Origin of the sequence: Haloferax prahovense, from assembly GCF_000723845.1 — an archaeon.
GTDB lineage: Archaea > Halobacteriota > Halobacteria > Halobacteriales > Haloferacaceae > Haloferax > Haloferax prahovense.
Window position 1 is genome coordinate 57,672 of record NZ_LK053001.1, and the last position, 57,671, is coordinate 115,342.

The following is a 57,671-nucleotide window of genomic DNA, read 5'->3' on the forward strand; positions in this document are numbered from 1 at the left end:
AGGACGTAGTCCATAAACAGTTTGCCCGCCGCCGGATTCGGCGCGCCCTCCAAGAGCGCGTAGCCGTACGGCATGTTGAGCGCGCCCTTATTGCCGTTTTCGCCGCCCAAGAGCGCGACGCCGACGTTCTCCTCTGCGACCTCGTCGTTGTTGTACTTGAGGTCGAGGCCGGAGTAGTCGTACCGGACGAACGTCGCGTACTCCCCGCGGGAGAACTGCGCGAGGAAGTTGTCGGTGAACTCAGCGCCGCCCTCCTGAATCCGTTCGTAGTAGTCGACGACGGGCTGGAGGTCGTTCATGCTACCGCCGCGGGCGTTGTTGACCGACAGCGCCGCCGCGAGTCCGACCGCCGCCTGCGGGGTCTGGAGTGCGAGGTCCTGCATGATTTCGGGCTGGAGCAGGTCCTCCCACGTGGTTGGCTCGTCGAGGCCGCGTTCCTCGTAGATGTCCTTCCGGTAGGTCACGGCCGTCGTTACCCGGCGGGTCGCCGTGACGTGCCCGTCGTCGGTCTTGAGCGTGTCCGGCACTTTGTCCCACCCCTGCGGCTTGTACGCCTGTGTAAAGCCCTCGTTCCGGGCGACGATGCCGTAGGTGTAGCCGCCGTTGTACCCGGAGTGAGTCATGTTGTTCGAGTGTGAGCGCATGTGTTGGAGCGCCTCGCCCGACGAGCGATCGTCGTCGTGGACCGCCACGCCGTAGGAATCCTCGAACGACTGCATCAGCGACGGCCAGTTCATCCACCCGGACTGCACGCAGTAGAAGTACAGCGTATCGGGGAACGCGGTGGCCTCGATGTTCGTCTGGAAGTCCTGATACCCGACCTCGTACGTCTCCGCGTCGCCGCCGCCGGAGCCAGTCGAAGAGGCGTCACGTTCGGAATTACTCGTTGTCAGACAGCCGGCGAGACCCGCCAACGCCGCGGCAGAACCCCCGATGAAACTTCTCCTGGTTGATACCATCACTCGGGCAACACGACCGGCCGCTAAAGGGAATTGCTATGAGCCTAACGTAGCCGTTTCGACGGTTGGGACACCAACATAGCGCTACAAAGGAGACAATAGATACGGAGTCCCGCTAGTTCTTGAACGCGCCCGCAACAAGAAGCGGGAAGACGAGCGTCGCCTCGGCTTCGATTTGCGTGTAGTTCGTGTCGTGGTCCTTGATTTTCCCCCACGACACGGCCTCGTTCGGGGGCGCGCCCGACAGCGAGCCGTCGCCCTCCATCCCCGTCGAGATGTAGACGACGTAGTCCGCGCCGCCGCGGAAGAGGTTCGTCATGATGGCGTGGTGCTTGGGGACGCCCCCGCCGACGGCGATAAGACCGGTTTCGTCAGCGAGGAGGCCGTTCTGGATGAGCGAGTCGTAGTCGTCGAGAATCTCGATGCCGACGTCCTTGTCGTAGCCCTGCCGGTAGTAGTACAGGAAGTTGCCCACCTCGGCGTCGGTGAGCGCCGGGCAGTAGACCGGCACGTCGTTTTCGGCCGCCTGCTTCAACACCGAGTGCTCGTCGTCGAGCGTCTCGCCCAGCTCGCGGGCGAACGCCGTCGGCGTCCGCACCTTCTCTTCGGCGAAAAAGTCCTCGAAGAAGTCGTAGAGATACTCTTCGAGCCAGACGTACCGGTCGGAGGGGACATAGATGTTGCCGAGGCGGTTGATGCCACGCTCGCGGAGTTCGCCCTCGTCGGCGTCCCACGAGCCCATCTTGAACGGTTTCGCGGTCTTGATGACGTCCTCGGTCAGCGAGCCGGAGGTGGTGATGAGCACGTCGACGAAGCCCTCGCGGACGAGGTAGGCGACGGCCTCGCGCAGCCCCGACGAGATGATGTTCGAGGTGAACGTCAGGTAGACGGTCGCGTCCGCGTCTTGCATCTCTTCGGCGATGTCGATGGCTTCGGCGAGCTGCGTCGCCTGAAAGCCGGTCGTCGCGTACGCGTCGAGGAACTCGTCGAAGTCGAACGCGCCGTCGAAGTCGTAGCCCCGAACGTCGGCCGAATCGATGGCCTCGTCGCTCCCGGGGACGACGTGGTCGTGAGTGTCGTCTTCGGTCATCGGCTACGGCTCGCACCGGCGCGCTTGAATCAGTTCCGTTCGGTTCCGAAAACAGCCGGACAGCGTGGGGGTAGACACCAATCCACTCGATGACTGTCACCGGTTCGACGACGAGTCGACGCCGCCGTCGGACTCCGGGCGAGTGTACCACCACGCCCACGCGACGAGCACGCCCTGAAGCGGCAGTCGGAGCCACAGGGCGGCGTCGGAGGGCTCCCGAAGTGACGCCGGAACACCTTCGAGCACGATATCGCTCGTCGCCATGTAGACGTTCGCGGGGAAGACCGCGACAAGTAGCGCGATGAGTCCCCACGCGGCGATGCGTTGGGTGCGGCGGAAGACGACGCCGACGCCGAGGACGATTTCGGCGACGCCCGAGATGTAAACGAGCGCGAGCGCCGCCGGGAAGACCGGCGGGACGACCTGCGCGTACGCGTTCGGCACGACGAAGTGCATCACTCCGGCGAGGACGTAGAGCGCGCCCATCACGTAGCGGAGCGGCGTCTTGAACCGGCGGAGTCGTTCGGCGGCGAGAACCATTTCGAATCAACGTTGGACCGGCGGTCAAAGACGCTGTCGGCGTCGGCCGGCGTTGGTACCGAACCGGAGACCGAAACCGCAGCTTTCGAAAATCAATACTTGTATAGTAATAATACATGATATCTGATATATTTGTCACTGAGCCTGAGGACTGCCGTTGTGAGATTGCGACACCACTCGGACGCGCTTCCCGACCCGCCGTGACGGACGCGAGACGTTCGCAATTGAACCCCTCCCATTCGTCGTAACCAGTCTTTTCAGCAGCTTCACACGTTTAACCGGGAGAATGTCTGTAACGCTCGCCCCGAAGAACCGCGCTACCGAGTGCGAGTAACCTACCGACGACGCTTGTACTTGAAAACGTATTCTTGGGCCGTAGTTAAGCCGTTTCCCGCAGATACTATCAAGTGGGTCGAACTCGCAGTCGTGGTGCGAGAACGCAACCGAAGCGGCTCGGGTAGCTCTCGAGTGACGGCACGTTCGGTGCCTAATTTCGGGATAGAACTGGTGAGTTAGATATGTAATTCTTCAGTTATATTTTAGTCTTACTTTCTGATAATTTTTATCGAAGCGATAGTCGCGAGCCCGCTATCCGTCGATTCGAACACGGTTCTACACGACCGAACGACGCGGTACGCGCGAGTGACGAGTCGTATTGCCGGGGAACTACCGGCGGGCGAAGCGAACTACGGACAGTACGGTTCGATATATATCGCTACTAGCAATTGACTTGTAGGTGTTGTAGAGAACGTGGGCTATGTCCGCAGATGGACGACAGACAGCGGTGTTCGCAGAGACATTGATAGAGGGCTGTGAGAACATCCCGGCAGAACCGGCTCCGGGCGACTACGTCGTGGTCGACGTGACCCACTTCTCGGCGACCGTGGCGGAACTGCTCGCGCTCGGTGCGGAGTACGTCCACGTGACCGACGAACGCGGCGACGAACCGGCGTATCAGGAGGACCACCCCGAGTGTCTCATCGGCGGCGGCAAGACCGACGACTACGAGCCGAACCCCGGCTACGACTTCTTCAACTCGCCGAGCTACGTCCAGCGACTGGACCTCGACGGGCGACCGGCCGCGATGACCTCCACGAACGGCGGGCGCGCCGTCTCGACGCTCCGCGAGCGCGGAGGTCCCGATGTCGAGGTGTTCGTCGGCGGCTACACGAACGCCGCGGCGGTCGCGGACCTGCTCGAAGACCGCGGGCGGCCGGTCACCATCGTCGCTAGCGGGTCGAGCGGCCAGCCGACGTCCGACGACACGCTCGGCGCGGCGCTCATCGACGACTACCTCCACGGCGACGGCCTCACCGACCGCGACCGCGAGCGGTACGCGCGCCTCCTCGTGACGGCGAAAGGGCCGCGATACGAGCAGAAACACGAGATTCGGCGGCGCGACCTCCACGAGTTCGAGACGGCCATCGACTCTCGCTCGGTCGTGCCCGTCCTCCGCGGCGACCGCCTCGTTCCCGCAAGCCAAGTCGATGTCTGAGGCGACGCCCGTCCAGCGACCGCGGTTCGGCGCGTCGATGGACATCCGCTATGCGGCCAACGTCGCGTCGTTCGCCGAGTTCCTCCGCAGATTCGACCTGAATCACGTCGAACTCCGTGCGGGCTATCTGGACGTTCGGGCGGACGAGCGAGACGCCGAGCGCCTGCGGGCGGTCGCCGAGGAGTTCGACGTGAGCTACACGGTCCACGGCCCGCACCTCGACGTCGCCCCCGGGAACGTCAACGAGCGCCTTCGGAAAGCCGCGGTCGCGGCGACCAAAGAGGCAATCGAGCTCGCCGCGGCAATCGACGCCGGCGGCGTCATCGTCCACGGGGGCTCGGTTCGGGCTCGGTACCCCGAACACGTCCGCGAGCACACCCGCGCGCAGGCGGTCCAGACGCTCCGCGAGTGCGCCGAATTCGCCGCCGAGGCGGGCGTTCCGGTCTGTCTCGAAAACCAGCGCGACAAACCGGGAACGCGTCGGCACACGGCGACTCCGGACCGACTCGCAGCGTTCCTCGACGACGTCGGCGTCGGCGACGAGTTCCTGAAGCTGACGCTCGACGTGGGCCACGCGAAGGCGACCGGCGTCGACTACCGACGGTTCGTCGAGCGGTTCGGCGACCGAATCCAAGTCGCGCACCTCCACGACAACGACGGGACGGAAGACGCGCACGAACCGCTTCCGTCCTTCCGGTCGGTGGCCGCGGACATCGACGCCCCGTACAACGTCTTGGAGATGAAGTCCCGCGCAGACGTCGAGCGCTGCGTGGGCGCGACCGACGCCTGACGGTCGGCGTCGGTGTCGATGTTGGTGTCGGCGTCGCCACCGCTCAGTTCATTTTTCGACGCGAACAGTCACTCAGGAGCACCCGAATCGGTCCGCGAGCGCCGCAACCGCAGAGCGTCCGAAGTACGTCCGGAGGGAATCCAGAGCGCAATATATCGACGCGATTGCTATGTACTGCCACCGACCACTCCACAGAGTACAGTCCGATATACAGTCGTACGTCATACTCATACCAAGCGTTAAACAGGTTGCTTAACCACCACCACCCGGATGGTGACAACGTCCAACAACTCGAGTAGTGCGTTCAGTTTCGACCATAGGGACATGATGGCGTTCATCCTCGTCATGTCGCTACACGGTCTGCAGAGCATGATTACGGAACTTCTCCCGGAGTTCTCGATAGGCGGGTTAGGCGTCTCTATCGGACCGTTCTGGTTCGTTGCGATGTCGGTCGTCCTCCTGTTCCGCTCGTTTTGGGCCTGTCTCGCGATTCCGGTCGGCGGCATCGTCTTCGGAGAGATTCTCATCGGTGACTTCAGCGCGCTCGGAGCGGTCGAAGGGCTAATCGTCGTCACGCTGTCGTGGTTCTTCGTGATGTCGCTCATCACGGACCCGAAAGACGTCAAGCAAATCGCGGCGCTGGGCTTCCTCGCGAAGGCGATGGAAGAGACCGCGGCGTGGTTCATCGACGTCGGGAAGTTCTACATCGGCGTCGAAGAGCTCGAAGCGATTTCGTGGCTCCCCGAGACCGTGTGGGCCACCGAGGGAATCGGTGCCCTGCTTCAGATTATCATCGCCGGCGTCGTCTTCGGGGCGATTCCGACCCTGTTCCTCTACCCGCGGCTCCGCGGGAAGATCGAACCGCTACTCGGCATGAGTCCCGTCGAGGGGCGCGACGGCCCGATGTTCACGCGCACGTCCCTGAAGCGACTCATTGCGTGGGTGGCGCTGATTCCCGTCGCGTTCGCGTTCGAGACGCTGAGCGAGACCAGCGGCGGGCTCATCACGTTCACGCCGGAGTTCGTCGAAACGTACGGCCAAGCGTTCCTGTTCGTGCCGATTGCCATCGCGGCGGTCATCTCGTTCGGGCTCGTCGCCTACCGCCAGCGCAAGGTCGGCGGCCTGCAGGACTGAACCCCATCGCTTTGTTTTTATGAGCAGCAACAACATCGTCGTCGAGAACCTGACGTTTCAGTATCCCGGCGGCAACGAGGCGGTACTGCGCGACGCGAGCGTGACGATTGAGCCGGGCGAATTCACGGCCGTCGTCGGTGGCAACGGCAGCGGAAAGACGACCCTGTGTAAGACGTTCAACGGCCTCATCCCACACTTCTTCGAGGGGACGTTCGACGGGCGGGTCACCGTCGCCGGCACCGACACCCGCGAGTCGGACGTCGCCGAACTCTCGAAGACGGTCGGCTACGTCTTCCAGGACTTCGAGAACCAACTCGTCCAGGAGACGGTCCGCGACGACGTGGAGTTCGCACCGCTCAACTACGGCCTCGACGACTACGCCGAACGGGCGACCCGCGCCCTCGAAACCCTCGGTCTCGACCACCTCGAAGACCGGTTCATCTGGGAACTGAGCGGCGGCCAACAACACCTCGTCGCGCTCGCGGGGGTGCTCGCGATGGATCCCGAGTTCATCTTCGTCGACGAGCCCGCCGCACAGCTCGACCCCCGAAACGCCCGCGAAACGTACGAACAGCTCCGACGACTCAACGAGAAGCAGGACAAGACGGTGATCGTCATCGAACACCACTCCGAGTTCATCGCCGACTACTGCGACGAGATGGTGCTCGTCTCCGACGGCGGGGTCGCCTGGAAAGAGCCGGTCGAGGTCGGGCTCAACAGGCTCGACGACCTGCTCGCCCACGATATCCACCCGCCGCAGGTCACACAAATCGCCGACGGCCTGCCGACCGAAGTGGGAACCCTGCCCAGCGGTCGGTATCCCGTGACCGTCGACGAGGCGGCAACGGCGTTTCAACCCGCGGCGACGCGCGGCTCTCGGGCCGCCGTCGACGGCGGCGCGGTGGCAACAGGTACAGACGCCGCCGAGCTGACCGAGCGCGAGCGGGACGGGGACGCGGTAGTGACGATGCGGGACGTCGGTCACGGCTACCCGACGCTTCGCGAGGGGTACAATCGCGTGCTCGACGGGCTGGACCTCGAACTGTACGAGGGCGACCGGGTCGCATTGGTCGGTGCCAACGGGTCCGGGAAGTCGACGCTGTTGCGGTTGATTACGGGGTTAGCGTCCCCGGACCGAGGGACGGTGACGGTCCTCGGGCGCGACACGAGCGAGACGCTCCCCGAGCAACTGGCCGACGACACCGTCTACATCCACCAGAACCCCGAGGAGATGTTCGTCGAGGACACCGTCCGCAAGGACGTCGCCTACTACCTCGAGAACCGCGACGCCCCGAACGTGGACGAACGCGTCGACGAGATTCTCGCGTATCTGGACCTCGAACACCTCGCGGACCGCGACGGCCGCCTGATGAGCCTCGGCCAACAGCGCCGCGCGTCGCTGGGAATCGGGCTTGCGACCGACCCGACGGTCGTCCTCTTGGACGAGCCCACGGGCAGTCTCGACCTCCAGAGCCGCCGCGAGGTGACCGGAATGCTCCGGAAGGCCGAGAGCCGCGTCGAAACTGTCGTCGTCGCCTCCCACGACCTGCAACTGGTCGCGGCGTGGGCCAATCGCGTCCTCGTCATGGGCGAGGGCGAAGTGCTCGCGGACGCACCGCCGGAGGCTGTGTTCTCCGACCCGAACCTCCTCGCAGCGACCGATTTGCGACAGCCGCAGGTGGTCGAACTGAGCCGGCGACTCGGGCTGAAATCCCCCGCGCTTAGCACCGAATCGATGTGTGAGACGCTAGCCCGGTCGTTCGAGGACGACGCACTCGCCGACGGCGGTGTCGCCGATGTCAGCCCCGGAGGCGAGTCGAGCGGAGGGACGCGATGAAGTACGTCGACGCGCTCACCGACATCTCGGTCGCCGACATCAAGGTCGACTTGATGCGGACCGCCTACGACAACGAGGACGCGCTGTTGAACAGCTTCGACCCGCGAGTCGTCCTGCTGTGGACCGTACTGTTCATGATTATCCCGTGGCTGTTCTACGACACGCTTCCGCTGGCCATCCTGCTCGCGGCGGCCTTCGTGCTCGCCGCGCTCTCGCAGGTCAGCAAGTACCTGCTCGCGTTGCTCCTGTTCGGCCAAGTCACCAACGTCGGCTTTTTCGTGGTGTTGGTCCCGCTCATCGGCGGGACGATTCGAGCGGTCGGTCACTTGGGTGAGAACGCCGGTCGGGTCGTCGCGGGCGTCATGGCGGGCGACGCGAGCGTGTTCGCCGAGACCGGGACCATCGTCGCGGCCGCGGTCGGCCGGGGTATCCATACCGCCACGACCAGCCAGGAGGTCGGCATCGACGCCGTCGGGGCGCTCGTCCCGTTCTTCCTCAAGCTCACGATTATCTCGGTCATCAGCCTCGCCGTCTTCTCGGCGATGAGCCCGCAGAAACTCAGCAAGGGGATGTTGCGCTTGGGCGTCCCCCGACAGCTCACGTTCGCAATCGCGTACGGCTACCGGATGATGCCGCTTCTCGTCGAGGAGTACCACGCGCTCATCAACTCCTTCCGCCTTCGAAGTAAGGTACCCGAAAAGCAGGGGCTGTTCAGGTGGCGCTACTTCTACTACCTGCTGACGCTCTCCGTCAAGGCGTTCTACCCGCTGATTTTCAACGTGGCGAAGCGCGCGCGGGTCACCGTGGAGGCGATGGAGACGAAGGGGTTCTCGCGCTCGCTGGGCGACGAACAGAGTCAGTCCCTCCGGACCGAGGGCATGATGGTTCGGACGCGAGACGTCACCTTCGTCTTCGGGTCGCTGCTGTTCGTCGCCGCGGTCTGGGTGTTTACCTGACCGACGCTCGGCGACCCCGGACTATTTTCGACTCTGTACGGCTCCGTACGACTACCGAACACAGGGTGTCGCTACCGAACGGAAAGTGAGGCAGACAATCCACATAGCAACCACTTCGTCGGTCATCGCCGTCGACGAGAGTATGCGAACGAAACAGAAGCCGACGGTCGTCCGCGGGAGGCGCTCGGGGCGTGGTGTCCCGAGATGAACTCCGAAGCTCGGACGGAGAGAATACCCGCTACCGAACCGGAATCGACGGGCGAGAAACCCATCGGAGCAGCACAGCGATTCCTCCCGTGGGTAGTCGCCGTCGGGTCGGTTATCCCGGTCGGCGCGCAGGTCGTGGTGCTCCCGCCGGACCCGACGACGACAGCGCTCGACCTCGTCGGCGAGGGCGTCGTCGTCGCCGTCCTCTTCGCGTGCCTATTCGTGGTTCGACGAGTACACGCACCGTCTGTCTTCTACCCGCTGGCGGGCGGCGTCGCGGCCTCGTACCTGTTCGCGCTGACCGACTTCCTCGACGAGTTCGTCGAACAGCCCGTCTGGTTCAGCTATCTGTTCGAAGACGGTGCACAGGCGGTCGGCGCGGCGCTCCTCGTGTTCGGCATCTACCGGTGGACCGTCGCGCGTCAGCGACGGGAGACCGAACTCCGCCAACAGCGCGAACAGCTCGCCGTCCTCAACCGTGTCCTCCACCACGACATCCGAAACGACGCGCTGGTCATCCGCGGGTGGGCGTCGGTCGTTCGGAAGGAGGCGGGGTCGGCGGCCGACGAGCGGCTGGAGAACATCGTCGCCGCGAGCAACGGCATCATCGACCTCACCGAGAGTACGGCGCAGTTCACCGACGTGCTCACCTCGGAGCGGACCGCCGACCTCGAACCGAAGCCGCTGGCCGAGACCATCGAGACGGAGCTTCGGAAGGCTCGCGCCGCGCACGACGCCGACGTGGTCGTCTCCGGAGACCTCCCCGACGTGGACGTCCTCGCCCACAGCATGCTCTCCGCGGTCTTCCGAAACCTCCTCGTCACGGCCGTTGAGCGGGCGGACGCCGAGCGTCCGCGAATCCGCCTGCGCGCCGAGCGCGGCGCGGAGACCGTGACTGTTCGCATCTCCGACGACGGCCCGCCGTTCCCGGAAGACGCCTTCCCGGACGCGGGCGAGACCGTCGCGGGCTCTCCCGAGTCTCGGTCCGGTCTCTCGCTCGTCGCCGCGCTCGTCGAGCAGTTCGACGGAACCGTCGCGGTCGAAAACGACCCCGACGGCGGTGTCACCGTCGCCGTCAGGCTCAAACTCGCCGAACACGCCGCGACCTCCCCCGCCGACCGAGTCACTGAGGGGGTCAGTGACACCGAATCCTCGTCCTCGACGTCGCGCCCGGTGACGGACGTCGACGCGGACGACCGAGAGGACTTCGCCGCCGTGCACTCGGACCGCGAATCGCCGGCCGGTCGGGGGGCGTCGACCGGCCGCGGCGACGCCGCTAACTACTGACCACCCATCTCAACTCGCCGTTGTACCCTCTTTAGGCCCTCATCCGGTACCCCGTCTCACCGCGCGTCAAGCATATGTGTACTCCCCGAATAGCAGTCGGCAGTGAGCGACTCACACGACTCCCCGGGTGGAAAGCGCGGCCCCGAGAGCAAGGTCAGCCGACTACTCCGCGAGCGCGACCTCGACGGGTTCGGCGCGGAGCTCGAACGGCGGTGGACCGCCGAGGCGGACGCGCGGTCGAGCCTCCGTGACCTCGCCGACGCGTTCAACCGACGGCTCCTCCGCGCGGCGCTCGACGAGCGGAACGAGCGCGTCATCGACGGCGAGGTCGAGAATCTGTACCGCGTGCTCACCGACGACGGCGTTTCGAGCGGGGCGCGAACGGAGGCGGTCCGCCGACTCGAACGCGCCGGCGTCGACGTAGAGCGACTCGAGACCGATTTCGTCTCGCACCGGGCGATGCGGACGTATCTCACCTCGTACCGCGGCGTGACGCCGCCGTCGGAGACCGACCGCGACAACGGTGACCTCAGCGAGCGCCGGTCCCAAACCATTCGACGCCTGCTGGGTCGCGTCGAGCGCGTCACCGACAGGTCGCTGTCCGACCTCGCGGCCGCCGGCGAACTCGACGTCGACCCCGAGACCGCCGAGGTGTACGTCGACGTTCGCGTCCATTGCCCGGGCTGTAACTCCCAGTACACGGTCGACGACCTCATCGACCGGGGCGGTTGCGACTGCGAGTAGTCCGTTTCGCGCTTTCCGAACCGCGGTATGGAGCGACCAGTGACGACCGAACTCTCGCGAGCTCTCGGGTCGAAAAGCGTTCCATCGATAGCTTTGGAACGTGTTTGTGGCACCCGGGACAAGAGACACGTTCCAATGATAGCGTTGGAACGAGTTTTGGAAGCGTCACCAACTGTTTTCACGGACCCCCGTGTCGAACATCGTATGGCCACGACGAACGGACCGGCCCGCCTGACCGTCACGCGATTCGCCGGTCTCGACGACGCGACCGTCGAGTTCGAGCCCGGCGTCTCCGTCGTCGCGGGACGGAACGCGGCCGACCGAACACCGCTCATGTGGGGTCTCGCGGCCGCGCTGGGAAGCGATGAACCCCCGTTCGAGGAGAGTGCTGACGGCGGTCGGGTCGAACTCGCCGTCGGGAGCGAGGTGTGCACGCGGGCGTTCGTGAGGGAGGGAGACCGCGTCGTCGCGTCCGGCGACCCGTATCTCGAAGACTCGACGACCGCAGACCTGTTCGCGTTCCTGCTCGGTTCCAACGAGACCCGGCAGGCGGTGACCGGCGACCGCGACCTGCGGGAGTTCGTCACGCACTCGGTCGACACCGACGCCGTCAGCGAGGAAATCGCCGACCTCCGCGCCGAGCGCGCCGAGTTAGACGACCGAATCGCGGAGCTGTCCGCGCTCGAATCCGAGCGCCCGCGACTCCGCGAGCGCCGCGACGAACTGAACGCGGCTGTCGAGCGCTTGGAAGCCGAGTTGGCAGACCGACGAGAAGCGCTCGCTCGCATCGAGCCGTCGGCGGTCGACGCCGACGCTGACGCGCGGAGGGAAACCGACACCGATACGCCGGACGCGGAGGCGCGAGCGGACCGATTACGGGAGTTGAACGCGACGCTCGACAACGCCCAGTTCGAACTCGAGGCCCAGCGGGAGTCACTTGACGCGCTCGACGCCGAACTCGGCGAGGTCGAATCGGAACTCGCGTCGTGTCCCGCCGACCCCGCCGGCGAACTCGACGGTCTGACCGACGAACTCTCCGAGTCGCGCGTGCGAAAACGACGGTTAGACGCGGATATCACCGACGTTCAGCGAACGCTACGGTTCAACGAGCAGTTCCTCACGTCGGGGACATCGCCCGTCGCCACGAGCGCGGGCGAAGACGGCGGGCCCGACGGCGACGGCCGGGTCGTCTGCTGGACGTGCGGGACCTCCGTCCCCGAAGCGAGCATCGAATCGACGCTCGACCAACTCCGGACGCTCCGCGACGACCGTCGCGAGGAGCGCGCCGAACTCACCGAGCGTCTCGAACGACTGCAAGAACGCCGGTCGGAACTCGAAGACCAGCGACGACGGCGACGCGACCTCGAAACACGACGCGAGGAGTTACGCCGCGAGCGCACCGAGCGCCGGGTGCGAGTCGAGGACCTCGAAGCCCGACGCGACGACCTCGAATCGGATATCGCCGACCTGAGACGTGACGCCGGGGCCGCGGAGGCGGACGACCGCGCCGCGGTCCTCGCTGCCCACCGGGAGGTCACCCGGGTCGAGTTCGAGTTGGAACGGCGACGCGAGGAGCGCGCCGCCGTCGTCGATGACCTCGATTCCCTCGAAGCCCAACTCGACCGACGGGCGGACCTCGAAGCACGGCAGGACGGAATTGACGACCGAATCGGCGAGCTTCGCGGTCGTATCGAACGACTCGAACGCGCGGCCGTCTCGGCGTTCAACGACCGAATGGCGGACGTTCTCGACGCCCTCGAATACGACCGCCTCGCCCGTCTCTGGATCGAGCGACGGAGCGACGGAGATTCCCTCGATGACGCGGGCGCGACTCCCGCGGGGCGGTTCGTCCCGCACATCGAGCGCCGGACGGACGATGGCACCGTCTACGAGGACGTTATCGACCACCTCCCGACCTCCGAGCGCGAGCTTATCGGTCTCGTGTTCGCCGTCGCCGGCTACCTCGTCCACGAGGTGTCCGACGAGGTCCCGTTCTTCGTTCTCGACTCGGTCGAGGCCATCGACGCCGAGCACGTTCGCAGGCTCCTCGCCTACGTCGGTCGGGATGCCGACTACGTCGTCGTCGGCCTATCCGGAGAGAACGCGCAGGGTCTCCCGGACTCGTACCGACGACTTCGGGCTCCGTGACCACGAGTTGCGGTCCGAAACGACCCGTCTGTGACAGACATAGCTCTGTAATTACAATCCGATAAAACCGAATTGCTCGAGGAGGTACCCGAGCCCACCAAGAGTTACACGGGTAGGCCTGTTATGCACGGCAGGCCCCATCCGAAGCAACATCACAGGGACCGCATGTAGCCGGGACGCGAGCGGCGGAGTTCGCGCGCCCCGTCGGCTCGTTTCGTGCTGGTGAACCCGTCCGAAACGGGAATCGGCGACAGAGCCTGGTTGTTCGCGACGGATCGCGATTCTACTAATAGTAGAGTCAAGTGACGCGGACGAGCGCCTCTGTTCTCGGTGTGCCGCGTGGGCACACGTGACTAATTGAACGGGAATCGAACCTCACGTATCGAATCACTCACCGATTTGGATTAATTATGAACATTCGTCAATCACCAGAGAGCCACCCCACGGTATCGGTACGACGGCAGCGAGGGCAAACCCGCGTGCGACGGCGTCGGTTGCGGTCGCTCCCGACTTCGTGGGACGTTTCCACCATCAGTAGAATTTATCTGTCCCGCTCCGAAAGGCGAACCATGGCACCTAACGAAAGCGAAGGCGGCGGCAAGCGCGTGAAGGCGGTCATGCGCTCGTACCGGGTAATCGGCGTTCTGCGAGAGCAGGGAACGGTGCGGATTAACGACGTCGCGGACGCGCTCGGGGTGCCGACCAGTACCGCGCACGTGCATCTGAAAACGCTCGAGGCGGCGGGGTACGTCGTCAAGGACGAACACGGGTACCGACTCGGCCTTCGGTTCCTCCGCGACGGAAGCATCACCCGGGGGCGCTTGGACGTGTACGGCGCGTCGCGGTCCGAAATCAAGGACCTCGCGGAGTCGACCGGTGAGGTGGCGAATCTCGGCGTCGAGGAGAACGGACAGCGGGTCATCGTCTACCAGGCTGAGGGCGACAAGGCGGTGTACGACAACGCGCCGATCGGTGAGTTCACCCACATGCATTGGACCGCGCTCGGAAAGGCGATTCTCGCGGAACTCCCCGGCGAGCGGGTGACCGAAATCGTCGACGAGTACGGGCTCCCGACGAAGACCAACCACACGATCAGCGACCGGGACGCGCTCCTCGAAGAACTCGAGACGATACGGGAGCGAGGGTACGCGCTCGAAGACGAAGAGCGGAGAGACGGGATTCGGTCCATCGCGGTTCCGCTGGTCAGCGACGGGTCGGTCATCGGCGCGGTGTCGCTTTCCGGACCGAAAGAGCGGTTCAACGACGACCGAATCGTAGACGAACTGTTCCCGGCGCTCAGAGACCGGAAGAACGTCATCGAGGTCAAGTACGCGTACGACTGAGCGCCATCCTCCGGTCGTTTCATCGAGTCGAACGAAACCGTTCCACTATGAGTGGAATACAACTTCACGAAGATACGTTATGGATTCGAAACTGGCTATAGAGTGGCTCTAGAGGCTGATTCGGTGGTTCGCCGGACGACGACGCCGACATCTGTGCGAAACGCTTTTACTTGGAGTGAGTCTGGGATGTGAGTGTATGAATCCAGCAGTGATGCTGCCTCCCTCCCCGGACAGACGGTGGACCCTCGCCAAGCAACTCGGCGTCGAAAGCGCCGTCGTACGGTTCTGGGGCGTCGACGACTGGTGGGAGTACGAGACGTTACTCGAAACCCGAAACCGGTTCGCAGACCACGGATTCTCACTGGACGTCGTCGAGGACCGCCCGCCCATGGAGCGAACGGTCCTCGGTCAGGAGGGTCGAGACGAGGAGATCGAGACGGTGAAACGGCTGCTTCGGAACATGGGACGCCTCGGCATCGACGTGTACTGCTGGGTGTGGACCGAAAACCCCGTCGGCGTCCTCAGAACCTCCGATTCGATTCCGGACCGCGGTGACTCGCTCGTCACCGGGTACGACCACGAGTGGATAGAGCGCGCCGAGGACCACCCTGCGGCGGGTATCACCGAGGAGGAGCTGTGGGACAACCTCCAGTACTTCCTGGACGAGGTCGTGCCGGTCGCCGAGGAGGCGGGCGTCAAGATGGCGCTCCACCCGGACGACCCGCCGGTCGAGGAGCTTCGGGGAGTTCCCCGCCTCGTCACATCGCTCGAACGGTACGAGCGCGTCTTGGAACTCCACGAGAGCCCCAACCACGGCGTCACGTTCTGCCAGGGGAACTTCGCCGCGATGGGCGAAGACGTCCCGTCGGCGATTCGACGTCTCGGAGAGCGGATTCACTTCGTCCACTTCCGCGACGTCGAAGGGACGCCCGAGTCGTTCGTGGAGACGTGGCACGACGACGGGCCCACCGACATGGCGGCGGCGATGGAAGCGTACCAAGACATCGGCTTCGACGGGGCGATTCGCCCCGACCACGTCCCCAAGATGCTCGGCGAGGAGGACCGAGCGGAAGCCCACGCGGGGTACACCGACATGGGCCGGCTGTTCGCAATCGGCTACATGAAGGGCCTCATCGAACGCGGACAGTAACGCTGTAGCCCGGCCGGTCGGCCTCGCCTCGACTCGATCGGTGACTGCCGGCGACTGCGGCGAGTGACGAGTCGAACTACCCAGAGCAGATGACATCTATCCTATGATATATTATTAAAATGAATTATTGCGATAGATATAAGTACCAGTGTAGAATCGTTGTGAATGGTATGCGTAGACAAAGCCGACGGAGCTTCATGGAACAGCTCGGGCTACTCACTGGCACCGGGGCAATCGCATCGATGGCTGGCTGCATGGGCGGCGGTTCCGGCTCCGGAACCGACGGCACGACCGGTTCGGACGACTCAGACACCGATACGACGGAGAGCGGTGGCGGCGGTCAGAGCCAATCGCTCATCATCGGGAGCGTCTTCCCCAGCGGGCACGTCATCAACGAGATGGCCAAGGAGTGGGCCTCTTCCGTCGAAGCGGAGACCGAGGGGCGAGTGGCGATCACCATCGAGGAGTCCTTCGGTGGCGAAAAGGAGGTCATGGAACAGACGCAAATCGGCTCCATCGACGGGACCATCATCGGGACGCGCTGGGTCATCGACTACGACCCCAAGAACTTCTGGGTCGAGTCGCCGTTCGTCTTCGAGGGCTGGGAACAGCAGCGGCGCGCCTTCCAGACGGAGTTCTTCGACGACGGCCGACAGCGCCTCCGCGAGCAGGGTAAACAGATGCTCGTGAACGAACCGGTGTACCGCGGCTACCGACACACGACCGGGAACAAGGCCTTCGAGACGCCCGAGGACATTCAGGGAACCAACCTGCGGGTGCCCGACCTCACCCCGTGGGTGAACATCTGGAGCGGCATCGGCGCGAGTCCGACCACCGTCGCCTTCGACGAACTCTACAGCGCGCTGCAGCAGGGCGTCGTCGACGCTCAAGAGAACCCCGCCGAGACCGTCCGGTCGTCCTCGCTGTACGAGGTGCAGGACTACTACACGCTGACCAAGCACCTCGCGTCGACGGGGTGGTTCACGCTCGGCACCCAGGCGCTGTCGAACATCTCCGACGAGGACCAGACGACGATGGTCGACTCGTTGACGTCCAGCATCCAAGAGCTCAGCAGCAGCATCGCTGAATCGGAGTCACAGGCCATCGAAGCGCTGAAAGAACAGGGAATGAACGTGGTCGAACCCGACCGAGACGCGTGGTTAGAGGCGGCGAAAGAGCCGCTCCAAACGCAGTTCGAGGAGAACTGGGAACCGTCGCTCGAAGAAGTGCGAAACATTTGAGCGGACGCTTACTCGTAGAGCACCCATGGAAGAAGTAAATCTCGCAACGAAACTCGGCCGGCTTTTCGACGGGTTGGTCACATCCATCGCGTTAGCACTCTACGTGCTGATGATACTCGTCGTCGGGTTACAGATTCTGACCCGCTGGGTCCTGGGTTCGATACTCGGGTCGAGTCTCCCGTGGACGGTCAATCTCTCGCAGATGCTGCTCGTGTACATCACGTTCTTCGGCGCGGCGGTCGCCAGTCGAAAGCGACAGCACATCTCGCTCGACCTCCTCGTCTCGCGGCTCTCCGACGGCGTCATCCGGGTGCTAACCGGTCTTCGGACGCTCCTCATCCTCGCGTTCGTCGGCGTCATGGTCTCCGGAGCGTACCCGTTGTACCTACAGAACCGGGGATTCGGGATGGGAGCGCTCCCGTCGCACCCGCCGTTCACCGAAGCATGGCTGTACGTTCCCGCCGTCGTCGGCGGTGTCTGTATCGCGATCTACGCGCTTCGCGACCTGTGGCTCGTCGCCGTCGCGCCAGAAACGATTATCGAGGACATCAAAGGAGAAGACGAAAATGCAGAGTGAGCACCGCCTCCGCGCCGAGACGCGTCCGCTTCAGGGAGGGACCCGATAATGGCCGATGTCGTTCTGCTCGGACTGTTCATCGGCGTCCTGCTCGTCCTGTACCTGTTCGAAGTCCCCGTCGTGTACGCGCTGGGGCTGACGAGTCTCATCCTCATGTGGACCACGTCGATTCCGTTCGAGCCGCTTCTGGTCGCCCAGACGATGGTCTCCGGGACCAACTCGTTCGTGCTGTTGGCGATTCCGCTGTTCCTCCAGACGGGGCTGTTGATGAACAAGCTCGGCCTGACGGACGTCATCTTCGACTTCGCGAAGGCCATCGTCGGCCCGATTCGCGGCGGGCTCGCTCACGTCAACATCGTCGCCAGTATCATCTTCTCCGGAATGACGGGGACCGCCGCAGCGGACGCCGCGGGCCTCGGCGCTATCGAGTACCGCGCGATGCGCGAGGAAGGATACGACCAGGGATTCAGCGTCGCCGTCACCGGGTCGTCGTCCATCATCGGCCCGATTATCCCGCCGAGCGTCCCGCTCATCATCTACGGGATTCTCGCGCAGGTCTCCATTGGCACGCTGTTCATCGCCGGACTCGTCCCGGGGCTGGTGATGGGCGTCGGACTGATGGCGCTGTGTAGTTTCTACGCCCATCGGAACGGCTACGAGAAGGGCGACTGGTGGTCGCTCGGCGAACTCGGCCGGACCTGTTACCGGGCGCTGCCCGCGCTCGGCACCCCGGCGCTCATCATCGGCGGGATTCTGGGCGGCTGGTTCACCGCGACCGAGGCGGGCGCAGTCGCGCTGTTCTACACGCTCATCATCGGGACCGTCTTCTACGACGGCCTCTCTCGGGAGGAACTCGTCGCGTCGTTCGACGAGGGGATGACCCACACCGCGACGCTCACGTTCATCGTCGCGGCGGCGTCCCTGTACGGCTTTCTCATCCGTCGCGCACAGCTCCCGGAGATTCTCGCACAGGCCATCACGGGCGTCTCGACGGACCCGCTCGTGCTCATGTTGCTCATCGCGGGCGTTCTGTTCATCGTCGGGCTGATGTTGGAGACGATTGCGGCGATAACCATCCTCACGCCGGTGTTCCTCCCCATCGTCGAGCAGACCGCTATCAGCCCGATTCACTTCGGCGTCGTGATGATCGTCACGCTGATGATCGGCCTGCTCACGCCGCCGTTCGGCGTCATCCTGTTCGTGCTCAACGCCGTCACCGGCGTCTCGCTCGAACGGATTACTCGGCACATGGTCCCGTTCTACCTGCCGCTTCTGTTGACCCTCCTGTCGATTATCGTCTTCCCGGAGCTCGTCCTCTGGCTGCCGCGCGCGATAGGGCTCGCCTGAGCGGCGCTCCAATCTCTTTTTACAACGGCTACCGCCGGCGCGTAGATGACGGTCCGGGAGCGATTCGCTTCGCGAGTTCGTCTGTCGACCGCAAGAGTTAGCATGTCGTAGTCGGTGGAATCGGATATGGTGGAGACATCACCCACGGTTACCGTATCGGATAGCGCTGCGGTCGTCATCGGCGGCACGAGCGGCATCGGTCGGGCCATCGCGCTCGCCTTCGCCGACGACGGTGCCGACGTTGTGGCGACGAGTCGCAGCGCGGACGCCGTCGAGGAGACCGCCGAGGAGCTCCGCGACCGCGGCGCGAAGACCGCCGAGGTGACGTGTGACGTCCGAGACGACGAGTCGATAGAGAACCTCTACGAGGTCGCCAGCGACGCCATCGGAGACGTCGACATCCTCGTGAACTCGGCGGGGTCGGTCGCGAGAGCGTCCGTCTCGGAGATGAGCGACGACCAGTGGAGTCAAGACATCGACGTGAACCTGTCGGGCGTCTTTCGGGCGTGCCGCGTCTTCGGCCGCGAGATGGAGTCCGGGAGCATCGTGAACATCTCCTCGATGTCAGCACGGCAGGCCCGCGAGGAGCGCCCGGCCTACTGCGCCGCGAAGAGCGGCGTGAACGGGCTCACGCGCGCCGCGGCGGCCGACCTCGCGCCCGACGTGCGCGTCAACGCAATCGAGCCGGGATTCGTCAATACCCCGCTCGCGGGCGACGGCTTCAACGAGGGAACCGAACTGCGAAAGAAGATAGACGAGGGAACGCCGATGGAACGCGTCGCGACGCCGGACGAAATCGCGGGCGCGGCCGTCTACCTCGCCAGCGACGCGGCGTCGTTCACGACGGGCGCGGTCATCACCGTCGACGGCGGCTACAACGACAACGCGTTATAGCTCGTCGCTGACGCGGATTACGCCTTTTACTTCTTCGGGCTCGGCCGCGCGGTCAAACGCGGCCTGCGTGTCCTCGAACGACGACTCGAAGGTCACGATACTGTCGACGTCGAACCGACCCGTCTCGATTCCCTCGATGGCCTTCGGGTACGTGTTACTGAATCTGAACGAGCCCTTCAGGTCGTACTCTTGCCCGATGGTCTCGACGATGTCGGTGGGGAACTCGGGTTCGAGGGGGATACCGACGAAGACGACGGTGCCGCCGCGTTTGACGGCCTCGGTCGTCGTCTCGATGGCGCCGCCGAAGCCGGAACTCTCGAGGACCACGTCGACGCCGCGTTCGTCGACGTGTTCGCGAATCGTCTCGACGGGGTCGGACTCCGTCACGTCGACCGCGTAGTCGACGCCGCGGGACTCGGCCAGTGCGAGCTTTTCGGGGACGACATCGGTCAGGACGACCGTCTCGGCCCCGCGGGCCATCGCGACTTCCGAGACGAGCTGACCGATGGGGCCGCCACCGGTGACCAACACCGTGTCCCCGTCGGAGACGCCGCCGCGCTGACAGGCGTGCATCGCGACGCTCAGCGGTTCCGCGAGCGCCCCTTCGCGGAGCGACACCGAGTCCGGAAGCGCGTACAGGTACTCGGCGGGCCACGCGACGTACTCGGTCAGCGCGCCCTCGACCGGCGGCGAAGACATGTACTCCATATCCTCACAGAGGTGGTAGGTGTCGTCGCCGGCGCAGTACCCGCACTCTCCGCACGGGAGACCGGGTTCGATTGCCACGCGGTCGTCGGGACCGACGCGGGAGACCCCGTCGCCAACCTCGACGACGGTACCGGCGGCCTCGTGACCGAGGACGTGGGGGAACTCGACGACGTTGCCCCCGTTTTCCCCGTGTTGGTAGTAGTGTAAGTCGGACCCGCAGATGCCGACGCGGTCGATTCGAACCAGAACTTCGTCGGGGGCGATTGTCGGGAGGTCTCGCTCGACAAGTGTGAATTCACTAACATCTGTGAGCTCGCAGGTTCGCATGCTTGTACCGAAGAGAATTACGGTTATATTCCTTTTGCCGCGTGGGTCACGATGGGCGATAGCGTGGAGCGTATTCACCGCGCTCGACCGGTGAGTTCGCCCTCTCAGAGGATAGTTAACAGAGACAGACTAATCCTTCTATCGTTCTATAAACGCACATCTTCACGTAGAGACTATAATCTGAATTATTTGAGTTATTTATTATTCATATACCATATCCGACTTTGAGGACTATACCTCCACAAAATAGCAGATATGAATTTCAAACAGAATTAGTTCTAACAACCCAACGAGGACCCGAGTGTCAGAATTGTTCAATTTGAACACTAATATCGGCCCATTACCGCTACGGTTTTACACTGATAGAGGTGGAACACACGACAGAGCCACGGCGCGACACGCCCTCGGCCGCGGGGCCGAACGTCACGATACGCCGTCGCGTAGCGGGACCCTCCCCGCGGCGGTCGTCGTGGGGCGCGTTGGGCGTTCATCCTCGCATCGCCAAGACGTACGCGACGCCGGTGAGGCCGGCCCACGCGACACCCGCGGCGAGGCCGACGCCGATCAGCGAAGCGGTGCCGACGAGGCCGCCGATGAGCCAGACGAGGACGGCCGCGCCCGCCAACAGCTGTATTCGAAGGCCGCTCACCGGGGGCGACCGACGCTGAAGGGTCAGCGCCATCCCGTAGCCGCCGAGACCCAGCGCACCCACGTAGAGCCCACTTCCGAGAAGCCCCCACACCGAGGCCAGTCCGCCGAGGAACCCGTCGTCGGTCGAATCGTTCGTCGGCGAGTGAGACGTGGTCGTCGCCCCCGCCGTGTTCGGCGAGGTCGCTGTCGTCACCGATGGAGCCGCTTCGGGCGGCGCGACACCAACCGTCGCCCTGACGGTGTCGCTGTCGATACCGAGCCGACTCTCGACGGCTAACCCGACGTCGAGAGGCTGTTCGCTCATCGTGACGCTGAGTTCGGGGGTCGACTGCACCGCTCGCTCGGTCCCGTTCACGAAGAAGTGATAGCGACCGACTGGGGAGGTGTCGCTCGTCGAGCCGGCCCCGGACAGTCGGAGTTCGTCCGCGGCGGTCGCTGTCGCCGGGGCGTCGATTCGGGCAGTCGGCCGAGTGTACAACTCGTCGGGTGCTGCGGTTCGGAACGGCGTGAAATCGACCCAGCCGCGCTCGGTGACGACGGGGTTCCCCTCTCCGGACGGGAGAATCGACGAGTGATACGGACCGCTGGCAGCGCCCCAGTAGTTGGACTCGGCGTCGACGGTCCGAATCGGGTCCACCACGATTCGGGCGGTCGCGTTCGCGCTGACCAGCCGCTCGATGTCGACCGTCAGACCCCGGTCTTGGCCGTAGATACTGTTGTTGACGACGTGGTGGGTCCTGGTTCCCTCGCCGGCCGTTTGGACCCCGATGCCGGTCGGAAGCGCGCCGCTCACGCGACGAATCGTCAGGGCGCTGGCTTCCGCGCTCCGCGTCTCGCTCTCGCCGTCCGTCCGTAGGACGACGACCGTGTCGTCCCAGAGCCGAGCGACCGTGAGCCGCTGTGTCAACTCGGGATTGGCGACGAGTTCTTCCAGCGGAACCGTCGACTCTGCTTGGTTGATGATCGCACCGGACGCCCCCTCCGCGACGTACACCCCCGTTCCCGGCGTCACTCCCGAAACGGGAACCGGGTCCGCAAAGGCGTTCGTGTTGAACACGATGTCGTTGTCTCGAACGTCGGTCTCGACGACCCCGCGGACGACGACGCCGTAGGAGTTGGCGGCGATAGTGTTGTTGGCGACCGAAAGCTCGCCGCGGTGCGTTATCGGGCTGGCGACGAGCAGCCCCGCGCCGGCGTTGTTCGCCAGTCGGTTCTCGCTGACGTTCGTCCGGTGAATAATCAGGTCCGAGCGGACCGAAACGGCGTGACCCCCGTTATCGCGGACGGTGTTATTCCGGACGGCGACCCCGCGTGCCGCCGCTCCCGTCCGGAGCTCCAGTCCCGCTCCTCCGTTGTCCCGGACAGCGTTATCCGCCAGTGTGAGACCCGATACGACGGTCCCATCGAGGGCGAAGCCGTCGCCGCCGTTCTCGACGAGGCGGTTCCCGCGAACGTCGCTCCCCCGCGTCAGCCAGTTATCGACGTGGACGGCGTCCCCGCCGTTACCGCGAATCGCGTTGTCGGTGAGTTGCAGATTCAGTTCGAGACTGCGAGCGGTGAGGTCGACGCCGTGGCCGACGTTGTCCGCCAGCGTGTTGTCACGGATGGTGACCGCGCCGGGTTGCGGGAGTTGGGTCCCAGACTGGCGGATACGGATGCCGGTCTGAGCGCCGCGAACCTCGTTTCCGACCACGGTCGCCGTCGTTTCGTCGCGAGCGTCGAGTTGGATGCCGGCGTCACCGGCGGTGATTTCGTTGTGCAGCAGCGTCGTGTCGCTCCGGGCCGCACGAACCGCGATTCCGCTGCCCGCGGTCGCCGAAATCTCGTTGTTCAACAGCCAGAGCCGGCCGATACCGTCGGCGGCGACGAAGACCCCGTTCCCGTTGATATCGCGGAACGACGACTCGCGAACGGTGAGCTGTCGCACGCGCGTCGTAGACGCGGCGCGCTCGTCGACCGGCGACGTGACGTTTCCGACGGTGAGCGAGCCCCGAACGCCGTCCGAGAGCTGTGAGACTGTCCCCTTGCGGAGGTCGACCGCAACGGGATAGAACCCGCGTGTCTCCGGGTTGACGACGTCCTCGTACTCCACGAGGAGTCGGCCGTCGCTCGGAATGCTGACCGGCCTCGACAGCGAGATTCGCACGCGACCGTCCCGCGCCGAGACGTCCGTGACGAACGAGTCGAACGACCGCTCTATCGTTCCGTTTCGGTTGCTATCGAGACCGATGCGTTCGATGCTCTCCGCGTCGACGTCGTCGACGGAGCCGGCATCGGCGTACCGGAGTTCCACCGCGTCGAAGGTCACACCGACGCCGGCATCGAGCGACAGCGTGTGGACCGACCGCTCTTCGCGCTCCGCGGGTGACGCCGTAATCGAGGTCTCGCCGGTCGCGCCCGACAGGGGCGTCGCCCGAATCGCGTGCCCGTCGATGCGTCGGAACGCCGACCGCTCGATGGTGATCCGCGGCGTCTCCGCGGCGTCGTCGACAGACAGCCCGGCCTTCGAGAAGTCTCGGAACGTCGAGTCGGTAATCGTAATCGACCCGTCTGCGCGGGACACGGTGACGCCGCTCGTCCCGCCCTGCAGGGTCGTGTTGCGCACGACGAGTCGGGACTCACTCGTCCCGTTGTAGCGGATGCTCGCCCACCGGCGGTCGGCCGCGGCACCCGCGGACCGCGAAACCGTCACCGGTCGGGCCGCCGTGCCGTCGACGACGAGTGAGCCGTCGACGGAGAGCGTGATTCCCTCGGCGAGTTGAACGTCGGTCCCGGGTCGTATCGTCAGCGTCGTCCCGGGGTCGATGTGGACGCTCTGGATGATTCGGTAGGGGCCATCCTCCGGCGTCCACGTCGTGTCCGAGGCGATATCCGATTCCACGAACGTCGTGCTGGTCTCGTTTTCGACGGCCGCGACCGGGCCGGCGAGGGGGACGAACAGCGCCGCGACGACGAGTACGACGAGCGCCTGTCGAGTCCGAGTGAGATGGGAGGGAGTAGAGAACGTCATGCGTCGGTCGAAGATACGGTATAAGTGCCTTCCGCGTGATATAAATGAAGTGGTACTCGGCTCTGAAATCGACGGCGGTCTGCCAGCGGGCGTCACGACCTAACGTTCACGCGACGAGACGCCGACCGTGACTCGAATCATTGGCTGAGTAGATAATAAAATAATATTGAACTTACCTCGTAAGTATAAGAATAACAACCTATTTTCGAGACCACCGGCGAGACAGCGAACGCGAACAGTACCAGGCGCTTGGTGACGAGCGCACGCAGACAAGAACGCTCTCAGCTTGCGAGTGAGATCGCATGGCGAGCGAAGAAGTAGTGGGCGAGAAATAGGGATAGTATAGAATAGAAGGCATATATCGTCCCAATCGCCTATTATGAACGTAGAACGTACAAAATACGAAATCTATAATCTGTCGTAGAGCACGTCTCAACGATATATGAGAGAGTGTGAGGGAACGGCCCGGGATGTCTTAGAGTAACTGCCTTATATCACAAAATATTTATAAATTTAACAGAATGAATCTATTTCGTATATGTTATTTAAATCAACATGAAATGGGTTCCAAGACACCAGAACGCTGTGCGTTCTGGGAGCGCCTATCAGGTGTTCGCGGTCCAGCACTACGTGACCGGGTGTCCACTCGCAAAGCGTCTCGTCAACGCTGTACAGTTCTCGTACACAATTCGGTAGCAAGCCTACAAGCCCACGACTTCAGTCGTGGGTCGCTGACTCGCTGACCTCGAAGTACTCGAAGTCGCAGTACCCACCGTCGACCGCAGATTCGCTCGACTGCGCGACGAACAAACCGATTTTGGCACCGATCCAGCGTCCCTGCTGGGCTTGGAACGGCTCTCCAATCGACTCGAAGCCGGCATCGTCGGTCGCGTACGCGAACTGGACGCGCCCCCCGTCTTCGACAGTCGCCCGCAGTCGTGCGGACGAGCCCCGGAGGGGTACTCGTTCAACGACCGTGTCAAGGTCACCCTCTGATGGGCTGGTGTTACGAGCCTGTATCAGATTGACTCCGTCCGTGGTCTTACGGACACTGAGGTAGGCGTACTCGGAGCCCATGACGAGAAGCCCTCCGTGTCCGGTTCCTTCTTCGAGGCCGCACCGGACTTCCGTCGTCGCCGTGAACGCCGGGGCGGGGAACTTCTGGAGGAGGAGGCTCGGGACGGACCACAGATTCTCAGACGCATCGACACGCTGTTGGAATAAACGGAGTGCGTCGGGGCGGTCAGTAAGCGAGTGCCAACCGAACTTCGGGTTCCCGTGCCACTGCCACTGGAGCCCTAAGCGGGCCGCTTCGAAGTCGTCGGAGGTCTGCGGGACCATCGTCGGAAGCGTCTCAGCGGCGACGTCGGGCTTTTCGTGCGTTCGGACCGGCTCGCCGGTCCCATCGCCGTCCTCGTCGCGACCGATGACGGGCCACCCGTCGGCCCAAGCGACCGGCTGGAGGTGGACGATGCGGCCGTACGGGTCGACCTCTTGGAAGTGGACGAACCAGTCCTCGCCGCTGTCCAAGCCCACCAGTGCTCCCTGGTGCGGCCCGTTAATCGGTGTCTCCCCCTGGGCGAGGACGATTCGGTCGTCGTACGGGCCGTAGATGTCGTCCGAGCGCAGGACCGTCTGCCACCCATCGCTAACGCCGCCGGCGGGCGCGAAGATGTAATAACTCCCGCCCCGCTTGTACAGCTTCGGCCCCTCGATTGTCGGGTGGTCGTCGTGGCCGTCGAACACCTGTCGGCTTTCGCCGGTGATGTGTGTCCCGTCGGGTGCCATCGGGGCGATGTTGAGCACGCTGTTGAATCCGGCACGGCTCTTCGCGAACGCGTGAGCGAGATACGCGTTCCCGTCGTCGTCCCACAGCGGTGCCGTGTCGATCCACCCCTCGACCTCGTGCACGAGCGTCAGATCGGACCACCGACCCCGGGGGTCGTCGGTCTTGGTCATGTAGACGCCGCGGTCGGGGTCGCCGTAGAAGATGTAGAACGTCCCCTCGTGGTAGTTGATCGAGGGCGCCCAGACACCGTTCCCGTGCTGCGGACGGTCGAAATCTGGTGGTAACTCGTCGATGGCGTGATTGATGAGTCGCCAGTTCACGAGGTCGCGCGAGTGGAGTATCGGAAGCCCCGGGACGGCGTTGAAGCTCGAAGCGGTCATGAAGAAGTCATCACCCACGCGAACCACGTCGGGGTCGGAGTAATCCGCGTAGATGATCGGGTTCCGATACCGGCCGTCGTCAAGGGTCGGGTCCCAGACTGCTGCGGTGTGTTTCATGATAGCTGACAACAAGTAACGCATGAATAAACGTTGTGTTCAGGTCTCTCGATTGCACGGCGTTGAACGCTCTCACCAGACATTCGGTACTGGGGGCATCGGGTGGTTGACGACGGACGCGTCCCGCGTGAGACGAACCATATCGAGTTGCAGTCGACGAACCCGCCGCGACGAGACCGCCGGTATCAATCAGTTTCTGGTCGCGCTGGGACTCATCGTCGTGTTCACGAGCGGTGGCACGCAGATCGGCTTGGCGACCGGGCCGCTAGAGGCCGTGTTCGAAACGGACCTCCAGCTCTCGTCGATTTCCCTGCTCGCACTCGGCGGCGGTGGGATTCTCTTCGGGGCGTGGATCAGAGGGCCGCGGCTCGTCCGAGCCGTCTCGAACGAATACACCACGCTCGGGGCGAGACGGTCGATCGCCGCCCTGATTCCCACCTTCCTGATCGCACAGCTCGAAATCGTACTGGGAATCCCGATCTCGTTCAACAAAGTGATGATCGCGAGCATCGTCGGGAGTGGTCTCGCCGCCAGCTCGTCGGACGGAAGCGGCGTCTCACCGCGGAAAGTCGGCATCGCGCTCGGGTCGTGGCTCGGGTCGATACCGGGTGCAGGCGCCATCAGCTACGGCCTGTACAATCTGTTGAACGCGGTTCCGGGCGTGGGGTGATCAGGAGACGATTTGGTCGATAATCTCTTCTTCGGCGGCCCGAGTCTTCATCTCCTCCCACGTCTCGAAATCAGTTCTGTCGGCGACGTACTCGTCGAGTCGGGCACGCGAGATGTCCCGTGCGTCGGCAACGTCGTCGAACGCCCACGGGCTCTGATCGCAGAACGCGGCAAACGAGTCGAACTCGGTGTGGTCGCGCATGAACGGTTGCGAGAAGAAGACGTCCGAGTGGACCCGGGTACCCGCTTGCAGTTCGCCGATTCGGTTGAGGGCGTTCCCGACTCGTTCCTCGAGATCCTCCAGTCCAGCAATCTGAAGGTCCATACCGGAGGTGATGTCTCGATGCGGGTAAAAGCCACGACCACCCACTGGCGTCGGTTCGAAACGAGATGGCACACGGTGACCGGATGGGTTGCGACTCGCACGAGCGGAATGGACACGTCACCGACGGGAATTCGGCACACCCGCGACGAGACGAGCTATCCCGGCCCCAAGGCTGCGATGTCGGCACCGACTGTCGCCAGCGCATCGGCGGGGTTCGGGTCGCAGTCAGCCAGATGCGTGTACCGGTGGTTCGGAACGCTCGATAGCGCTGCGGCGATAGCCTCGCTGTACGTCTCGACGCCCGGTTCTGTCGGGTCGTTACCTCCCCAAACATCGCGAATGACTGTCATCGAGTCGATTCGGACTTCGAGGCTGTGTGGCTCGTAGCGTGACACCAGTTCGGATAGTCCGAGTTGGAGGGCGCCGTACTCGGCGGTGTTGTTCCCCGTCCGAGACCCGACGGGACGGCCGAGCCGTGCGAGTTGGTTCTCTTCTGCGTCCATGATGACCGCGCCCGCGCCCGCCGGACCGGGGTTGCCGCGCGAACTGCCATCGACGTACAGGATGAACGAATCGTCGGTCGGTGCGGGGACTGGCGGGTGAGTGAGTTCCGACGACAGTAGATCATCGAGCGCACGCCGCAACTCGCCCGAGGTCGTCGCGGGGTCGAACAGGCCGCCGTAGCCGGGGACGGCGTCGTCGATGATGTCGGTGGCGGCTGCCATCTCGTAACCGACGCCCGCGAGAACCTCGTCGACGAGCGTGGCGAGCGGTGAGAGGTGCCCGGCGGGACGCGGCTCTTCGGTCACGTCGCCGACACCTTCCTCGGGTTCTCGCTCCGGTCCCTCACCACGTCGCACCTCGCTGCTCTCGCAAGCTCGTCGAACAGCTGCATATCAGCACTCGGTCGTCGAACGAGATAATTCCTTCAGGTTGGTTGGCGAGGGACGTCGGTAAGACACCCTCCTCGGGTGGAACAGCGATGGCACTTCACCAGACGGCACTGTCTAGTTAAAGAAGAAGCCTCACGTCTGGTTCGCACCTCGCCGGACCGAAGGGCCCGCGGACTCGTCGGGGTCGGACAGCTTCCGAGACACCGAAATGCACTACGTTCTGTGGACACCGCTCGGGGCGTTTGTCGTCCACCTCTACGGGATCGCGTATCTACTAAGAGAAACGACACAACTGCCTCGAACTCTCGACATAGAACACTCTCATCAAGCAGTCTATCGATAGCATTCGTTCTGTCAGAAACATATCTCAAACCGCCTGAGCAAACGCCAAATTGGGTTGTGTCGAGGTGGCTGCTGTCGGAATCGATCACAGACTGTCTTGATTATATTATACAATATATTTGGAGATCCAATTCTCGGCGCCGAGTCATTGTTCCGACATAGGGCCGACCCAACGGCTGCGTTTCGCCATCGCCTCTCGGAGAAACACGATATCTCGAGCGCTGTGCTTCTCGGTGAGCATGACGAATAACGAACTTCAATCTCCCTATTAGAATTAAGCGATCGGCTTGCTCCACTAGGTGGAATCTCATCAAGACGTTGCTCCATGTCCTCGAAATTCGAGTCGGTTGCGTCCATCACTCGTAGGTGGGCAGTCGTTAGAGCGCCCATATTAATTCAAAAATATACAATACTATAACAGCCAACGACCGCATCAATCGTCCAACTGACGAACGTCGGTCGAGGTGTTCACTAACGAAACAGTACTATGTCAAGAAACAGCCTTGTGTCGAATATGTCACAATATGAAAACGAGACGATGTCCCATCGGTTTTGGGGTGGGTCCCTCAACTGCAACCTGTGTTGGCGTCGTCTCAGGCAGGTCGTGAGCGCGGGCAACCACGACAAACACTCGAGAACGTGCGACAGCCACCTCGTATCTCTCGTCTCGGCCGCTCAGTCGGTGAACCGTGGTCAACGGCTGATACCACCGCCGGACTGCTCGCGTACGCGCTTGACCTCTTCGGGGGTGACGACGGCCAAGTCGCCGTCCAGCGTTCGCTTGAGGGCCGCCGTCGCGGCACCCGTTTCGAGCGCGTCGGGGACGGGGTCACCGCGAATCCGCGAGGCGAGATAGCCGCCGACGAACGCGTCGCCCGTACCAATCGGGTCGACCGTCTCGGTTTCGAACGCACCCTGCTCGTACGTCTCGCCGCCGGCGCGGGCGAGTGCGCCCTCGCCGCCGCGCGTGACGACCACCGTCTCGAAGCCGAACTCCGCTTCGAGCGACGCCGCAATCGCGGCCGCGTCGCAGTCGCGTCCGAGAACGGTTCGGGCGTCGCGCGCCGCGACGACGAGCACGTCGACGAGCGGAAAGAGCGGTTCGAGCGTCTCGCGTGCCGCTTCGGGACTCCAGAGCTTCGACCGATAGTTCAGGTCGAACGCGGTGGTCGCCCCCGCGCTCCGCGCGGCGTCGAGAAGCGAGCGCGTCGTCGCTTCCAACTGGTCGGACAGCGCGGGCGTGATACCGCTCGTGTAGTAGTAGGTGGCGTCTTCGAGGAGGCGCGTCGAGAGTTCGTCGGGCGTCGCAGTCGTCACCGCGGCGTCCGCCCGGTCGTAGATGACCGACGTGCCACGCGGTTCGACGCCGTGTTCGAGGTAGTACGTCCCCTGTCGGTGGTCGTCGCTCCAGACGACCGCGGGTTCGACGCCGTGTCGACGTACGTCGGTCGCGACCCGGCGGCCGAGCGCTGAGTCGGGAAGTTTCGACAGCCACGCGGCGTCAGCTCCGAGCCTGCTGGCCGCGATGGCGACGTTCGACTCCGCCCCGGCGGTGCTGAACCGCAGGGTGTCGCTCGTCTCCAAGCGGCGTCCTCTCGGAGGTGACAGGCGGACCATCGTCTCGCCGAACGTCACCAGTTCAGGCGTCACAGTATCCACTCCGTCGGGTCGAGTCTTGCATACTCGAACGTCGCGGAGTCGCGGCATAAGGACTCCGCTCTCGACGATGTTTGCTCGCGGCAGTCGCCGGACCCCGAAGGTTAAGCCGTGGGTCGTCCTGCTACGGGTATGGTCGCTTCCACCGCCCAGCGAATCGCAGAGTCGGGTATTGTCGCAATCGTCCGCGGGACCGACCCCGAGACGGCGATCGAGACGGTCGACGCGCTCCGCCGCGGTGGCGTCTCGACGGTCGAGATAACCGCGAACACCGAGGGCGTCCTCGACATGATTCGAGACGTGTCGGAGTCCTTCGCGGCCGACGAGGTGACCGTCGGCGCGGGGACCGTCCTCGACGCGGCGACGGCGCGGGCGGCGACCCTCGCCGGTGCGGAGTTCATCGTCACGCCGTCGTTCGACGAAGGCGTCGTCGAAGCCGCGAACCGCTACGGCGCGCCCTCGCTCGTCGGTATCTCTACGCCAACCGAAGCCGTCAACGCCTTCCAAGCCGGCGCGGACATGGTGAAAGTGTTCCCCGCCGGCACGCTCGGACCGGGGTTTGTCTCGGCACTCGGCGGCCCTCTCGGCCACATCCCGACCGTCCCGACCGGCGGGGTCGGACTGGACAACGTCGGCGAGTTCTTCGACGCGGGCGCGACAGCCGTCGGCGTCGGGAGCGCCATCGTCGACGCCGAGGCCATCGCTCGCGGCGAGTTCGGCGTTATCGAAGCGAACGCCCGCGCGTTCAGAGAGGCTGTCGAGGCCGCACGGGCTGAGTAGACACCAGACCGGCTTCGATGGCCGGGACGACCGAACCGTCACGCGTTCTGAACTGCACGAAACGAAAACGGAACCCAACGGTCGACACTGCTTCGGGACCGCGGGGAGGGTAGCGTTGCCACTCCCGACGCGGTGTTTCACCGTCGGCTTCCGCTCTCACCTACGGTCGGGACGGTACCTCCGAGTCGTTCGCTCGACGCGTCACCGCTCGGCGACGACCTCGATTTCCACGTCGATGTCCACGGGGAGTTTCACGACCTCGACGGCGCTCCGTGCCGGATATGGTGCCGACATATACTCGCCGTAAACCTCGTTCACCTCGTCGTAGTAGCGCATGTCTTTGAGGAAGACGGTGGCTTTCACCACGTCCGCGAGCGACGACCCGCCGGCCTCCAGAATCGCCTCGACGTTCTCGAGGGTTCGCTTCGTCTGTTCCGCCGGCGTCCCGTCGACGACTTCGCCCGTTTCGGGGTCGACGGGTCCCTGTCCAGAGACGTAGAGTTTATCGCCGGAGACGACGCCCTGCGAGTACGGTCCGATGCTGTCCGGTGCGTCCGCTGTGGTTAGTTCTTTCATCGTTGATGTGGTTACTGCCGCGATGGTACTTCGTCCGCGTCGTACACTTCATTGATGAACGACGTCGAGAGACTCGTCGTGAGGCCGCCGTCGAGGACGACGTTCTCGCCGGTGATGAAACTGGACAGCTCGGATGCGAGGAACAGCGAGGTGTCCGCGACCTCACGCGGCGTCCCGAAGCGACCAAGCGGGTACTGGTCGAGCCAGCCTTCGCGCGCGTTCGAATCGCCCGTTCGGCCCTCTGTGTTCTCCATCTCCTCGCGCCTGCTCGCGGTTTCTATCGTCCCTGCGGAGATAACGTTCGAGCGAACACCGTGTTGGCCGTAGTGGGCCGCGATGTTTCGCGACATCGCGAGGAGACCGCTTTTCGCCTCCGAGTAGCCGGACAGACCGATGCCGAAGAGCCCGTTGACCGAGCCCATGTGGACCATCGAGCCTCCGCCGGCGGCGACCATGGCCGGGAGGACCTCCTTGCTCAGGAGGAACTGGCTCTTGAGGTTCAGGTCGACCATCCGCTCGAACGTCTCCTCGTCGCAGCGGTGCGCCACGTTCGCGGACTCGTCCGACCCGCCAGCGTTGTTCACCAGCACCTTGACCTCGCCGAACTCGTCGAGCGCGGTATCGACGAGGCTTCGAACCTCGTCGCGGGCGGTCACGTCGCATTCGACCGGAACGACCCGGCCGTCGTGTGCGGCGGTGAGTTCCTCGGCGACCGGTCTCACGTCGTCCAACGAGCGCGAGCAGATGGCGACGTCTCCGCCAGCCTCCGCGAATCGCGCCGCGATTTCGCGACCGATACCTCGAGAGGCACCGGTTACGATTGCCGGACGGTCTCGTAGTGATAACTCAACCATAGCGTGCGCACCGATGTGGTCGGAGCTATTCAACCTTGCTATGGTGTTGCACTATATTCGGTACGCTTCGACGGCGTCTCGGTCGACCGAGATTCCGAGGCCGGGTCCGCGCGGTGCGGGGAGACAGCCGTTTTCAACTTCGAACGGCTCCGCGATGACGTCGCCCTCCCACGCGTAGTACGTCGAGTCCGGGGGGAGCGAAAAGCCCGGTATCCCGCTTACGGCGTGGAGAATCGCCGCCGTCCGAATCCCGAGGTCGAACGCACAGTGGTGAGTGAACGGCACGCCGGCGTCTTCGAGTATCGCCGCCTGTTGACGGATACCGCTGATGCCGCCGGCCGGGGTGAGGTCGATAACGCCCACGTCCATCGCACCGGCCTCGACGAGCGAAGAGATGTTGTGTGGTACGTAGGTGTCCTCATTCGGGGCGATGGGCTGCCGAAGGCGCTGTCGCAATCGTGCGAGCGACACGTGGGAGTCCACCCGAATCGGCTGTTCGAGGTACTGCAGGTAGATACCTTCGTCTTCGAGCATCGCGCCGACGCGAACTGCCTGGTCGAGCGTCCAACCCTGGTTCGGGTCGAGGCGGAACTCCAGTTGTCCGTCCGTCTCGTCGTGCATCGCCTTGATCCGCGCAACGTCCTGTCGCCAGTCCCTCCCCGCTTTCGTCTTGAGCACGTCGAAGCCGGCGTCTAGTGCCTCACGGGCCTTCACGCGAGACTCCTCGGGCGGCAGGATTCCGAGACAGAACGCGACCGGGACTGGTCCGGGGGTCCGGGTGCCGTCGGCCACGTGGGACCTGTGCTGGAGCGTGCTCTGGGTCGGCGCGGTCCAGCCGCCGAGCAGTTCGTACACGGGTCGGTCGAGCGCTTTCCCTACGATGTCCCAACAGGCCGTTTCGACGGCGGAAAAGAACATATCCACGTTCGTGTACTCGACGAACACCTGTCGGCGAAGGCGTTCGATTTCGAACGGCGATTGACCGACGACCATCGGCCCGATACCGTCTTCGATGAGCGACTCGGTCGCCGTCGGCGAGAGAAACACGCGCATCTCGCCCCAGCCTTCGATACCCTCGTCGGTGTCGACGCGGACGAGCACGCGCTCCATCGATTCGAGTTCGCCGTGATTCGTGGTGTACGGGGCGATTCCGAGATGCTCGTCGGTACTCGTTAGCGGAACGTCGACAGTAACCGCTGTCACGTCGGTTATCTCCATACAAACGCTTGTAGGGGGCGACAGTATGAAAGTATCGTTTGTTACAGACTCGCGTCCGTGGCCTCCCGAATCCACGACAGCGACCGCTCGGGCAGCAGCCCGTAGTTGTAGAACGAGACTCGCGGCACGTCGACGGCCCGTAGTGAGTCGACGATGTCGACGAGCGTGTCGCCGTCGTGTATCGCCGGGTGGCCCGGGAGGAGTCCGACGTGTAACGGTCTGTCATCGGTCACCGCATCGACGCTTCGATAGGCGTCTATCACCGCCTCACGTGAGGACTCATACGCTGGCAGACAGAAGTAGTCGACGTGCTCGGACAACTGGTCGAGGTCGGCCCCGACCATCCACTCGCGGCCGGGTTCGGGCGCGCCGACGTAGTATCCGAGCGGCGTCGACCCGCTCTCCGCGGACAACTCCGCGTAGAGCGTCGCCAGCGTTTCTTCGCGCACGTCGACGTAGTCGGCGACCGCGTCGTGCTCGCGGAGCCACAGCTCGGGTGAGAGTCCGTGCGGAACGGTTCCGTCGACGATTTCGTCGAGCGTCTGTGCGACGGTGTCCCGAGCTGAGTCGACGTCGACGCCCGCGTCCGACGCGGTTGCCCGACAGTGGTCGCAGAAACACAGTCCGAAGAGGAACTCACCGAGCGTTCCCAGCCGAGCGTGAATTTTCTGGTGGTGCCAACCGAATCCCGTCCCGTAGAAGTAGTCGAAGGTCTCGAGTTCGATTCGGTCGAAGTGGGCCGAGTCGGTCAGGTCGCGGACGAGTCCGATGAGGTACTCCTGTACGTCGGGGTTCGTCGGGCAGAGGCCGAAGACGAGGTCGTCGCCGTGCGCGGAGGTCAGCGTCACGTCTCGGTGGCGCATCCCGAGCCGCGAGTTGTGGCAACCGACCGTCCACGAGTTCAACCGGACGTTCTCGAGGCCGTCGGCGATTTCAGCGACCCAGTCACCGGTCATCCCCTCGTACGGAACCGGTTCGAGGCGGCCGTAGCCGCCGCCAGGGCGGAAGTACGAGCTCGCGTGTGCGAAGAAGGTCCGTCGCTTCGGGTTGTGCGGCGCGAACGCCTGTACGGCGTGATAGTTCGTCGCGAGGGTCACCTCGTCGACGCCCAGTTCGGCGATGCGAGCGCCCGTCTCTCGTGGTCCCGTATCGAGCACGTCCCACGGGTACGCCCAGATAGCGAACTCCATAGCGGGTCGTCACGCGGGTCGATAATAAATATACAGGAGGGCCGTTACTCCTTGACTGCGCCGGCGGTCATCCCCGCCACGATGTACTGTTCGAGGAACGCGAACAGGACGAGGAGCGGGATGATACCGATGACCGAGACGGTGAGCATCATCCGCCAGTCGGTCTGGAGCGCGCCGACCATCGAGAAGACCCCGCGCGGGATGTTGTACTTCCCGCTGTCGGTGAGGAACGTCAGCACGAACAGTAGCCGGTTCCACGCGTACAGGAACGTGTAGGTGATGCTGGCGACCAGCGCGGGTTTGGTCAGCGGAAGAACAATCTTCGTGAGTACCTGTAACTGGCTGGCACCGTCGATGCGGGCGGACTCTTCCAGTTCGACGGGAACGGTCTTGAAGTAGCCGTAGAGCATCCAGATGTTGAACGGGAGGGTGAACGCCGCTGCGGGGACGATAACGGCCAGGTACGTGTTGAACAGTCCGAGTCGGCTGATGACGTCGAACAGCCCCACGATGAGCACCACGGGGGCGAACATCTGGACGACGAGGACGGCAAGCAGGAACGTCCGCTTGCCCACGAAGTCGTTCCGCGCGCAGGAGTACGCCGCGGGAATCGCGAGCAGAAGCGTCAGGACGACGGTTCCGAGCGAGATGACGAAACTGTTGGCGATCCAGAGGAGCACGTCGGTCTGCGTCCAGACGTCCACGTACGCCCCGAGAGACGGCTGGGACGGCACGAGCGTCGCCGGCGCGGAGAATATCTCCGACTCCGGTTTGAACGTACTGGAGAACATCGCGTAGAACGGGAACATCATTATCCCGAGCAGGGCGATGAGCATGCCGTAGACTCTGACTCGGCGCAGTCCGCCCTCGTCGTGGCCTGCCATCGTCACAGCTCCTCACCTCCGCGGGTGTAGACCCTGAGATAGACGACGGCGAACAGGAGCAACAGCAGGAACCCGATGACGCTGTAGGCGGCGCCGAGCCCGAGGTTCCCGTTCTGCAGGCCGACCTGGTAGATGTGTATCACCAGCGTCGCAGTCGTGCTAATCGGACCGCCGCCCGTCATCGTCCAGATAACGTCGAAGCTGACGAAGGTCCAAATCGTCGAGAGGAGCGTCGCCATCAGGATGACGCTCTTGAGCTGTGGGAGCGTGATGTATCGGAACTGGTGCCACCGCTCGGCCCCGTCGATGGCCGCGGCCTCGTAGAGGTCCTGCGGAATCGACTGCAGACCCGCGAGGAAGATAATCGCCATGAACGGCGTACCGATCCAGATATCCGCCACGACGACGCCCAGCCACGCGATGTCTGGGTTCCCGAGAATTCCGATACCCTGCTCTATCACGCCGAGTTTGAGCAGGATGGCGTTGAGATAGCCGAACTGTGGATGCTCTATCCAGCGGAAGACGACCGCAGAGATGGCGTACGGAATTCCCCACGGGATGAGAAACGCCGTCCGGAAGAACTTCCGACCCCGAATGTCGCCCTTGAGGTGGACTGCGATGAGCAGCCCGAGTAACGTCTTCCCGGCGACGCCGACCGCGACCCACCGTCCCGTTTGCCAGAGGAGACGGTAGAAGATGTCGCTGTTGAAGATGTCGACGTAGTGTTGCAACCCGACGAACGTCTCGATAGTCGAATCGGCGGGAGATCGGTACAGCGACAGGCGGAACGTCTCCAGTATCGGGTACCCGACGACGGCGACGAGGAACACCGCAGCGGGCGCTATCAAGAGGTACGCGCGGCGATTCCGCTTGACGTGCGCGGCGGACTGTGCCAGTCGCGAATCGTCGCCTGTCTGGGTACGTTCTTCAGCGAGGCTCATATCGTTGCATTAGTTCATCGCGTCTTCGAGGTCACTCTGGGCGTCGTTCAAGGCCTTCTGCGGACTCTTCTGGTCGGCGAGCGCTTCCTGTATCGCTTGGACCATCCGGTCGTTGAACTGGCTGAAATTGCTGAGCTTCGGCCGGGCACGGGCGTACTGTCCCGCCTCGACGAACGGCCCCCAGTTCTTCGACTCGGAGAAGTACTCCCGTTCGCCGACCGCCTCGACGACCGGAAGGAAGCCCTTCTGCTTCGAGTACTGGAAGCGGCGCTCCTCGTCGAAATAGAAGCGAATGAGGTCTCGCGCGACGTCCTTGTGTTCGCTCTGGCTGAAGATGCCCAGGGTGTCGATGGTGAACAGGCTGTACCGGCCCGCGGGGCCCTCCGGGACCTGGACGATACCGTAGTCGAAGTCGACCTCGCCGTTCTCCTGTGACTCGGTTATGTTGAGCCCCGTGTACACGTGCCCGATGACCATCCCGAGGTCGCCGTTCTCGAACAGTTGACGGATGTCCTGTCGGGTCGACGAGAGCGGCGAGGACTGCGTCACGCCGTGTTCGAGGTGGAGGTCGGTGTAGAACGAGAGCGCCTCGACGGCGCCGTCGGAGTTGACCACGGGCATCCCCTCGTCGTCGACCAGGTCGGCTCCGTGCGACCAGTGGTAGTGGTAGTACTGCGACCCCGTCTCGATGGCGTCGGCGCCGGCGAGGCCGAGCGCCGGGATATTCACCTCGTCGCTCTCGGTAAGGGCCTTCGCCGCCGCGAGCATGTCTTCCCACGTGTCCAGCGCCGGGGTTTCCGGGTCGAGACCGGCGGCCTCGAACGCGTCTTTGTTGTAGTAGAGACACTTGTTCGACGCGGCCCACGGGACGCCGTAGTGCGAGCCGTTGTACATCGTACCGTTGGCGACCCCCTCGGCGAACTTCTCGCCGAACTCGCCGTCCATCAGATCGTCGACCGGTTCGAGCGCGTCCTTCCCGACGAGTTGCGGAATCCACCGGGCGGGCCAGCGGCTCACGTCCGGGGCCTGGCCGCCGTCGACTCGGTTGTTCACCGTTTGTCGTGCGTTGTCCCAGGTTACACTCGTGAACTCGACGTCGACGTCGTACTCCGACTCGAAGGCGGCGTTGTTCTCCTCGAAGAACTGCTTGATGTTGTCGCCGACCCCCATCGTGAGAAGTTGGACGCTCTGCGTGTCGTCCCCACTCTCACCGCTGCCCTCGCCATCGGAGCCGCTTTCGCTTCCGTCCCCGCCGCCGGTACAGCCGGCGACGGCGATCATGCCACCAGCGCCGAGCGCTTGAAGGAGCCGCCGACGGTCCAGAGTCTGTCCGCTAGCTTCTTCTGTGGTATTCTCTCGCATCATCGCTACCAATTGCGCCCACATATATAATTGTTTTTATTCATATTTTATTTTCATTATGATTGTCGGAGTCTCACGCGTTCTGTTCGTGAACCGCATCGAGCAGCGAGGCGAGCTCCTCGGCGATAATCGACCGAATCCGCTCTCCCTTCTCGGCGCTCGCCTCCTCGGGGAGTCCGATGGCACCCGTCTCGGAGTACGCGTCGAACGACCGGTAGACGCTCACCGAGCCCCCGTCGAGGAGGTCCTGTCCGCCCCAGCGGTACGACTCGTGTAGCGGTTCACCGTTCCGCGTGGACGAATCGCCGACGAGGTCGGGTCGGACCGCAAGCATGAGCGACGTTTCGAACTCGCCCCCGTGGGCCATCCCACCAGTCTCGGTGTCTCGAAGCGCCTCGATTCGGTCAGTCGCCAGCTCGAAGTAGGTCGTTCCGAGGACCTCGGCGTCGGTCTCGACGCCGACCGTGCTGACGACGGACCCGATGAGGGGACCGTTGCCGCCGTGGCCGTTGACGAACAACACGGCGTCGAAGTCGTTTTGAAGTCCCGTGTTCGCGATGTCCTCGAGCGTCGCGCGAATCGTTTCGAAGTCTAACGACAGCGTCCCGCCGAAGGTGAGATGGTGCGGTGAGAACCCGCTCCAAACCGTCGGCGAGACGACGACCGGGAGACCGTCGGTCTGCTCGACCGCGGAATCGACCATCGCCTCGACCAGGAGGGAGTCGGTCACCACCGGCAGGTGTTCGCCGTGCTGTTCGATGCTCCCTACCGGAATCACCAGAACCGACCCCGGCTTCGCTCCAACCTCTCGAACCTCGGCCGCGGTCATTCCCGCCCACTCGTGCTCTCGTCGTCCGATTGAATCATACATCATGTCAGGCGGAGTCCGTCAGTTGCGTCTGGCTCACCGGTACGCGCGCGCCGTCGCTACCAAAGAGGTGCATGTCGTCCACGTCGAACCCGAGCGTTATCTCGTCCCCGACGGTCGGTCGGAACTCGCTTTCGACCCGCGCGACGACCTCGGACGAACCTCGGGCCGTCTGCAGATAGAGGAAGTTGTCCGAGCCGACCGGTTCGACGACGTCGACGACTGTCTCGACGTAGCCTCCCTCACGATCCGGCGTGAGGTCTTCCGGTCGGACGCCCAACGTGTACTCACCAGAGGGAATGTCGACGCCCAGCGTGAACTCGAAGCTCGGCGACTCGAAGCGAACGCCACCGTCGTGGTCCGTCGCGGTCACCTCGAAGAAGTTCATCGAGGGCGACCCGATGAACCCGGCGACGAACTCGTTGTTGGGCTCGTCGTAGCACCGCTCCGGGGGGTCGACCTGCTGGAGTTTACCGTCGTTGAGGATGACGATACGGTCGGCCATCGTCATCGCCTCTGTCTGGTCGTGAGTGACGTATACCGTCGTGACGCCGAGGTCCTCCTGAATCCGTTGAATCTCCGTCCGCATCTGCGTCCGGAGCTTGGCGTCCAAGTTCGAAAGCGGCTCGTCCATCAGGAACACGTCAGGGTCGCGCACGATGGCTCTCCCGAGTGCGACCCGCTGTTGTTGACCGCCCGAGAGCTGTTTCGGGAGGTCGTCTAACAGCTCCGAAATCTCCAGCATCTCGGCGGCGTCCTCGACGCGGTCCCGGACCTCACCGTCGCCCTCCCCGGCGAGACGTAGCCCGAAAGACATGTTCTCGCGGACGGTCATGTGGGGGTACAGCGCGTACGATTGGAACACCATCGCGATGTTCCGGTCCTGCGGCCGCACGTCGTTGACGACGTTCTCGCCGATGGCGATTTCACCTCCGGTGACGGTCTCAAGCCCCGCCACCATCCTGAGCGTCGTCGACTTCCCGCAGCCGGACGGCCCGACGACGACGACGAACTCCCCGTCGTCTACGGTGAGGTCCAACCCCTCGACGGCGAGGATGTCCCCGTCGTACTCCTTACTCACGTTCGATAGTCTTACCTGGCTCATGTCGACTGAGGACTACTCCTCAATCCCGCATAATAAATGTTGGTAATGGAGGCGAACGCCGAGCTCCCAACCGTGTTGAATCGCATTCGGCGCCGCTGCGACCTTCTCGACACCCCAGTCGGCAGGTGAAGCGCCTGTCCAGTCGTCGGTTCTCGCCTCCCCTCGCGTCTAACCGAGTGACTCGGCGGCGGTCCCCCGCGATGTCACCACTGCCGACGCCCCGTATTCAACACGGTCGAAAGTGCAGAACCTCGACGTACGCCTACACTACCGTTGACATTCGTCGAACACGCCTTCTCAACCGGTATTTCGGCCTGTTCACCGGACGCGGCTTCGCTCCCGGATTTGACGTGTTCGGAAAATACGTGTCGATATGAGGTAAAAATAGCGTGCCACTCGCTGTACTTTTTTCTGTGGTAAATACTCGAGGTTTTCTTTCCGAGAGAGTTGAATTCCAGTTGAACAGGGGGAAACTACTTTCACCGAGTGCGGGAAAGACCGTACCATGTCCGATGGCAACGTCAAAACAATACGCGCGGTCGAAACGACGTTCGAGATTCTCGACGCTCTCAGCGGCGTCGAACCGGCCGGCCTCTCGGAACTCGCGTCGACGGTCGACATCCCGGCAAGCACGATTTACGTCCACCTCAACACGCTCGTCGAGCGGGGTTTCGTCGTCAAAGACGCCGGAGAGTACCGCCGCTCGTTTCGCTTTCTCGAGGTCGGCGGAGACATCCGGCAGCGGGTCGACATCGCTCGACTGCTCAGGAATAAGGTCGAAGAGCTCAGCCGAGTGACGGGCGAGATAGTCGGCGCCGCGGTCGAAGAAAACGGGAAACGGGTCATTCTGTATCGAAGCACCGGGGAGAAGGCCGCGGCGGACGAGATTCCGATCGGGAATCGCACAGAGATGCATTGGACCTCGCTCGGAAAGGCGATCTTAGCGTACCTTCCCGAGGCTCGCCGGGCGGAAATCGTCGAGCGACACGGCCTCCCGTCGGGGACGAACAGGACCGTTAGCTCGCTGGCGGAACTCGAAGACTCGCTCGCGCGGGTCCGTAAACGGGGCTACGCCATCGACGACGAGGAACACCTCCGCGGTATTCGAGGTATCGCCGTTCCGCTTCTCGATAAGAACGGAGAGGTCAAGGCGTCTATCGGCGTGACCGGGCCCAGAGACCGGTTCACACCGGCCTACATGGCGGAGCTACTGAACGTACTGCAGTACAGCAAAAACGAACTCGAAGTGCGTAACCAGTACTCCGAGTACACGACCATAGACGGGTGATTACCGGCGCTCGTTGTAGCTCTAGAATTACGACACTACGTCTGTAATTCCTTGCGACGCGATGCTACGGATATCGCTCGTCTCGGGTTTTCATCGGCTTTCCGAGCGAGCGAACCGGTAAAACGACTATACTCGATATAGTCACTTGCACAATTAGTATTGTAAATACTGTGAATAGATGTTCGGAAGTAACCACCTCCGTGTCGCTGGCGGATCAACTGTCTAGTGGACGGTTTGGTACATGGCTAGTCTCACACTCCGGTGCTCTCCGTGCTAGTCTGGCGCTTAAAAATCAGACAAAACCATATATCATCACATATATGACCATAAATTACAACTCGTAATTTCTGTACGACTCACGAGAGTTCCCTCGTCAGCATGGCTTGCCAACTTTTGAGTGCACATAGATAATGAATAGGGCAGTTATTATTGTATTAATCATGCAATACAACTGGCTCAGAAATAGCTGCGAACTCACTCACCAAACCGCTGACGGAGCGCACCGAGTTCCGTTCGCGTGTTCACGTTCGCCATCGACGCTTCGAGCGAGAGGGAGTCGGGTACCGACGACGGGCCGACGCGGTCGACGGAGGTTCGATCTCACTGCTCGCGCCCCGTAGCATACGGCCGCCCCGGAGAGGACACTCGAACTGATATAGCCGACCGCGAAGAGGCCGGCCGATGCCTCGGCGAAATCCTCGAACGTGAGCCAATTCTCCCACGACGGTTCCGCATGGGAGAACCCCTTGATCCCGTCAGCGGCGACTCTCGTCACGAGACGTGGGGAAGTCCATCGGCGGTAGAGCCTGCGGAGTACGCCCCACCCTCGCTGTTGGAGAGGTCTGGGCCGCCCCAGTACGCACCGGGCGTGCTACCGACCCACGAGGAGACGAGCGAGCCATCGAAGCCGAACTACCCGATATACGCGTTGTTGTTGCGTGACCGACGTGCGCTCTGTATTCAGCACGAAGTCGGCAAACTATCAGCTGCTGAGGATTTCAACAGAGCCTCCACAACCTAAGTGAGGAGCAACAAGCCACCGGTCTCACGGTGAATCGGAATCCTGTTTCGACCGGTACCTAGCTCGTCGAACGACGAATGTGCCAACCAACATCGCGATTACTGTAAGTACAACGCCGAATCCCGGTGAATCACTAGCCGTCGTGGCTGGCTCGTCAGTTGTGTCTATCGTGTCCGTTATGTTCGATTCGGTTGTCGTGGCTGGCTCGTCAGTTGTGATTGTCGCGTCGGTCGTGTTTGCAACTGGAGCCGCTCCGATTACGAACGTCGACAGTCCTGGCGATGTGGCTTCCAACGTATACTGCGCATCAGTCTCCTCGACGATAGTGGTCGGCAACCGGTTCCACTGAGTCGTCTCGTCGCGGTAAAGCGCGACAGAGTCGGGATCGAGGTCCGACTCGGCGAGCCGTGACTTGCGGAGACTAACGGTGAATGTCACGTTTTCGACATTCTCGTCGGCAATCGTGTGGTCAACGGTGATCGTCCCCACCGACTGCGCTTCTGTCCCAGCGGTAAACGACGGCTCGGTTTCGTCGCTTCCGGCGTCGCCGGTCGTGATGTCGAGTTCGAAATCCGAGCTGTCGTCGATGTTCATCCGCAGGCCGGTGAGCGATAGGTCGCGTTCGGCATCATCAGAACTGGTGTCGCCGAGTCGGATCTCGACCGGCTCGCCAGTCGAGGGGTCCGAGACGTCGACGCGCCACGTACCCTTCCCTTCGTCTCCGGCGGTTACGCGAACTTCGGGATCATTACTGGACGACGAGGACGACGAAGACGACCCCGAGCGACGGGGTGCGGGTTCGTCGACGCCGATAATCGTTACCGTGATGACCCCACGTGCAGTGTCACCGTCGACATCCGAAACGGTGTAGGTGAAGTTGTCTGTCGTATTCTCCCTATCGTCAAGGGACTCGAACTGCCCGTTCGGATCGTACGTCCAGCTTCCGTTCCCGTAGACGGTGAGGTTCGCCCCCGAGCCGAGCGTGAGGACTATCCCGTCGCTGAACATCGTGCCGTTGACCGCCGTCAGTGAGTCGCCAGCGTTGGTAGCGGTCCCTAGTTCTAGGAGGTCGACGCTCTCGCCGTCGGCGATCGAAAGCACGGTGTCCTCGCGAGTCGTTTGTGAGCTGTTGTCGGGTGCGAGCCGGGGTTCGGCAGCATCGATCACGGTAACGGTGAGTGTCTCGGTAGTGTTGATACCGAACTCATCAACCGCCTGCACGTCGACCACGTACTCGTTGTCTCCGTCGGCATCGGTCGCGTTCTCGAAGTCCGGTGCGCTGTCGAACGAGAGGGTGCCGGTGGTGGCGTTGGTGCTGAACGCTGATCGATCCACCCCACCGACAAGCGAGTAGGTGATGTCGGTATCGTTGCCGTTTCCGTCGGTGGCGTTCACGTCGGCTGCAATGACGGTGTTTTCGGCGACGGTCCAGTTCTCACTGGAGGCGAACGACGGCCCCGTGTTGTCGACGGCGAACGACTCACCGTCCGTATAGCTCCCGTCGGTACTCCCGGCTGCACCGGATTCGACCAGCGCGTTACCGTCGGCGTCCGTAATACTGTCGTCGTCGACGAGGTCGACTCGGAGGTCGCCCGTGCCCGTGACGGTATCGACGGTGACGATGTATCGGCTGTCAGCACCGGTAACCGAGATGTCGTCGTCCCCGTTGGCTGTTGTCGCAGTGCCAGTCGTTGCAAGCGTGAAATCGTCGGCGTCGACGCCGGTAACCGGCTCCGAGAACGTCACGGTGAGGTTCACGCGTTCGGCGGTGGTTGCCTGAACGTCTGGGTCGTCCCGGCTGATGGACTCGACGACTGGCTTTGCGATACCCTGGGCTCGAAGCTGCGCCGTCCGATCGATGCCCCGCAGTATCGGATAGCCGTCCATCGCCGCGTCCGTATCCTCGCGTTCGACCATCTCCCACGTGTTGGTGAAGTCGAGGCCGGTCATGTTCGTCTCCGCACTCGTCCCCTGCATCTCGGGAGCGGGGGCGGTATCGGCCGTCGCTCCGAAGCCGCTGACGTCGGTGAAGGTTATCGGGTCCCACCCATCCCCCGTACTCACACTCTCCTCGTTCGTCGTTCCCACGTCCCAGTAGGCCTGCTCCACGGTAGTCGGGTCAACAGCGGAGCCACCGACGAGGCCACCGATCCCCTGTGTCTCGTCGTCGACACTGAGGGCTCCAGTGGCGTACGAACGCCGAACCGTCCCTCCGGGGTCCGCCTGGAACGACCCGAGTACCCCACCGGCGTACCAGCTCGCAGTAACCGTGCCAGTGGCGTAGGAATCCGCTATCGTTCCCGTGGAGACGCCGACCAGCCCGCCAGCGGACGTGCTGCCCCCTCCTCCGTCGACGGCTCTTGCAGCGAAGGAGCGATTGACCGTCCCCTGGTTAAAACCGACCAGTCCGCCAAACCAATCGCTTCCACGAGTCGGTTCTCCAATCGCGTAGGAGCGACGAACCGCCCCATCGTTACGGCCGACCAGGCCGCCGACCCGCTCGGTCCCGGTAACCTCACCAGTGGCGTGAGAGTCCTCGACGGTCCCATCGTTATACCCGGCGAGCTGTCCGGTCCTTCTCGCGCCGGTGACGGATCCGCCCTCGAGGCCAACCGCCCTGATCGTTCCCACCGGATCGACCTCACTGAACAGACCAACAGAGTATGTCCCCGCTCGGTTGATGGTCAGTCCCGAAATCGTGTGGTTGTCACCGTCGAAGGTGCCCGTGAACTCGTTGCGTTTGTCACCGATCGGGTCGAATCCATTGTTGCCGTCCCATGTGGATGTCTCGGTCGCGTTGATATCTCGGATCAGGACGTAGTTGTTCCCGAGTCCCTTGTCCTCGATACACTGGAGTTTGTCCAGCGTGTCGACCTCGTAGTACGTTTGCCCCGAAATGGTCTGATTCGTCCACGAAATAGCGCTACACTGCGAGGCGTCCGGCATATCGGCGGCTGCCACCCCCGCGAAGACGGTGACACCGACACCCAACGAAACAACGAGGAGTGTTATGCCCACGAGTACGCGGCGACCGCCCGTCGTGCCCATCAGACACTCACTCCGTCCAACCTTCGGCTGCGTCGACTGCGGTCGACGGCCGCCCGTACCGCGGTTTTATTCATATATTCAGTACGAATTCAACCGCAAGTATAGTCATTGGCTGAGACGGTGTTTCACGACATGAGACATCTGTCATTCAGACAATTAGAACCGCAACCACAGCCGCGTGGCGGTGACACCGACACTCCGGCCACACGGCGTGATACACTTGGAGGAGACGAAATACGTATCATTCATAGCCACATGATAGTCGTATGAATCGCTACAGTCGTGATCCCGCCCGACTGTTGAACCACCACCCACTGTTGGCTGCGACCCGCAACCGGCCGCTCGACCGGTCGGCGCTGGAGATTGAACTCGACGTGTCCAGAGCGACCGTCTATCGCCAGACCGCCGCGCTGGTCGACGAGGGACTGCTCGAACGGACCAACCGGGGGTACCGGACGACCGGCGCGGGAGCGGCCGTTCTCGACGCTGCCGACCGCTTCGAGCGCTCGCTGGCGGCGGCCGGCAGGCTGAAGCCACTGCTCGAACACCTCTCGCCGCCTGCCCTCACCGAAAACCTCCACCTCTTCGCTGATGCGACGGTGATGGCAGTCGACTCCGAGTCACCCTACGCCATTGAGCAACACCTCGAATCCGTCATCAGCGACGTCGACGAGCGAATCTACGGGGCTGCAACGAGTTTCGGCTCGCCGGTGACGCTCGCTCGGACCGTCGACCGCGTTGAGGGAGGCGTCGACTTCGAGTGGGCCCTCCCGCAGGCGGTCCTGGAACGCCTCGAACGCCAACACGGCGAGTTGCATGAAACAGTACGAAGCCACGAGAACGCTGCCGTCTATGTCACCGAGGACGTGATCGACCTCTCGTTGTACGACGACACGCTCGTGCTCACAGGGTTCGACACCGACCGAGGGACACTGGCGGCCGTCGCCATGACCGACAGTTCTGCAGCGGTCAACTGGGCTTTCGACGTCTTCGAGGCCCACCGCGAGCGCGGCGAGCGACTAACCTAAGCGGGCCACGGCGATGCTACCACTGAAACCCACCGGGGAATACCCTTCTCGCTCCGTGTTGGGTGATTTTGAGTCGCTGATTTTCATTACTCACGAGGTACTGTCTAGTTAACCCAGTTTAAGCAACGAGCGGGTCGTTGAGTGAGTTGGTCAAGATGCTCGAAGACCTGCTCGCTTCTCAAACTGGCTTAATTAGACAGTACCAATCTGCGAGGCACGGACCGATTCCGGCCTCAGACACCTACTGACCTCCACATCCAATATAAACCCACACATTACTAACCGGTGGTGGTCACCTCGACCACCGCTTCCGGCGAAAGCCTCAGTGACGGCAGGATTGACGCAGAACGTGAATGTGTCTTCAGGAGATCAGCCTACAGTTTGGAGAGAAACCTCGTCCGCACCCGTTCGGGCCGATAAAGAGCTATTCACTCACGAGAGAGTTCTTCGTAGATCTCTTCGTGTTCGTCAAGGTCCTGCCGTCCAAGGAATCGGATCAGGTACCGTCGAGCCTCCTCCGGCGACATGTCCTCCGGAATATCGGGGACCTCACTTTCAGTGGCCATTCTTAGCTCTCACTCGGGGAGTCTCCGTCATAACCATTCGGTTCGTCTTCATTCTCTCCCTCGAAACCCTCTGGACTAACGACGTTGGGAAGTACATCGACATCTTCGATGCGGGAAAGCCAGAGCTCAATCGTCGCCGCATATTCGGGTGCAAGCGGCTCGGTATATTCTCGAAGTTTTGATAAATAGGGTGAACAAGTTCGGAGTTTTTGGTCGTCTAGCACGAATCAGAACTGTGGAGTACGAACTCGGGCCGGACGAATCGGTCAGTACGGCCGTCGTACGCACGGTGAGCGCTGTTGAAGGCCGTGAACCATGTTCTCTTCGACCACTCGCGGATGTCGTCGATCCAACTGCGTTAGATTCGTTGTTCGACCCGCGGTACGATGGAACACCTCGGACGGGCGGACGCCTCTCGTTCGTTTATAATAATTGTTGTATCACGATCGACAATGGCGAGTATCTCACGCTCCAGTTGCTCGAGGACCGTTTCTGCGACGAACGCGATCAAGAACCTACCGACAGTTGCGTCCGCTGACGGAGTAGCCAATAGCCGCTCGTCGCGAGAGCACTGCTTGGGATCACGGACGGTCAACAACCCCCGAGCCATGAGTCGCCGGGCGATTACGACCAGCCCGTTCCCGAATCCTTCGCCGAATATCGCTTGTTCGTCCTTGGTGTCGGGCATGAGCGAACTCACGAGAATCGTCGAGCGGTCGACCAGCAGGAGCCGGCCGATCGCCGTCTCGTCTTCAGTAACGTCCACACCGTGTAACACTCTAACCCAGAGATGACTGTCGTAGCGTCCGGCACGGCCGTCTGGATTTGCTCTTGAAGCGACTCCGTCAGCGCGCCGATGAGAAGGTCGACCCCGCTGCTGACGTCGTTGAGAGTGGCAACGAGATCATCGGTCAAGAGTGACTCGTCACCGACGACGAGAACGACCTCCTCGGATGCGTCCTCGATGAGTTGGTCCGTCCGATTTTCGATCGCGTCCCGCCCGGACATCGCCCATATCTGCTGGACAGGGGTTTCGTCGTCCTCCTCGACGATTTCGACCGTGCCCAGCGCATCGTGGAGTCGCTCGAAGCGGTCTTCGTACTGGTCGCGCAAGGTCTCGGTCGCCTCGTCGAGCGGAACGGCCCGGAACTGCTGCGGGCTCGAATGCTGAATCTCGACCAGGCCTTGTCCTCCAGCGCTCGAATCGCATCGTACACCCGCGTTCGGGGAACCTCTGTCATCTCACTCAATTGCTTTGCTGTTCCCGTGCGGAGCGGTGTCCTCGTCGGCTCTGACAGTATGCCCCGGTGGCAATCGAACATGTCGCCCCCTCGTCTATCTCTTCGCTGCCGCCGGTGTAGGTGACGGTCAACTCGTCGCGTATCACGTCTCCCCGGTGAGGCGACTGCCAGATATCGTTTTCCAGTCCTCCGAGAAGTCCTGTGATATGCCCTTGGTGAGTGTGAAATATTCTGCGACGATGTCCCCATAGTCAGTTGCATCACCGAAGTCCGTTGGGGGCGAGCGATAGCAGCAGGGCTGTCGGTTTCAGCTGAAATGGCTTCGTCTGCTAATCAGGGATTCGGCAGCGATACTTCTCCAGGGAGCGAGTCGAGCACCGCTTCGACCTGTTCGTCAGGATGGTACCGGACGGTACCAGTTGTGTGTTCGAATTCGACGACACCGTAGTCCGCTAACTTCGGCAGATGCGTGTGGTGGAATTGGATGGCGAGTTTGTCCCGATCCTGCGGTGGACCGTTCTTGGAGTCCGAAGCTCGCCTGTGTATCTGCTCGACGAGGTCATCGAACGTCGTGGCCCCGGTAGCCTCGTGGCGCAAGTGGTGGATGATCCGACGTCGATGCTGGTCGGCGACAAGGCGGAGACACGCGTCGAGACTGTGGGTCGTCATAGCTGAGACACTATCTACCGTGGTGCATCAATTATACCTATTTTCACACTTGGGAAAGTTTTGATTATGTGAGTTACATCCACTGGACGTACGTGTCAGCAACAATAGTTCATTGGATGTTGTAGGCATTCGAGAGCCACGTCACCCAGTTAATCAAAAATTGTCTGATTATTAAAATATCGACACTTGATGCAGTCGGAAGGCGTTAGTCCCAGTGTCCGCTCACCAGCGGAGAGATTTCACATGGTACGAAACCCATTCCGATCACGTCGAGAAACGCGGCGTCGAGCGCGAGAAGCGGTCGACTCCGAGAAGGCGAAACACGTCCTTTCGGAAGCCGCTGAGGAAGATGTCGAGCCAGATGCGGAGGCTGCAGAGGCGCTGAGAGAGGCGGCAGCCGAGGAAACAGCCGAAGTCGCCGAATCGGCGGCTCGCCGCGCTCGCCGTCGCGGTCGCAAGAACATCACCGCCGAAGACGTGGCACAGGCGAACGAACGACATCAAGACCGCGAAGAACGTGGACGGCGCCGATAACGATCGACCGCAGACCCGTCCCCGCCAGGTCCTCCCGAGTGACTAAACGATGCCAGAATGCAACGACTGCGGCGCGTTCGTAACGTCACGATTTGCCCGCGTCTTCGGGGACAACGAAGACAACATCTACGGCTGCCGCGCCTGCCTGCCAGTCACAGCACTGATCGACGGACATGCGGCACGGGACCCCTCGTGACGCCGACGAACGCTTCGGCTCTCGATCGACGTCTGGTGTCGGTACGGTAATTGTCAACAGAAAGATGACAACGACACGCATCTCCGTTTCAGAAGCAACGCTCTACGTATGCCGTGATTGTGGAGACGGCATCGAAGACCTGAAGACACAGGCAAGTGCCTGCAGTGTGGGGCGCGGTTGGTGAACAGTAGCGTCCCACACGACGGCTAAGAGACAATCGTTCCCATCACGCGCTGTGTGCGTTTCCGTGCCAAATGAGCTACAGCACGGACACCGACCGTCGAGACCGAGCAGATACTCAGAGTCATCACCAGCGTTCGCGTCGCCTAGAGCTACCGTACGAACGTCGATTTCCACGGCCGTTCAGCTAAACTCTGGCCGAGTCCCCAGACGAACGACATCTGCTTCGCTGTTTCCGAGCCGTCGATCCAAAGTTGTGTGTATCACCGAGAGCAGTTGGAGTGGGTCTACAGGATGAACGTGACGATGGCAAGAACGACGAAGATGATGACCAGCCAGTTGGCGATGTCCATACTGAGTCCGGCGACCCCCCGAGCGCCGAGCACCGCTGCGGCGAGCGCGAGTATCAAAATGGCTTTGATCGGCACAGCAAAGAATTGGAATGACTCACCAACGAACGAATCGAGGTTGCAGAGATTCTCGACGATGAAGATCTCCTGATCGAGGAGTCGAGTGTGAGCCGGACGGGCGGGGTTCTGGTGGTCGTCAGCGTTTAGCGTGTCTACCCCGACTAAGGAAACGTCTGCGTCGATTAGTCTCTCGATGACGCCCTCAGAGATGTAGGGGTAGGTTCGGTACTCCTCTGAGCCCCCAGTTCTTGTCCCATCCAAAATTGAACAGGACGGCGGAGCCTTCGAGGTCAGCCTCTCGGGAAGCGCGTCGACAGTCAATTCTTCGTCGCCGGCAAGTTCTCGGGCATCGACGATCGTCCCGGGCAGTATCAGTTCGCTAATTTCAAGCTCACTAATGTCGCGACCCTCTGGATGCCGATGATACGGCGAATCGAGGGACGTCCCCATGGACGTCTGGAACCGCATCTCGGTGACCTGCTGACAGGGCGAACACCGCCGATGTTCGTCCGTCGGCGCAAGTGACGATGGCGGGTAGGTGGCACCACTTGGAATTGGCTACGGTCGCATTCGTACCTGTCATCTAACCCTACCACAGTGTGTCGAACGACCAACGTCGGTGGGGTGAGAGGATACCACAGCCACGGTTACGCAAGGAACGATGCCGGAAATGACCCCTCTATCAGCCGACGATCGAGTCCGCTCGTTCCTGAACAAACAGGTCAAGGACGACCTTCGAGCCGCCGAGTATGACCGGCCCGACGAACAAGCCGATTGCCCCAAACAGAACGACTCCCCCGAAGATACCCACGACGATAGTCGCGACGTTGATCGCCCCACTCCGGTTGATAATCGCCGGGCGAAGATAGAGGTCCGAGGCGCTGACCACCGACCCATAGGCAAAAAGCAGTATCGCTGTAGCGGGGCGACCGATTGCGAACAGGTAACCCGAAACCGGAAGCCAAACACCGAATGCTCCAACGAGCGGGAGCAACGTGAGAACAAATGTCGCCACAGTCAAGAACACGGCCCCGGGCATGCCAACGAGCGCTAGCCCGATGCCGAGTAGTACCGCTTGGACTCCCGCGACAGCGACGTTCCCGATAACGGACGCCCACATGAGAACGTCAAGCTCTCTGATAAGTTCCCGCTCCACACGATCAGAGAGCGGGACAATCGACTTTAGCCATGTGACGAACTGTTCACGGTCTCGCAATAACGCAAAGAGTACGAAGACCGTCACGGTGAGACCGATCAGCACACCAGGGAGACCGCCGACGATGGTCACCGCGCCGGTTGCAAGACGTTGTAACCCGGTAGCGATTGGCGCTTGATACGTCGCATACAACAGGTCGAAATCGATCACATAGCCAATGGCTTCGAGTCGGTCCTGAACGATGTCAAGACTGAGTCCCCCTTCTTGGAGGGCGGTTAACAGCTCCAGACCCTGCTGAATTGCGACCGTAAGAAGATACGCGACCGGGATGAAGAAGACAAATACTGAAAGCGAAATCAGGGTGAAGGCAGCTGTAGTTGCGCTCGTGTGACGCTCGAGCATCCGTTGTGCGGGAGCGAGGACGTATGCGAGGACGATCGCGAGCAAAATATACTGAAGCTGTGTGAACACGAAAAGTAGACCGAGAACGCCGCTCACTACCGCCAAAATCGACAGTACAGCATGGTCCGAAAACCAACGTTGACGGTCTCCCCGTTCAGTCATATTCAGTATAGAGATTCCCCTCATGCTTGAGTTGTGTGCACAGAATTGGGCTATCTGCCACTGGTCGTTACTTGCTCCGAGTACTGTCACGTTTCACGTCAGATTGAAAATCAGTGATAATCTGACCCACTGCTTGCGGAAATTTCTCGGAACAACGTTCTTTCTTGAAAACAATCGGGATCTTGATCGAAGCGGTCGATAACGCAGATATCGCTGACCAAAAACACTGTCGAAAATCCCAGTCATCGGAGAATGTCTGTCACTCCCGTTATGTCACTTATTACCTTCCCGGACGTAGTTGGCAGTATGAACCGCAAGATTAAATTCAGTGACATTTTGAGCTTGCTTGATGAGATTGAGTATCCCATCGGGCGGACGACAGCATCTGAAGAGCTTTCCGATGTTAGGCTGGTATTGGCCGACGGTGAGACAAATCTAGGCAAATTGGTTTCTCAGACCTCCCGTGAGTCGTTCGAATCGGCTACCGATATTCAGTCGGAGCTCCACAACGTACTCCCACGGGAGGCAGTCGGGGATCCATATCAATCTGAGGGGGACGCGTGATATCCTCTCGCGGCTGAAGGCGCGGGCCTCCCACCCGGTGTTGGCTGGGCAGGTCAATCCTGACGATTGGGCGTTTAAGATTTGCTGGACAGTCAGCCAGTGACTTCGCCACGAAGCCGTTATTCGCACCTCGAAACGAGCTTCGAGTCACCTGATTGGTTAATGGCTGTCGGCGTGGTTGGCTTATATTTTGGTTTCGACTAAGAACCGCGGCGAGCACCGAGTCAACCACCATTTCTCCACGAACGCGTCTCGATGTGGTAGTTTGTGACTCGGGTTGTCGGATTCATCTCGTGTCTGAAGCACCACTATTCTCCTTGAATCTCTATAACTACCGTATTTGAACGATGGCAGTCACTCTGTTGATGCAACGGTGTTAGTCCGCCCGTTCCGTCTGGCCCGTCCCGATTCCAATCGCCGCCCGGACATTCGATACACCGTGCTCAAGAAGTTCGTGAGCACTTTCACGACGTTTGACGAATAATCCGACACTGAGGACGGCGTAGACAACAGTATAGGCGTAGAGGATGGAAATACTGAGGGTCGTTGCGGTCGGTCCAGCGTAGGTCTGAATCACATAGAACTCCGTAAGAACTTGTGTTGTAAACAGGATGAGCAACACAACTGCTTCACGAATACTAATCTCGAAGTCTGTCAGGAGAGCAATTGCAAAGAGGCTCTGGGCGGCGGTGATCCAGATCTCTGCTGCCTGTTTCGAATCGAACGAGAGTGTCCCGATTGCACCGGCTGAGATGGAGTAGACGACAGCAAGTGTGCCGATGAGCAACGTCCACTGATTAAGCTTTGAGGAGATGAGTGCGTTGAATCCGGCAGTCGAGCGCGCTTTGTTGACGAGGTAGGCGACGACGATAAGTTCGGGGCTTTCTGAGGCAAGCGGTGCAAACCACTGAATCATGAAGAACTTGGGAATGCCATACTGGAGCCCCAACTGTTCCAGCCCCTCGGCGAACGGGTGGACGGCAGTGAAGATTACCACACCTGAAAACACGAACCCAAAGAGGACGACCGCGATGCGTGGTCCTTTCGGATATTGGTGGAAGTATGCAGGGACACCAATGTGTTCCTCGGACGCCCCAGCGCCACCACGAATCGCGACAAAGATATACAGCAAGAACAGTCCGACGAGAAAGAGTGTATCAAGCGGCCCAATACCGCCACTCAGCGGGATGAAGAACGCATACGTAGTCGCGACAAGTAAGAACATGATTTCAGTTGCAATGTCCCGGTCGAGACTGACCACGTCCGCGAGGAATCCCGAGCGGTACTCAACCGCCGGGTCAGCGGTGCGCTTTGCGAGGTAGATAGTGAAGAATGCGATGCCCGACCATCCGAGACCGATGAGAATGCGGTTCGCACCGGTCATATTGGCCACTGCGAGGTTAGCAGCCTCACTTGAGCCAGCACCGGCCTGCCACGCGTAGAGGGCGTCAACGGCGTACTCGGGAGCCACGGCAAGCACCGCCAGCACCGCGATGGCGAATGCCTGCGGGACGTCTTTTTCAGCGGTCTCTGCCCCCCACGCGAGCAGGAACGCTGCACCCACGAGTGCGAGGCCACCAACGAGGACGGCCATACCGGGTGTGATATTCTCGCCCGGGTGCACAGTTCCGTACCCACCAGACGCGACGAACGTCCCGATCCACGGCACTGTCAATACCAGCGCAACGGCGACCGCGACGAGTGGGTGGCGTAACCGATTGAGCACTAATCCGATAACGTAGGGCAGATACCTACTTCTTGCGCCCAAGTAGTCGTCTCTCCGGACGCCTCGGCGTCCTCTGTAGATACCGCTTCCAAGGCTGTACAAAGAGGAGCGATGCGAAGCCAGTTCTGATATGGGCGAGGATGGTACGTTCGCGCGCTAACCGGGTTCTCTCCTAGGCGAGCCTATTTGAACATCCGTTATCTCAGTCGTAGGCACTGACCGTTCGCCGTTCTTTTTCTCTGTACATCGGTGAGAATCGCTTGCTCACCCCCTCTCGAGAACAGTCAAAATACTCGGACAACTGTGGAGATTTCAACGGCGACGCTCACGTGCCGTCCCGAGGGGCTGGTCCACATCGACCCCCCGTTATCTCGCCAATCAGCCTGCATCATCGCTCTGTATGATGCATCGTCCGCCGTGACGTTCTCGTGAGTGCCGGCCCTCACTGGAAACCGGGTCCGGAGATCGGTTGGTCGAGTGTCTGTGGTGGCCCGCCGCTCTGAATGACGTTGAACGCCCGCATCATGTCTGTCCGAGAAATGATTCCAACGAGATCACCGGCCTCATTGACGACCGGCAAGCGTCCAACGCCGTTCTGCTGCATCTGCTGGAAGGCGGTCATTGCGTCGGCGTCGGGGGAGATCGTATAGAGGTCGGTTGACATCACGTCCTCAACGCGATATGCATCGCGTTCGACTTCTTCGACAGCAGCTGCATCGTCCAGCGTCACAATCCCAACGAGGTCGCCGTTTCGCAGTACTGGATACCCGATATGGCGCTCGGTAAACATCCGCGCGAGGAGATCAGAGATAGTCGTCTCCTCGGAAACCGTCTCGAGGCTCTCTCCGGGCGTCATCACGTCGCTTACGCTGATGCCTTCGAAAGCTGCCTTGATAGTGGTCTGTTGGGCCTCGCCGGACGCGGCAATGTAGATGAAAAACGCCAGTACGATGAGAAACAGGTTGGTGAACAGCCCGAGAAGGCCCAGGCCGAACGCGAACACTTTCCCGACGGCAGCAGCCTGTTGGGTCGCCTTCGCGTGTGGTTGGTTCCGAGCAAGGAGTGCCCGGAGGATACGCCCGCCATCCATCGGAAATCCGGGGAGCAGATTGAACGCAGCGAGCACTATATTCAGGATTGCGAGATAGCCGAAGACGAACCGGGCTGCGTCGACACCCGGCGGGAGAGTGATAAATACCACGTAGGAGCCCACGCCGAGGAGGACGCTCACGATGGGGCCAGCGATAGCGATCACGAGCTCGTGACGCCAGTCTTCGGGGAACTCGGTGAAGCTGGCCACGCCACCGAGTAACCAGAGAGTTATCGAATCGATTTCGTATCCGTATCGCAACGCGACCAGCGAGTGTCCGAACTCGTGCAACAGGACGCCGGTAAACAGTCCCAGCGCCGAGGCCAGTCCGAGTACCCACGGGAGATTCCCGTCTGTCAACTGGTTCGGGTCCATCGTGGCACCGAACGTCTGGTTTATCACCACTACCAACTCGGCGATATCCCCGGCGATGAAGACGGCGAAGAGCGGAAGGACGATCAGGAAGGTCCAGTTGAGCCTGACGGGGATACCAAACGCCGAACCGACTCGGAATCCTCTCATGTATAGGTTATTACCCGCGAAACAGGTTAAAACGGCCGGGCAGTCGGAACAAACGATAGCAGTAGGTCGGTGAGCGACGCCACCAACCGCATCCATTCGTGACGAATAGACATACGGCGTCGGGACCGAGCCGCTGTGACGGAGTCTCGAACACGTGGGTGTCGCCCCGTCACGTTACAGAGTCCCGTCCGAGAGTTCGACACCGAGACTCTGGGATACGTTACACGACTTTATTGTTCTGCCGGTGCAACGTTTCGTATGACACTCGACGTAGAGGTTCCGGAACCACCGGATCTCTCGAACCGAGGGATGCCGCGTGAGTTCGAGTTGCAGGAGGAGACGCTCGGGTCGGAAGACTTCTACCGCGAGGACCTCGAAGACCTGCTTCAGGAGGGGGCATGGAAGGAGGGGTTCAACGAATGGGCCGAATACACGGACCTCGACGAAGAGCAGGTTCGGATCGTCAGCGACCTCGGTCTGTTCCAGGTGTTCGACTTCTACTGGGACCCCACCGAAGACCGACTTCGCTTCGACGCCCCGACGATACCGAACGACTGGCGCGAGCGGGACGCAACCGAGTCGCTCGATTCGAGCACGGTTTCGATGATCGACGCTACGTTACAGGATCTCGGCCAAACTGTACACGAGACGCTGGAGGGCTACCTCGAACGGAACGACGAAGCCACCGATTTTGGCTGGGGGAAAGAGACGTACGGCAAACGAGGCGAGTGACTCCCACGTGAGTACTCGCAACGGTTCGATGAGAAAGCCCACGACTTCAGTCGTGTGTAGCTGTCAACTAGGGGTAGGGAAGCCATCGTGAGGTGGACCGAATCGTCGCCGCAGTCCATTGCGCGAGTTCGGCCGCGTGATGGACGTTGTGGGCTGCGTGTTCGCTACCGTGAACGGGGAGCAGAACCGAGTCACACATGTCACTACCGGCCGCGACGGTGAACAGTCACAAAGCAGTTCTCACGGCGCGGACCTCGCCGGTGGACGACCGACGCCACCTGTGTTCGGCGACAGAGCGGCGCGAGCCGTACTACTATGTAGACTCGACGGAAATCTATACACGGTCAATTCTGTGACGAACGGACTACATACCCTCACACTGGCGACGCCGGCACCCCTCCAGCAGCTCCCGGTAGAGTTGCCAGTCTCGCTCGACGTGGTCGTCGTGCTCGCCGTCGTCGCCGTCGCGCTCGTCCTGTTCGTCCTCCAGCCGGTCTCGATCGATACGACTGCCATCGCGCTGATGGTCGTGCTCATCCTCCTCGGTCCGTGGACGGGCGTCTCCCCAGAGGAGGGCGTCTCGGGCTTCTCGAACCCCGCGACGCTCACCGTGCTGGCGATGTTTATCCTCAGCGAGGGGGTTCGACAGACCGGCGTCATTCAAATCCTCACCCAGAAGATGGAGTCGTTCGCAGGAGACAGCGAGTCGCGACAGCTCCTCGCGACGGTCGGACTGGCCGGCCCGTCGGCGG

At 62.1% G+C, this 57,671-nt stretch carries 49 protein-coding genes and 3 pseudogenes (2 of these 52 cut by a window edge); 24 read left to right on the forward strand and 28 right to left on the reverse strand.

Annotation, left to right across the window (positions count from 1 at the left end; genetic code table 11):
- The 3 genes from BN984_RS15370 to BN984_RS15380 form a co-directional block, all read right to left on the reverse strand.
- On the reverse strand, positions 1–914 hold the 5' portion of the coding sequence (locus BN984_RS15370) for an extracellular solute-binding protein (RefSeq protein ID WP_081909238.1). 190 nt of this gene lie to the left of the window's left edge; the window shows 914 of its 1,104 coding nt (coding positions 1–914); the start codon lies at positions 912–914; its stop codon lies beyond the left edge, outside the window.
- A gap of 160 nt (positions 915–1,074) precedes the next feature.
- Positions 1,075–2,049 (reverse strand): deoxyhypusine synthase, encoded by a 975-nt coding sequence (locus tag BN984_RS15375; protein WP_049968659.1) that lies wholly within the window; start codon positions 2,047–2,049, stop codon positions 1,075–1,077.
- A 96-nt stretch (positions 2,050–2,145) separates the two neighbouring features.
- Positions 2,146–2,589: a DoxX family protein gene (locus BN984_RS15380; protein ID WP_008096788.1), complete on the reverse strand. Its 444-nt coding sequence runs from the start codon at positions 2,587–2,589 to the stop codon at positions 2,146–2,148.
- Positions 2,590–3,346: 757 nt separating this feature from the next.
- Here BN984_RS15380 and BN984_RS15385 point away from each other — a divergent pair.
- The 14 genes from BN984_RS15385 to BN984_RS15450 all read left to right on the forward strand — a co-directional run bounded on the left by BN984_RS15385 (position 3,347) and on the right by BN984_RS15450 (position 19,739).
- Positions 3,347–4,084 (forward strand): 2-phosphosulfolactate phosphatase, encoded by a 738-nt coding sequence (locus tag BN984_RS15385; RefSeq protein WP_049968660.1) that lies wholly within the window; start codon positions 3,347–3,349, stop codon positions 4,082–4,084.
- On the forward strand, positions 4,077–4,874 hold the full coding sequence (locus tag BN984_RS15390; protein WP_049968661.1) for a sugar phosphate isomerase/epimerase family protein: 798 nt from the start codon (positions 4,077–4,079) through the stop codon (positions 4,872–4,874). Before BN984_RS15385 ends, BN984_RS15390 begins: the two co-directional genes overlap by 8 nt.
- A 324-nt stretch (positions 4,875–5,198) precedes the next feature.
- Positions 5,199–6,008: a hypothetical protein gene (locus tag BN984_RS15395; RefSeq protein WP_244877481.1), complete on the forward strand. Its 810-nt coding sequence runs from the start codon at positions 5,199–5,201 to the stop codon at positions 6,006–6,008.
- A 19-nt stretch (positions 6,009–6,027) separates the two neighbouring features.
- Positions 6,028–7,845 (forward strand): ABC transporter ATP-binding protein, encoded by a 1,818-nt coding sequence (locus BN984_RS15400; RefSeq protein WP_008096792.1) that lies wholly within the window; start codon positions 6,028–6,030, stop codon positions 7,843–7,845.
- The gene (locus tag BN984_RS15405; RefSeq protein ID WP_049968662.1) at positions 7,842–8,801 is read left to right on the forward strand and encodes an energy-coupling factor transporter transmembrane component T family protein; all 960 of its coding nucleotides are present in this window, start codon (positions 7,842–7,844) and stop codon (positions 8,799–8,801) included. The genes BN984_RS15400 and BN984_RS15405 overlap by 4 nt, the downstream gene beginning before the upstream one ends.
- Before the next feature lie 204 nt (positions 8,802–9,005).
- Positions 9,006–10,295 (forward strand): sensor histidine kinase, encoded by a 1,290-nt coding sequence (locus BN984_RS15410; RefSeq protein ID WP_049968663.1) that lies wholly within the window; start codon positions 9,006–9,008, stop codon positions 10,293–10,295.
- Positions 10,296–10,397: 102 nt separating this feature from the next.
- Positions 10,398–11,039: a rod-determining factor RdfA gene (gene rdfA, locus BN984_RS15415; protein WP_008096795.1), complete on the forward strand. Its 642-nt coding sequence runs from the start codon at positions 10,398–10,400 to the stop codon at positions 11,037–11,039.
- A gap of 204 nt (positions 11,040–11,243) precedes the next feature.
- On the forward strand, positions 11,244–13,187 hold the full coding sequence (locus BN984_RS15420) for an archaea-specific SMC-related protein (RefSeq protein WP_049968664.1): 1,944 nt from the start codon (positions 11,244–11,246) through the stop codon (positions 13,185–13,187).
- Between the two features lie 569 nt (positions 13,188–13,756).
- Positions 13,757–14,530 carry an IclR family transcriptional regulator gene (locus tag BN984_RS15425; RefSeq protein WP_049968665.1) on the forward strand — a complete coding sequence of 258 codons (774 nt, stop codon included), beginning with the start codon at positions 13,757–13,759 and terminating at the stop codon, positions 14,528–14,530.
- Positions 14,531–14,726: 196 nt separating this feature from the next.
- The gene (locus BN984_RS15430) at positions 14,727–15,680 is read left to right on the forward strand and encodes a mannonate dehydratase (protein ID WP_233514282.1); all 954 of its coding nucleotides are present in this window, start codon (positions 14,727–14,729) and stop codon (positions 15,678–15,680) included.
- 170 nt (positions 15,681–15,850) lie between these two features.
- Positions 15,851–16,921: a TRAP transporter substrate-binding protein gene (locus tag BN984_RS15435; RefSeq protein ID WP_233514283.1), complete on the forward strand. Its 1,071-nt coding sequence runs from the start codon at positions 15,851–15,853 to the stop codon at positions 16,919–16,921.
- Between the two features lie 25 nt (positions 16,922–16,946).
- Positions 16,947–17,498: a TRAP transporter small permease gene (locus BN984_RS15440; protein ID WP_008096800.1), complete on the forward strand. Its 552-nt coding sequence runs from the start codon at positions 16,947–16,949 to the stop codon at positions 17,496–17,498.
- A 48-nt stretch (positions 17,499–17,546) separates the two neighbouring features.
- A complete protein-coding gene (locus BN984_RS15445; protein WP_008096801.1) occupies positions 17,547–18,845 on the forward strand; it encodes a TRAP transporter large permease in 1,299 nt (432 codons plus the stop codon).
- Between the two features lie 126 nt (positions 18,846–18,971).
- Positions 18,972–19,739 (forward strand): SDR family NAD(P)-dependent oxidoreductase, encoded by a 768-nt coding sequence (locus BN984_RS15450; protein WP_049968667.1) that lies wholly within the window; start codon positions 18,972–18,974, stop codon positions 19,737–19,739.
- Here BN984_RS15450 and BN984_RS15455 read toward each other — a convergent pair.
- The 3 genes from BN984_RS15455 to BN984_RS15465 all read right to left on the reverse strand — a co-directional run bounded on the left by BN984_RS15455 (position 19,734) and on the right by BN984_RS15465 (position 26,721).
- Positions 19,734–20,774 carry an NAD(P)-dependent alcohol dehydrogenase gene (locus tag BN984_RS15455; RefSeq protein WP_049968668.1) on the reverse strand — a complete coding sequence of 347 codons (1,041 nt, stop codon included), beginning with the start codon at positions 20,772–20,774 and terminating at the stop codon, positions 19,734–19,736. The two genes, BN984_RS15450 and BN984_RS15455, sit on opposite strands and share 6 nt — an antisense overlap.
- Before the next feature lie 487 nt (positions 20,775–21,261).
- Entirely contained in the window at positions 21,262–24,435 is a 3,174-nt protein-coding gene (locus BN984_RS15460) for a right-handed parallel beta-helix repeat-containing protein (protein WP_049968669.1), read from the reverse strand.
- 717 nt (positions 24,436–25,152) lie between these two features.
- A complete protein-coding gene (locus BN984_RS15465) occupies positions 25,153–26,721 on the reverse strand; it encodes a glycoside hydrolase family 43 protein (RefSeq protein WP_049968670.1) in 1,569 nt (522 codons plus the stop codon).
- 166 nt (positions 26,722–26,887) lie between these two features.
- On the opposite strand from BN984_RS15465, the pseudogene BN984_RS15470 reads away from it, so the two are divergent.
- Positions 26,888–27,391 (forward strand): annotated as a pseudogene (locus BN984_RS15470) (inorganic phosphate transporter); the annotation flags it as partial.
- On the opposite strand, the gene BN984_RS15475 reads toward BN984_RS15470, so the two are convergent.
- From BN984_RS15475 to kdgK1, 3 genes are all read right to left on the reverse strand, one after another.
- Positions 27,392–27,715 carry a hypothetical protein gene (locus BN984_RS15475; RefSeq protein ID WP_008096810.1) on the reverse strand — a complete coding sequence of 108 codons (324 nt, stop codon included), beginning with the start codon at positions 27,713–27,715 and terminating at the stop codon, positions 27,392–27,394.
- Positions 27,716–27,870: 155 nt separating this feature from the next.
- Positions 27,871–28,524: a ribonuclease HI family protein gene (locus BN984_RS15480; protein WP_049968825.1), complete on the reverse strand. Its 654-nt coding sequence runs from the start codon at positions 28,522–28,524 to the stop codon at positions 27,871–27,873.
- A gap of 1,119 nt (positions 28,525–29,643) precedes the next feature.
- Entirely contained in the window at positions 29,644–30,600 is a 957-nt protein-coding gene (gene kdgK1, locus BN984_RS15485) for a bifunctional 2-dehydro-3-deoxygluconokinase/2-dehydro-3-deoxygalactonokinase (RefSeq protein ID WP_081909239.1), read from the reverse strand.
- Between the two features lie 138 nt (positions 30,601–30,738).
- Here kdgK1 and BN984_RS15490 point away from each other — a divergent pair, with 138 nt between their 5' ends.
- Positions 30,739–31,386, forward strand: a complete 648-nt coding sequence (locus tag BN984_RS15490; RefSeq protein ID WP_049968671.1) for a bifunctional 4-hydroxy-2-oxoglutarate aldolase/2-dehydro-3-deoxy-phosphogluconate aldolase — start codon at positions 30,739–30,741, stop codon at positions 31,384–31,386.
- 201 nt (positions 31,387–31,587) lie between these two features.
- On the opposite strand, the gene BN984_RS15495 is transcribed toward BN984_RS15490, so the two are convergent.
- From BN984_RS15495 to BN984_RS15535, 9 genes are all read right to left on the reverse strand, one after another.
- On the reverse strand, positions 31,588–31,962 hold the full coding sequence (locus tag BN984_RS15495) for a RidA family protein (protein WP_008096816.1): 375 nt from the start codon (positions 31,960–31,962) through the stop codon (positions 31,588–31,590).
- An 11-nt stretch (positions 31,963–31,973) separates the two neighbouring features.
- Positions 31,974–32,816: an SDR family NAD(P)-dependent oxidoreductase gene (locus BN984_RS15500; RefSeq protein WP_049913701.1), complete on the reverse strand. Its 843-nt coding sequence runs from the start codon at positions 32,814–32,816 to the stop codon at positions 31,974–31,976.
- Between the two features lie 51 nt (positions 32,817–32,867).
- Positions 32,868–34,034, reverse strand: coding sequence for a mandelate racemase/muconate lactonizing enzyme family protein (locus BN984_RS15505; protein ID WP_008096821.1), 1,167 nt, complete (start codon positions 34,032–34,034; stop codon positions 32,868–32,870).
- A gap of 41 nt (positions 34,035–34,075) precedes the next feature.
- Positions 34,076–35,224, reverse strand: coding sequence for a hypothetical protein (locus BN984_RS15510; RefSeq protein ID WP_008096825.1), 1,149 nt, complete (start codon positions 35,222–35,224; stop codon positions 34,076–34,078).
- Between the two features lie 44 nt (positions 35,225–35,268).
- A complete protein-coding gene (locus BN984_RS15515) occupies positions 35,269–36,114 on the reverse strand; it encodes a carbohydrate ABC transporter permease (protein WP_008605944.1) in 846 nt (281 codons plus the stop codon).
- The gene (locus tag BN984_RS15520) at positions 36,111–37,049 is read right to left on the reverse strand and encodes a carbohydrate ABC transporter permease (RefSeq protein WP_008096826.1); all 939 of its coding nucleotides are present in this window, start codon (positions 37,047–37,049) and stop codon (positions 36,111–36,113) included. The genes BN984_RS15515 and BN984_RS15520 overlap by 4 nt, the downstream gene beginning before the upstream one ends.
- Before the next feature lie 9 nt (positions 37,050–37,058).
- Complete coding sequence (locus tag BN984_RS15525; protein ID WP_008096827.1) at positions 37,059–38,330, reverse strand: ABC transporter substrate-binding protein; 1,272 nt, start codon at positions 38,328–38,330, stop codon at positions 37,059–37,061.
- A gap of 154 nt (positions 38,331–38,484) precedes the next feature.
- Positions 38,485–39,285: a creatininase family protein gene (locus BN984_RS15530; RefSeq protein WP_049913702.1), complete on the reverse strand. Its 801-nt coding sequence runs from the start codon at positions 39,283–39,285 to the stop codon at positions 38,485–38,487.
- Between the two features lies 1 nt (position 39,286).
- On the reverse strand, positions 39,287–40,384 hold the full coding sequence (locus tag BN984_RS15535) for an ABC transporter ATP-binding protein (RefSeq protein WP_049968672.1): 1,098 nt from the start codon (positions 40,382–40,384) through the stop codon (positions 39,287–39,289).
- Between the two features lie 505 nt (positions 40,385–40,889).
- On the opposite strand from BN984_RS15535, the gene BN984_RS15540 reads away from it, so the two are divergent.
- Complete coding sequence (locus BN984_RS15540) at positions 40,890–41,672, forward strand: IclR family transcriptional regulator (RefSeq protein WP_008096833.1); 783 nt, start codon at positions 40,890–40,892, stop codon at positions 41,670–41,672.
- Between the two features lie 517 nt (positions 41,673–42,189).
- Complete coding sequence (locus tag BN984_RS19495) at positions 42,190–42,693, forward strand: hypothetical protein (protein WP_156037899.1); 504 nt, start codon at positions 42,190–42,192, stop codon at positions 42,691–42,693.
- Positions 42,694–42,717: 24 nt separating this feature from the next.
- Here the strand turns inward: BN984_RS19495 and BN984_RS15545 are convergent, their stop codons facing one another.
- The gene (locus tag BN984_RS15545) at positions 42,718–45,741 is read right to left on the reverse strand and encodes a GLUG motif-containing protein (protein WP_049968673.1); all 3,024 of its coding nucleotides are present in this window, start codon (positions 45,739–45,741) and stop codon (positions 42,718–42,720) included.
- A gap of 266 nt (positions 45,742–46,007) precedes the next feature.
- On the opposite strand from BN984_RS15545, the gene BN984_RS15550 reads away from it, so the two are divergent.
- Positions 46,008–46,769 carry a helix-turn-helix transcriptional regulator gene (locus tag BN984_RS15550; RefSeq protein ID WP_233517308.1) on the forward strand — a complete coding sequence of 254 codons (762 nt, stop codon included), beginning with the start codon at positions 46,008–46,010 and terminating at the stop codon, positions 46,767–46,769.
- A 428-nt stretch (positions 46,770–47,197) separates the two neighbouring features.
- Here BN984_RS15550 and BN984_RS19830 read toward each other — a convergent pair whose 3' ends face one another.
- On the reverse strand, positions 47,198–47,335 hold the full coding sequence (locus tag BN984_RS19830; RefSeq protein ID WP_008096838.1) for a hypothetical protein: 138 nt from the start codon (positions 47,333–47,335) through the stop codon (positions 47,198–47,200).
- Between the two features lie 289 nt (positions 47,336–47,624).
- Between BN984_RS19830 and BN984_RS19150 the strand changes: the two genes are divergently transcribed.
- On the forward strand, positions 47,625–47,873 hold the full coding sequence (locus BN984_RS19150; protein WP_244877485.1) for a HalOD1 output domain-containing protein: 249 nt from the start codon (positions 47,625–47,627) through the stop codon (positions 47,871–47,873).
- Between the two features lie 33 nt (positions 47,874–47,906).
- Here BN984_RS19150 and BN984_RS15555 read toward each other — a convergent pair.
- The 3 genes and pseudogenes from BN984_RS15555 to BN984_RS15565 all read right to left on the reverse strand — a co-directional run.
- Positions 47,907–48,657 (reverse strand): annotated as a pseudogene (locus tag BN984_RS15555) (TrmB family transcriptional regulator); the annotation flags it as partial.
- A 252-nt stretch (positions 48,658–48,909) separates the two neighbouring features.
- Positions 48,910–49,245 (reverse strand): DUF7344 domain-containing protein, encoded by a 336-nt coding sequence (locus BN984_RS15560; RefSeq protein WP_049968674.1) that lies wholly within the window; start codon positions 49,243–49,245, stop codon positions 48,910–48,912.
- A gap of 264 nt (positions 49,246–49,509) precedes the next feature.
- Positions 49,510–49,746, reverse strand: coding sequence for a hypothetical protein (locus BN984_RS15565; RefSeq protein ID WP_049968675.1), 237 nt, complete (start codon positions 49,744–49,746; stop codon positions 49,510–49,512).
- Positions 49,747–49,828: 82 nt separating this feature from the next.
- Here BN984_RS15565 and BN984_RS20225 point away from each other — a divergent pair, with 82 nt between their 5' ends.
- Positions 49,829–49,975: a DUF7563 family protein gene (locus tag BN984_RS20225; protein WP_449271579.1), complete on the forward strand. Its 147-nt coding sequence runs from the start codon at positions 49,829–49,831 to the stop codon at positions 49,973–49,975.
- A gap of 467 nt (positions 49,976–50,442) precedes the next feature.
- Here BN984_RS20225 and BN984_RS20005 read toward each other — a convergent pair whose 3' ends face one another.
- The 3 genes and pseudogenes from BN984_RS20005 to BN984_RS15575 form a co-directional block, all read right to left on the reverse strand.
- Positions 50,443–50,583: a DUF1328 family protein gene (locus BN984_RS20005; protein WP_239640783.1), complete on the reverse strand. Its 141-nt coding sequence runs from the start codon at positions 50,581–50,583 to the stop codon at positions 50,443–50,445.
- A gap of 129 nt (positions 50,584–50,712) precedes the next feature.
- Positions 50,713–51,033: pseudogene (locus tag BN984_RS20010) on the reverse strand (cyclase family protein); the annotation flags it as partial.
- A 214-nt stretch (positions 51,034–51,247) separates the two neighbouring features.
- Complete coding sequence (locus BN984_RS15575) at positions 51,248–52,309, reverse strand: AI-2E family transporter (RefSeq protein ID WP_345775641.1); 1,062 nt, start codon at positions 52,307–52,309, stop codon at positions 51,248–51,250.
- 282 nt (positions 52,310–52,591) lie between these two features.
- Between BN984_RS15575 and BN984_RS15580 the strand changes: the two genes are divergently transcribed.
- Positions 52,592–52,849 (forward strand): DUF5789 family protein, encoded by a 258-nt coding sequence (locus BN984_RS15580; protein WP_049913718.1) that lies wholly within the window; start codon positions 52,592–52,594, stop codon positions 52,847–52,849.
- A 376-nt stretch (positions 52,850–53,225) separates the two neighbouring features.
- Here the strand turns inward: BN984_RS15580 and BN984_RS15585 are convergent, their stop codons facing one another.
- Both BN984_RS15585 and BN984_RS15590 read right to left on the reverse strand, forming a co-directional pair.
- Complete coding sequence (locus BN984_RS15585; protein WP_049913704.1) at positions 53,226–54,575, reverse strand: sodium:calcium antiporter; 1,350 nt, start codon at positions 54,573–54,575, stop codon at positions 53,226–53,228.
- Between the two features lie 442 nt (positions 54,576–55,017).
- On the reverse strand, positions 55,018–56,187 hold the full coding sequence (locus BN984_RS15590; RefSeq protein ID WP_008096852.1) for a CBS domain-containing protein: 1,170 nt from the start codon (positions 56,185–56,187) through the stop codon (positions 55,018–55,020).
- A 258-nt stretch (positions 56,188–56,445) separates the two neighbouring features.
- Between BN984_RS15590 and BN984_RS15595 the strand changes: the two genes are divergently transcribed.
- Together BN984_RS15595 and BN984_RS15600 are read left to right on the forward strand one after the other, a co-directional pair.
- A complete protein-coding gene (locus BN984_RS15595; protein WP_204365670.1) occupies positions 56,446–56,919 on the forward strand; it encodes a hypothetical protein in 474 nt (157 codons plus the stop codon).
- A 352-nt stretch (positions 56,920–57,271) separates the two neighbouring features.
- Positions 57,272–57,671, forward strand: partial view of an SLC13 family permease gene (locus BN984_RS15600; RefSeq protein ID WP_049968677.1) — the start only. 1,574 nt of this gene lie beyond the right edge of the window; the window shows 400 of its 1,974 coding nt (coding positions 1–400); it begins with the start codon at positions 57,272–57,274; its stop codon lies off the right edge, out of view.

What these genes read in the sequence shown, in the direction of transcription:
- BN984_RS15530 (WP_049913702.1), bottom strand. Translation starts at nt 39,285, where the DNA reads ATGATGTATGATTCAATCGGACGACGAGAGCACGAGTGGGCGGGAATG.
- BN984_RS20225 (WP_449271579.1), top strand. Translation starts at nt 49,829, where the DNA reads ATGCCAGAATGCAACGACTGCGGCGCGTTCGTAACGTCACGATTTGCC.
- BN984_RS15460 (WP_049968669.1), bottom strand. Translation starts at nt 24,435, where the DNA reads ATGACGTTCTCTACTCCCTCCCATCTCACTCGGACTCGACAGGCGCTC.
- BN984_RS15545 (WP_049968673.1), bottom strand. Translation starts at nt 45,741, where the DNA reads ATGGGCACGACGGGCGGTCGCCGCGTACTCGTGGGCATAACACTCCTC.
- BN984_RS15435 (WP_233514283.1), top strand. Translation starts at nt 15,851, where the DNA reads ATGCGTAGACAAAGCCGACGGAGCTTCATGGAACAGCTCGGGCTACTC.
- BN984_RS15575 (WP_345775641.1), bottom strand. Translation starts at nt 52,309, where the DNA reads ATGAGGGGAATCTCTATACTGAATATGACTGAACGGGGAGACCGTCAA.
- BN984_RS15495 (WP_008096816.1), bottom strand. Translation starts at nt 31,962, where the DNA reads ATGAAAGAACTAACCACAGCGGACGCACCGGACAGCATCGGACCGTAC.
- BN984_RS15520 (WP_008096826.1), bottom strand. Translation starts at nt 37,049, where the DNA reads ATGAGCCTCGCTGAAGAACGTACCCAGACAGGCGACGATTCGCGACTG.
- BN984_RS15535 (WP_049968672.1), bottom strand. Translation starts at nt 40,384, where the DNA reads ATGAGCCAGGTAAGACTATCGAACGTGAGTAAGGAGTACGACGGGGAC.
- BN984_RS15430 (WP_233514282.1), top strand. Translation starts at nt 14,727, where the DNA reads ATGAATCCAGCAGTGATGCTGCCTCCCTCCCCGGACAGACGGTGGACC.
- BN984_RS15510 (WP_008096825.1), bottom strand. Translation starts at nt 35,224, where the DNA reads ATGGAGTTCGCTATCTGGGCGTACCCGTGGGACGTGCTCGATACGGGA.
- BN984_RS15410 (WP_049968663.1), top strand. Translation starts at nt 9,006, where the DNA reads ATGAACTCCGAAGCTCGGACGGAGAGAATACCCGCTACCGAACCGGAA.
- BN984_RS15385 (WP_049968660.1), top strand. Translation starts at nt 3,347, where the DNA reads ATGTCCGCAGATGGACGACAGACAGCGGTGTTCGCAGAGACATTGATA.
- BN984_RS15445 (WP_008096801.1), top strand. Translation starts at nt 17,547, where the DNA reads ATGGCCGATGTCGTTCTGCTCGGACTGTTCATCGGCGTCCTGCTCGTC.
- BN984_RS15490 (WP_049968671.1), top strand. Translation starts at nt 30,739, where the DNA reads ATGGTCGCTTCCACCGCCCAGCGAATCGCAGAGTCGGGTATTGTCGCA.
- BN984_RS15475 (WP_008096810.1), bottom strand. Translation starts at nt 27,715, where the DNA reads ATGGACCTTCAGATTGCTGGACTGGAGGATCTCGAGGAACGAGTCGGG.
- BN984_RS15390 (WP_049968661.1), top strand. Translation starts at nt 4,077, where the DNA reads ATGTCTGAGGCGACGCCCGTCCAGCGACCGCGGTTCGGCGCGTCGATG.
- BN984_RS19830 (WP_008096838.1), bottom strand. Translation starts at nt 47,335, where the DNA reads ATGGCCACTGAAAGTGAGGTCCCCGATATTCCGGAGGACATGTCGCCG.
- BN984_RS15550 (WP_233517308.1), top strand. Translation starts at nt 46,008, where the DNA reads ATGAATCGCTACAGTCGTGATCCCGCCCGACTGTTGAACCACCACCCA.
- BN984_RS15375 (WP_049968659.1), bottom strand. Translation starts at nt 2,049, where the DNA reads ATGACCGAAGACGACACTCACGACCACGTCGTCCCCGGGAGCGACGAG.
- BN984_RS15505 (WP_008096821.1), bottom strand. Translation starts at nt 34,034, where the DNA reads ATGGAGATAACCGACGTGACAGCGGTTACTGTCGACGTTCCGCTAACG.
- BN984_RS15420 (WP_049968664.1), top strand. Translation starts at nt 11,244, where the DNA reads ATGGCCACGACGAACGGACCGGCCCGCCTGACCGTCACGCGATTCGCC.
- BN984_RS15450 (WP_049968667.1), top strand. Translation starts at nt 18,972, where the DNA reads ATGGTGGAGACATCACCCACGGTTACCGTATCGGATAGCGCTGCGGTC.
- BN984_RS15380 (WP_008096788.1), bottom strand. Translation starts at nt 2,589, where the DNA reads ATGGTTCTCGCCGCCGAACGACTCCGCCGGTTCAAGACGCCGCTCCGC.
- BN984_RS15540 (WP_008096833.1), top strand. Translation starts at nt 40,890, where the DNA reads ATGTCCGATGGCAACGTCAAAACAATACGCGCGGTCGAAACGACGTTC.
- BN984_RS15400 (WP_008096792.1), top strand. Translation starts at nt 6,028, where the DNA reads ATGAGCAGCAACAACATCGTCGTCGAGAACCTGACGTTTCAGTATCCC.
- BN984_RS15590 (WP_008096852.1), bottom strand. Translation starts at nt 56,187, where the DNA reads ATGAGAGGATTCCGAGTCGGTTCGGCGTTTGGTATCCCCGTCAGGCTC.
- BN984_RS15560 (WP_049968674.1), bottom strand. Translation starts at nt 49,245, where the DNA reads ATGACGACCCACAGTCTCGACGCGTGTCTCCGCCTTGTCGCCGACCAG.
- BN984_RS15525 (WP_008096827.1), bottom strand. Translation starts at nt 38,330, where the DNA reads ATGATCGCCGTCGCCGGCTGTACCGGCGGCGGGGACGGAAGCGAAAGC.
- BN984_RS15455 (WP_049968668.1), bottom strand. Translation starts at nt 20,774, where the DNA reads ATGCGAACCTGCGAGCTCACAGATGTTAGTGAATTCACACTTGTCGAG.
- BN984_RS15595 (WP_204365670.1), top strand. Translation starts at nt 56,446, where the DNA reads ATGACACTCGACGTAGAGGTTCCGGAACCACCGGATCTCTCGAACCGA.
- BN984_RS15465 (WP_049968670.1), bottom strand. Translation starts at nt 26,721, where the DNA reads ATGAAACACACCGCAGCAGTCTGGGACCCGACCCTTGACGACGGCCGG.
- BN984_RS15425 (WP_049968665.1), top strand. Translation starts at nt 13,757, where the DNA reads ATGGCACCTAACGAAAGCGAAGGCGGCGGCAAGCGCGTGAAGGCGGTC.
- BN984_RS15440 (WP_008096800.1), top strand. Translation starts at nt 16,947, where the DNA reads ATGGAAGAAGTAAATCTCGCAACGAAACTCGGCCGGCTTTTCGACGGG.
- BN984_RS15500 (WP_049913701.1), bottom strand. Translation starts at nt 32,816, where the DNA reads ATGGTTGAGTTATCACTACGAGACCGTCCGGCAATCGTAACCGGTGCC.
- BN984_RS15395 (WP_244877481.1), top strand. Translation starts at nt 5,199, where the DNA reads ATGATGGCGTTCATCCTCGTCATGTCGCTACACGGTCTGCAGAGCATG.
- BN984_RS15405 (WP_049968662.1), top strand. Translation starts at nt 7,842, where the DNA reads ATGAAGTACGTCGACGCGCTCACCGACATCTCGGTCGCCGACATCAAG.
- BN984_RS15565 (WP_049968675.1), bottom strand. Translation starts at nt 49,746, where the DNA reads ATGTCGTTCGTTCGCCTGTGCCACGTCTTCGGCGGTGATGTTCTTGCG.
- BN984_RS15580 (WP_049913718.1), top strand. Translation starts at nt 52,592, where the DNA reads ATGAACCGCAAGATTAAATTCAGTGACATTTTGAGCTTGCTTGATGAG.